Here is a 57,671-nt window from a genome sequence, read left to right as displayed (position 1 = left end):
ATTATTAATACCTTCTAAGCACTTCGCACAAAACAACTAGAATTATGAAGACTACCCCAATTGATCGACGTTCGTTCGTTAAATCTTCAGCTGCCGTTGGCGCTGGTTTAATGGTTATGCCTAGCGGCACTTTATTCGGACAGAATTCCGCCAATAACAAACTCAATATCGCTCTGATAGGAGCCTACGGGCGCGCCAAGGCCCACTACAATGTGTTGAAATCACAGAATGTAGTCGCGCTCTGCGATGTGGACGACCGCATGATGGCCAAGGCGGTTAAAGAATTTCCCAAAGCCAAAACCTATAAGGATTGGCGCGTAGCGCTTGATCAGCCGGACATTGACGCGGTGGTAGTTTGTACTCCCGACCATACGCACGGTCATCTCGCTTCCTGGTCTTTGAATCGTGACTATCATGTATATCTTGAGAAGCCACTCGGCAATTGTGTGCACGAAGCCCGCTACAATCGCCTCAAATACCTGGATAAGAAAGATAAGCTCGCAACGCAAGTAGGAACGCAGCGTCACGCAGGCCCCAATTTTGCCCGCGTCCGCGAGCTCATCAAAGATGGAGCCATTGGTGAAGTTAGAGACGTACATGCCTGGGGTAATCGCGAACTTCGTTCTCCTGGATACCCAGAACCAAGCGGAAAGCCACCCAGGGAACTGGATTGGGATCTCTGGCTTGGACCCTCTCCTGATCATGGATACAGCGATGGATATTTTGCTGCCCAGATCCCTTCCTACGATCGCCCGGGTTCAAATTGCCTGAGCTGGAATCGATACTGGGATTTTGGTTGCGGACAGATTGGTGACATGGGTGCACACACCATGGATTTGGTTTGGAATGCGCTGGATGCTGATTTGCCAACGACTGCTGAAGCCAAAGGTGAAGCCTTTAGTGACGAAACGGTACCCGTGGACATGCACTCCTGGTTCATGATACCAGCAAACAAATGGCGTGGAGAGATTCGCGTCAACTGGTGGCAAGGTGCTATGAAACCCAAGATGCCTAACAAGTTTATCGACGTTAGCAAAATTGGTCATGGTGGAATGTTTATCGGATCCGAAGGAGCCTTGGTATGCGATTTCACTACGAGAGCCATCCTTCCATACGGTAAGGTTGCGGATATGACTTATTATGAGCCACGGCCTAAAAAGAAAGTCGCGCCTCCCGCTAAAGGATTCCAGGAAGAGTGGATTGATGCCGCCAAGGGCAACAAGAAGACTTCCTGTAACTTCGACTACAATGGTAAGATGATGGAAATGATGTTCCTGGGACTCACCGCTTTCTCTGCCGGGGAAAAGCTCAAATACGATGGTAAGAAAGGTAAGCTCATAGGTCACAATAAAGCATACAAACCGTTTAAGAAAACGTATCGCGACGGTTGGCCTCTAAACGGCTAGATCTCCATTACAATTAATCTTTAGAGAGGGTGCGGAACACGCACCCTGTCTCATTCTCAATCACTAGTAGTTCCCCATGAGTGAATCGTCTCCTATAGAAGCAAGTTCATCCTCCGTACGCGAAGCCCCAAAAACACTGGGAGGAATTATAAAAGAACTCGGACCGGGTCTGATTATCGCGGGTTCGGTGGTCGGCTCAGGGGAATTGATAGCCACAACGGTTGCGGGAGCAGAAGCAGGATTCTTTCTTCTCTGGGTTATACTCATTGGCTGTTTCATAAAAGTATATGTTCAGCTTGAAATAGGTAAGTTCACAGTACTGACCGGAAAGACCTCATTGGCCAGCTTGGGGCAACTCAAAGGCTGGAAGCCCATGGGGCTCCATTGGATCGCCTGGTTTGCGATGCTTGTATTTTTAGGTTCTATCGGCCAGATGGGTGGAGTCGTTGGCGGAGTAGGGCAGGCCTTAACGCTTTCAGCGCCCATTACGGAAGTCGGACGCGCTAACAATGAAGCATCCGATGCTCAGGTGCGATCTCAGATGGCGCATGTGGAGGGTATTGAACTTTCTGATACCATAGCTGTTCCTGATGTAATGCCCGAGCCAGGTCCTGATGTTTATATCTGGGCACTGATCATTTCGATAGGCACCGCAGTCATCCTTTACCTCGGACGTTATAAATTCATTGAAAAAGCCGTAACCATTTTTGTCGTTGGATTTACGATCATGTCGATGGTGAATCTCTTCATGCTACAGGGGACTGCAACTTGGGGCATAAGTTGGGGAGAATTTGTTCAGGGCTTAAAGTTTCAACTCCCACCCAAAGTAGAAGGACTCTATCCGCTTGCCACGGCCTTGGCGGCATTTGGCATCATAGGAATGGCGGCAGGTGAGTTAATTTTTTACCCTTACTGGTGCTTGGAAAAAGGATACGCAAAGTTTGTCGGAAAAAGAGAAGACAACGCGTATTGGGAAAGCCGAGCCCATGGATGGATCCGTGTCATGAAATGGGATGCTTGGTGTTCGATGGCTGTGTATACTATATCGACAGTGGCATTCTATTTATTGGGCGCAGCAGTATTAGGACGTGCAGGCTTGCATCCGGAAGGGATGGACATGATTCGCACACTTTCAGCCATGTATGAGCCGGTATTCGGAGAATGGGCAGTAGGGATTTTTCTAATCGGCGCAGTCGTAGTTCTTTACTCAACTTTTTTCGTGAATAATGCCAGCAGTGCCTATGTCTGGGCTGATGCCGTATTTCAAATACGTGGAGGTAAAAAGAGCGGCACCACTCGTTATTCACTGCATCGATTTTTCTGTGTCGCACTTCCTTTGACCGCGTTTGTTTTGTTTTATTTTATCCCCAAACCCAAGGCTTGGATTATGCTCGCAGGCATGATGCAAACCCTGATGCTCCCTCTGCTCGGTTATGCGGCTATTAAGTTCCGATTCGATGTGGGAAGTCGTTCTTTTCGAACCAGAAGATTTGGGGATATCATGATATTTGTATCAGCTATTGCTCTCTGTGTTGCAGGCGGCTGGTTGTTGTTGACTTTATTGTTCCCCGGGATTCGTGAATTGGGGTAACTATTTTATACCTAAGAAAAATAATATGACCCGTGTATTGCTCACCCTCATTGCATCCTTGTATGTAATTCTAACGATTGCCTGTACGGCAGAAACTTCTACAGATACTCCCAACATCATCTTCTTTTTTACCGATGACCAAGCCTACGATACCTTGGCCAGTTACGGAAATCCGGATGTAAAAACCCACAATATTGATCGTTTAGGTAGCCAGGGTGTTATCTTTGATCGACATTACGATACCACAGCTATATGCATGGCAAGCCGGGCGAATGTGATGACCGGTCTCTATGAATACAAGTCTGGAACTAACTTCATGCACGGGCCTATGACGAAAGACATATGGAGTCGTTCATATCCGCTACTGTTACAGCAAGCAGGTTACCGGACTGGATTTGGCGGGAAGTTTGGTTTTGCTGTAGTCGACGATCCAAACAAAGGCGGCAAAGATAATAAATGGGACCACATCCCCAACGAAGACTTTGACTTTTGGGTCGGTGGCCTAGGGCAGACCTCTTACGACACGGTCAAAAACGAATACCTCGCCCGATTTACTGATAAATACCCTCACAGTTCACGTGCCTACGGTGCTGCTGGTCAGGAATTCATCGAGGATTCCGTAAAGGCGGGAAAAAAATTCTGTCTAAGTATTTTCTTTAAGGCTCCACACCGTCCCGTTCAACCCGATCCGATGTTCGACGACGTTTACAAGGATACCGTTTTTAGAAAGCTTCCCAACTATGGCCGAGAAGCTGGAGAGCACTTGGCGCATCAGAGCCGTATGGGTAGACAATTTGGCCGCTTCACTGTTTGGGATTATCATACTGATGAGAAGTATCAGAAATCATTAAGAAAATATCACCAGCAGATTTATGGCGTGGATTATGCGGTCGGTATGATTGTTGAGGAATTGGAACGCCAAGGTGTCGCAGACAATACCCTCATTATATTTACGTCCGACAATGGTTTCTTCAACGGTTCGCATGGCATGGGGAGTAAAGTGCTTCTTTATGAAGAAGGAGCCCGCGTGCCCTTGATCATTTACGATCCGCGTTCGAAATCAAAAGGCAATGGACGACGAGTGTCATCAGTCACGGGCAACGTCGATATGGCGGCAACCATACTCGATGCAGCTGGTGTTGAATTCCCAGACAACATAGACGGAAAAAGCCTCCTTCCAATCGTCCAAGGCAAGGAGGAATCAGTTCGAGAATCGTTGCCGCTTTTCAATGTATGGGGTACACAGGGAACTACCTGTATGACCATCGTCACCGAAACGCATAAGTATCTTTATTGGCCCTATGGTGAAGAGTTTAAGCCAGGAGAAGAATTGTTCGACCTCAAGAACGATCCTTATGAGTTAAAGAATGTCATTAATGATCCATCCCAAGCCAAAGCATTGGAATCTATCCGCACAGAATACCAAGCAGAGTTGGCTCGCTGGAAAGAAGAGGCAGTCCCATACAACGACTATCAGCAATTTGGCACCATTCTAGATCCGGCTATTCCTTGGGCGAAAAAGAAAGATCTGTTTCCCAAAGGCTTTTCGACTGGTATGCGCTACTACACGGGGGAGATTGCGAACTAGGTTCTTTCCTCTATCAATTTCCCAAGTATATGAAGCCATGCTGGTGACAGCATAGATGACGGTATTTTATGCGAGTCCAATTTCTTTACCGGAGTCGAACCCTGCATGACGAGTTCGTCCACGGTCTCACGATTGTGGCTACAACTTGGTGTGTAATTCTAGGACAGTTTTGCGGCAAATAATTCCACTTCTGCAATATCTTCGTTTCCTTAGTTTCCTTCTTTTCAAAATCTAGGTTGTTGTAAGCTAGCTCCTCTCTATTTTTTTGCCCTTAATCGATTCTGTTAAGTTTTCGAAGATTTGGGCTAAATCATGTTTATTCTGATGTGCTATAACTAGTTATCGTCTGCCCGATGACTGACCGTTAGCCATTATGACTACTGCTGAATTACTCAAAGTTACGCCGAAGCAAGTTCCAGTACTGGATCCGGGATTTGTGCCTGCCGCACTGTGGAATAAGGCCTTTAGAAAAGCCTGTACTCGAATACCTGGATCCGAACCGTTCGCAATCGCACTAAAAAGGAGAGATGGAACCGTATCCCGATTCAGCACTTCCATTCTACGCCATGAGGGTGAAGCGCGTGGGCTAAATGTATATTACATTGGGCGGATATTGAAATTTCTGCTGTGGCAAAAAGGCGGATACCAAATCTTCATAAGCGGTAATGTGGATCTCTTTGAATCTCTCAAAAGCATCTATGCACCCGGTGGCGCTCGTGAGTTCGATTACTATTTCATGGGCGATAAAGTTTATGGCCGTGATTTCGAAATGCTTCTTGTGTCGTCAGGCGAATTGCCGGAAGAAAACGAGGCCGATGTAACTCTGGGGCGAAACATGGACGGGTGTCGTATTGGGTTTGATCTAGGAGGAAGCGACAGGAAATGTGCCGCTATGATCGATGGAGAAGTGGTGTTCTCTGAAGAGATCAAATGGGATCCCTATTTTGAAAAAGACCCTAATTATCACATCGAGGGGGTGCAGGATACACTGAAGCGAGCCGCATCAAAGCTTCCCCGCGTCGATGCCATTGGGGGAAGCGCAGCTGGAGTCTATGTAAATAATGAGGTTCGGGTGGGCTCCATTTTTAGAGGCGTTCCACAAGATGAATTTGATACGCAGATCCGCCGCATGTTTTATACGTTGAAAGAACGCTGGCATGGCATCCCATTTGAGGTGGTCAACGACGGCGAAGTGACGGCACTTGCAGGAGCGATGTCGATGAACGATAATGGTGTGCTTGGAATTTCTATGGGCACCAGTCAGGCAGCTGGCTATGTGGATCCGAATGGCCACATCAAGCCCTGGTTGAATGAACTGGCGTTTGCCCCTATTGATTACAGTGATACCGGTCATCGAGATGAATGGTCTGAAGACATTGGGGTAGGGGCACAGTATTTTTCTCAACAAACAGTGGCACGCCTATTGCCTCATGCGGGAATTGAAGTGGAGGAAGGCATGGGTTTTCCTGAACAACTTGAATACCTCCAGGAAGAAATGAATCGGGGGAGCGATGAAGCCCCAAAAGTTTACGACACGATCGGAACTTACTTTGGCTATTCCATCGCTCACTATGCAGATCTTTATGATTTTCATAACCTACTCATTCTCGGTCGTGTGACTTCCGGTGAGGGAGGCGAGATCATAATCGAGAAAGGAAAGCAGGTCCTTCAGGAAGAGTTCCCGGAATTTGCCGATAAAATAAATTTAAGAACTCCTAACGAACAAGACAAACGTCATGGACAAGCCGTAGCGGCGGCCAGCCTTCCGGTTATAAAAAATTAATCTCAAAAGTTTCAATCGCCTTCGCAAGTGGAGGCATTAAATAAATAGAAAAGAGCTAGTATAAAACTCTCTAATTATTTTCAAAACCTCATTAAAAGTGAACATCTACCGATACACTTCCGAACGCTAAAACCGACATGCGCGATGAGCTGCGTTTCAGCCCACAATCCACTTGATCATGTAGTCATCTACACTCCTGCGTAAGCTTGTGAACTGCGCCTTGCTCTTCATCGCATCTCGGTATTTTAAAACCATTGAGTAAACCCATGGAATTTAATAAGACGACTGCCCAAACCTATATCCCAGATGGTTCTGATCTGAATACAGCACTCAGCAAGACTACGCACTTAGCAATTGGCGCGCATCAGGATGACTTGGAAATCTTTGCTTACAACGGTATTGCTGCCTGTTATGGTCAACGCAACCAATGGTTCACTGGGGTCACTGTCACCAACGGGGCAGGAAGCTCACGTGTCGGGGTCTACGAAGATTACACCGATGAGGAAATGGTTCAGGTGCGAGCTGACGAACAAAATAAGGCCGCATTCGTTGGAGATTATGCCGCACAATTTCAGATGGACTATAGTTCCTCTGAGATAAAGGACACTTCGAATGATTCCGCGACCGAAGACCTGGTGCAGATCCTAGAGAAAGCAGGAGCTAAAACGGTGTACCTTCATAATCCAGCCGACAAACATGATACGCATATCGCAGTTTTAGCTAAATCGTTGGCCGCCTTGCGGAAGCTTCCAGACGCGTTAAAACCCGAGAAGGTATATGGCTGCGAAGTCTGGCGTGACCTGGACTGGATGTTGGATAGCGATAAATCGGTTCTCGACTGCAGCCAATACGAGAACATGGCCCAGTCCCTGGTAGCCCTTTATGATTCCCAGATCAGTGGCGGTAAACGCTACGACCTTGCTACCGCAGGCCGACGACTTGCCAATGCCACTTACTTTGTTTCACACTCTAGCGACGATGCGACTGCCCTTACCTGGTCTATGGATCTGACTCCTTTGGTCTTAGATCCATCTTTATCGATTAAAGACTATACACTGGAGTTCATAGATCGCTTTAAAGCGGATGTCGGAGAAAAACTGGACCGACTTATTTGATAATTCTGGAAGAGTTTTTTGATGGCCAAAGCTTGATGGACTAAGGATCATTCGGGATATGAAAGCCTGGCCACTTACCCTAAACCTCTGCCTATTTTTCGCTCAGTTCAGCCTCACGGCAGCAGAGAGACCTAATATTGTCTTTCTTTTTGCCGATGACCAACGAGCGGACACCATTGGAGCACACGGCAATCCTCACATTCAAACGCCTCATCTAGACTCATTAGCTGAGAGTGGATTCAGCTTTTTGCGTAACTACTGTGCCGGCTCATACAGCGGGGCAGTCTGTGTAGCCAGTCGGTCCATGCTAATGACCGGACTCCATTGGATGAATTTACCTGAAGGGAACAAGTCCAGGAGCTGGGCTAAGCTGCCAATTCTACCTGCTATTCTGGAAAAAGAAGGGGGCTACTCCACTTATATTGTTGGGAAATGGCACAATGGATTGGAAACGCTCCAGGCTTCTTTTTCCAATGGCAAATCGGTCTACATGGGCGGCATGGTCGATCACACGGATTTCGTGGTTCAGGATTACGTTAACGGAGAGCTAACGCCGAAAAGATCAGCTGGAGGATTTTCCAGCACGGTATTTGCGGATGCAGCCGTTGAATTCATTGATGATGCCAATGAAGAGCATCCATTCTTTTTATACGTAGCTCTTACCGCTCCACACGATACTCGAAATCCACCTGTCAAGTATCGTGAGATGTATTACAACAACCGTCCTCCATTGCCTGAAAACTATTTACCCTATCACCCGTTTACGAATGCGTCTCAGGTTACGGGTGGTCGTGATGAAGGTTTAGCTCCCTGGCCAAGACCCCCAGAAGTAATCAGTGACCAACTCTGTGAATATTACGGACTGATTACTCATCTAGACGAGCAAGTAGGTCGTGTCATCGATGCCGTCAAAAACGGACCGCATGCTGACAACACCCTAATTATCTACACCGCTGATCATGGATTAGGCATGGGCAGCCATGGCTTGCTGGGAAAGCAAAATGTTTACGAACAGAGCATGCGCGCTCCATTAATCCTAAGTGGTCCTGGCGTGCCAGTCGGCAAGTCGAGCAAGGCCTATTCCTACGTCCATGACCTTTACGCGACCATTTGCGGATTTGCGGGAATTGAAGCGCCTTCGAACATAGATTCGATTGATCTAAATCCGCTCATGTCTGGAAAAAAGAAATCTGCCCACAAAACTGCATTTCTACCGTTCCAGGATAATCAGCGAGCGATCAGTGATGGCAGCTGGAAATTGCACGTGTATCCGAAAATAAATCACATACTACTTTTTGATCTTAAAAACGACCCGCATGAAATAAACAACTTGGCGGAATCTCCCGAGCATCAAAAGCAACTCCAACGAATGATGGGCCTCATGGAGCAAGCAAGGGATCAATATGGAGATCCAGATCCTCTGCTCGTCGCCAACCCGAAATCTAAAATCCCAGTCTACGACAATGAGAAGCGGACGTTGGACGTATGGCAGCCCAAATGGATACGGGACAAATATTTCGGAGGCCGGGAAAGAGCTGATCATGGATCCAAATAATTGTTCGCGCACATAATGAGTGGACCGACTGTATATAATGACAACAGAGCGCTGAGTCATTCCCAATCAAATCAACCGTTGTGGGCGATTACTTCCTATTTTAATCCCTGCAATTACGCTAATAGACGATCCAACTACGATATCTTCAGGAAGCACCTTAAGATACCGTTAGTAACGGTAGAATTATCCTTTACGGGTGAATATCATCTACCAGCCGATGATGCCGAACTGATGATTCAGTTAACAGGGAAAGATATCATGTGACAGAAGGAACGTTTGCTCAACGTAGCAATCGAGGCTTTGCCTGAATCCTGCAGAAAGGTGGCCTGGTTGGATTGTGATATTGTTTTTGAAAACCATGAGTGGGCTCTTGAAGCAGAAGAAGCACTCGAACGTCATAAGGTCATTCAACCTTTTGCGCATTCATATAAACTTAATCGAGGAGCACCACCTGGATGTTTCTCGCCGAATCATAGCTCACAAAAATGCGAATCATTAGCTAGGGCCCTTGGAGCTAACAAACGCATCCATGATCTAATGCAATCCACAGACAAGAGGGCTTGGGGACTCACACGCGGCTTAGCTTGGGCAGCCCGACATGAGCTTCTCGATAGACATAAGTTGTATGATGCTTGCTTTGTAGGGGGAGGGGATGGTCCCATTCTAAGTGGAGTGTTAGGGAACTTTGAAGACATTTCCGGAAACCTCAAAATGAATCCCAAACGAAAGGAGCATTTCTTAGATTGGGCTATTCCTTTTTATCGTGAAGTCGCTGGCGATCTTGGGTTTGTCTCTGGCAATATTTATCATCTATGGCATGGGGCAATAAAGGACCGTAATTATGACAAGAGACGTGCGGGACTTGAGCAGCATGAATTCAATCCATACACAGATATCGCAATTGATGAAAGTGGTTGTTGGCGTTGGAACAGTAACAAGCCCGAACTACATACCTACTTGAGAGACTATTTTTCTCTACGAATGGAAGACGGGGCCCAGGATATCAACAATGACAGAATTGAATAGTCCCGAGATCGAACTGAGACTGGCTTCGTATTCTGATTGGCCTGCCCTGGCGCCTCTCCACCACTTTAGTCACTCTGAGTCCTTCAAGCCCTATGCTTCTCAAGATTGGCTCACCAGTCGGGTTTTAAGTGACTATGAAAAGGATTGAAAAAAAGAGCCCTAGACGACCGAATTACAATCTGGATTGCCTCAGCAGACATCCGTATTGCAGGCATGGTTTCCCTAAAGCCGGACACTGCCTACCAAGATAAAGATGACTTGGGTTCGGCTGCATATTTGGAGGGAATGCATGTTCATCGGGATTTCATCAGACAAGGCCTTGGTCGTAGGTTGATTCGACAGGCATTAGCTCATTCAAGGGCAGAGAAATATTTCGCTGTCTACCTTCACGTTATGAAAGATAACCTTCCTGCATACCAGCTATTCAAGTCGGAGGGGTGGATACCAAAAGAAGAAATCCCCATGGGGCTTGAAGGTGTCCCCATTCTCTTGTGTAGGCAAGAATTGGGCTTAGCGAATGACTAATTGCATGGCCATTTATGGATTTTGGTTTTGCTTGTCGGGACTTGACTTAGCAAGAATAAGTCCTTTCATCCGCTATTTCAAAAATGCCAGAGTAGCTCAGTGGTAGAGCAGGAGACTCATAAGCTCTTGGTCGGCAGTTCAACTCTGCCCTCTGGCACCATTTGTAATCTATTGCTGATAAAGAAAATACGATCATTTATCGTTTTAGAAAAGAGCTTTCTGCAGGTCGCTGTGAGCCACTTGTGGGCCATTATCACGAATTCAATCCCTTATTTTCCCCTTTATTCCTAAGAGCTGAAAGGTGCCTAGGGGAGCTTATCAGCTTCAGAAGGAGACTGTAGGACTGGCACAAGGCAGAAGAAGTGACTTAGTCCCCAAGGAGGACCAAGTTATTAATCCTACACTTGCTGACGCTGTCATAAGTATGAACCGCACCTGCCAAGTAGAATCCAGAGGCTTGCAGCTGTGCCCTGGTCCCTATTCCTGTTAAAGCTAATTAGGGGTAGGGTAGGTCGCCATATAAAGCCTGGGGTAGTCGCTGGTATATAAACGCTCCCATCTATCCAACACATTCGAATACGAAGACAGGGGTCCCCTTTCTGTGAAACACAAGTGGAGTGGTCGTATCCGAATTCCTCTGAGTGTAGGCATTAGCTAATCTCTAAAAATATTGTAGTAATTTTCAGAGAAGAGCGGGGAGGGGGTCTGCCCTGACGGACAGGCTGATTAATGTGTATTCCTTAACCCAGACAGAATTTTATTCTCCTGAGGCATAGATTATAGTCGGACAGAGACTGAGTAGCCCACACAGAATTTTTCTCCCTACAGGCTTTATACTCTCTATGACTTTTCAAAGCCACGGGATAAATTACTCATAAAATAAAATTGCCGATAAATTGAATCGTTAGTTAATTGGCGAGCATGATTCCCCTGTTTCGTATTGTAAGTTGTCTTATCGGTATTAACGCGCTTCTGATTCAAGCATTACCTGGGACGGTGATAAGCATCGGCGGCAATGGGACCGCAGATCTCCCACTTGGATGGTCTGTCACTCTTAATCTTAACGGAACTACATACATTGAATCTGGAGCAGGAGGTGTTTCAGTATTGTTTTCCTATCAGGAGTTTGCTGATAGTCATAAGACCATCCAGGCAATCAACTACGATGGCATTAATGCAGTTCTGAGTGCTGATTTGGAAAGGTGAGAACGATATGACGATAATTGGAAGGCGATCTTTTTTGAAGAGCTCAACGATACTGACCGGTGGCAGTATTGTCACAAGCTTTGCAGTTTTGTCCGCGGGTCCAGGATTTGGCCAAGGGGTGCCCGGCAATTCACAATACGGTGTCAAAGCGCTTTTCTTTGATATGTTCGGCACAGTTCTTGATTGGCGCACGGGTGTCGCGCGATCAGTAGAAACCATACTTAAACCGCTAGGCTACTCGCTCGACTGGTTGGCCTTCGCGGATGCCTGGCGCTCCTTATATGGGCCGGGAATGGAGGAAGTCCGTTCTGGCCGCATTCCATATGTAAATCTGGATGTCGTGCATCGTCGAATGCTTGATATGGTTCTCCCACGCTTTGACGTCACAGGCTTGTCGGAGGACGTCCTGCATGATCTTAATCTCTCTTGGCACCGTCTTGACGCTTGGCCAGACGTTGCGAGTGCACTTCCCCGATTGCGCAAGAAGTTTCTTTTGGCGCCAGTATCCAATGCGAATATTAGATTGATTGCCGATGTTGCACGCCGCAATGACATCCGTTTTGATGCGACCCTCGGCGCAGACATTGCTAAGGACTATAAACCTAAGGCACGTGTCTATCAGGCGTCGGCGGAGGCGCTTGAGTTCCATCCCAGTGAATGCATGATGGTATCTGCAGCGTCACATAACGTAGATATGGCCGGTGCTGCAAAAGCTGGTTTGAAGGTTGCAGCAATTGAGCGTCCGGATGAGTTCGGCCTGGGGAAGAGTCCGGTAATTCCGAAAGTTCCTGTCGATATCATTGCCAAGGATTTGAACCAGCTAGCTGAAATACTGGGGGCATGATCCGGAACCGCGAGTCCAATTCTGTTGCATGTTTGACGATTAATCCGAATCGAATAGGTTATATTTTAGCGCTCTAAATTAAGGCCATGCAATGAATCCGCTTAAGATTATTCTCTTCCTCTCACCGTTGGTGCTGGGAAACATTGGCCTTTCCAAGGGATTAAGCCATTTTCAGGTACCTTATGCGCGAGTTCCTTATTTCCATGAAAAGGTCAGGTTAAGTACGGGATTTGTCTTTTAGTCTACGGAAGGGATACTCATGTTAATGGTTTTTATTCATGAGCGCGATCAATTCATTCCTTCTCGAACATAATCTACGGATTCACGACAACCCCTGTATCAGTCCAGACTTTTGTTTAGATTGGGAGTCTCTACAGGCAAATATTTCATCGAAAAATATTACCCGCCATGAACCGAGTCATTTTTCGACAGGACACGGAATGTGGTCTTTGGTCGAAGATCACCTCGGTGATCATGCTTGGTGTCTTGAAGCATTGTTTGATGATGCTATCGAAGTACTTTCCGACGGTGTTCAGATTGAGAATTGTTTCTATTTCCCGGCTAGTTTTGAAAACCTGATCAAGGTAAAGAACATCGTTCAAAAAGATACCATCGACTGCACGATTTTCCCAAGAACTTCCAAGGAGCTTGGAAATAGCACTCTTGGCATAGGCGCACGCTTTACGACCCTCCACTGGCCAGGAGTCGATTGGGCAATGGCGCAACTGGGAATCGGGCTTACTGCCAATCAAAATAGTATCCCAAGGGAACTGGTCTACGATGTCGACGTGATGTTGGCTGATGAACTGGAAACGGTTCCCTTTCCATTCATTGGGACGGATGTTCCGGAAGGACACCAAGGCCAGTCTGTCGAGGGCATGAGTCACGGCTGTGTTTTGCAAAAACTGAAAAGTGGTTTTCATCACCGGCGAATCGCATGGAGCTTCAATGCCGACCATCAACCCATCGGCGGGAAGTACGACATACGCGAAGATGCACTGGTAGCTGGTTGCTTATTCGCTTCATACATCACTTTTGACCTATCTCCAGAGCTCGCTGAAACACTGGTGCCTGACAGCCAGGAAAGGAGAGTCGACTATGTGCAGAAGGAAATAGAGACTTCATTGGTCGATACGGTTCGCTCAAAAGTAAATCAACTCGGTCTATCATTGGACGAGGCAGAGTTTAATGAACTTCTCTGTTATGTCTGGCCTGCCATGAAAAAGATGAAGGTTCGGGATGATAAATACCGGGCCGCCCGGGAAGCTGCTTTCACAAACGAGGAAGGCCGTGCCTACTTGCGGGAATTATCAATCGATGAGTTGCCAGGACTTACGAGCCCAGAAACAACAGGGATTATGCTCTCATTATGTGAAGCAATGGGCATGTCGGCAGATTTTGTGGCACCTGCATTTGGTTTCCAAAAGAACATGCCATATCCTGATAATAAGGAACTGGAAGAGATGATCACTCGCCAATGGGTTGTTTGTGAAAAACTGGGCGTCAGCATTGGTTTTCATTCTGGTTCAGGAAAATCAGGAGAGAATTACAAAGTGATGGGTGACGTGACTTCTCAGAATCTCGAGATTAAAACCAGTGGTCGTTACACCTACGAAATGGGTGTCGCGCTCAGCCAATCGAGTGACACCAGTGACCAAGCTCTATGGAGGGATTGGTATGCATTCACCATTGATTTAGCTGTGGCAGGAGCATTCAGCGCCGATCCAACAGAACAAAAAATGGCCCGTGAATTCATTGTCGATGCCCTCAACTTTGAGAAAACAAATACGGAGGTGTTCGAGTCAGCTGCCAGCACTAGAACGGCCCTGGAAGCGCTAAGACCCAACCCAGATCATATGTTCTGGTTTGAATACAATTTCCTCTACGTGCTGGCTGCCGATGGGGTAGCTGAAAAGTCCTCTTTAGGTGATCACTCGCCGGCAGGATACAAACAGAGGGCACGTTTTTATTCGATCAGCGATGAAGGTCGCCTTCGATACGCCGTCAAAGTGGCTGAGTATATTTGTTTTCTCGCCGATACCACTGGGCTGGTAGATGCCCAGGTTTGCCAGAATGTGAAGTCCAAACTCTCAAATTACGTTTCTTTCGACAATTTTATTGCTGATATTCACCCGTAAAGCCTAAGTCTGTGGGGTTCCTTCACCATTTAGTATGAAAACCTCTATAATCATTGATCCTAAAGATACCGTAGCTGTCGCTTTAGAAGACCTAGCACCTGGAATTGATGTTTCTCCAAACATCAAAACCGTCGAACCCATCCAGGCGAAACACAAAGTAGCCCTTAAGGACTTTCAAAAAGGCGACCTCATACACATGTATGGAGTAACCGTCGGGATTGCGAATGAAGCTATTCCCGCTGGCGGATTACTGACCATAAACAATATTACCCACGAAATTGATAGCTACTCTGCGTCCCAGCGTGAAGTGATGGCCTCATGGACCGCTCCGGATATATCGCAATGGAATGGTAAAACCTTTGACGGCTATCACCGATCTGACGGGCGCGCAGGAACTCAAAACGTCTGGTTGGTGGTTCCTCTAGTATTTTGTGAGAATCGGAACATCAATGTGATGCGGGAGGCCGTGGCTGAAACCTTAGGAATGGGGCAGCGCAGTCGCTATGAAAGCCTATTCAAGCGCATGGCATTCCTAAGAGAGCAGGGGGCCAGCCGCGAGGAGTGGCTAGCGGAAGAATTACCTGCCGGTCTTGGAGCCAGTTCCAGACCGTTCCCCAATGTAGACGGAGTTAAATTCCTTACTCATGGAGCTGGATGTGGAAGCGTTTATTCAGATTCTCATGCCTTGTGCGGTTTATTGGCCGGCTACATAACCCATCCCAATGTGGCGGGTGCTACCGTTTTGAGTTTGGGTTGTCAGCAGGCCGAAGTCAGTCGCTTACAGGAAGAAATTGACAAACGTGATCCTGGTTTTGATCGACCCCTCCATATTCACACTCAGCAGAAAAGCGAGTCAGAGCAGATGATGCTCACCCAGTCCCTAAAAGATATTTTTGTAGGCCTCGATGATATTAACCAATTAAAAAGAGAACCTGCTCCCTTATCCAAACTGACCATAGGGCTGGAATGTGGAGGCTCTGATGGATTCTCTGGCTTGTCAGCCAACCCAAGCCTGGGTCACATGTCTGATATGCTAGTAGCATTGGGGGGAACTCCTATTTTGGCAGAATTCCCCGAACTGTGTGGGGTCGAGCGCGAACTATTGAATCGTTGTGTTTCAGACCCGGTGGCCAAGCGTTTTCAGGATTTGATGAATACCTACTCGGCTCGTGCAGAAGAGGTGGGGTCAGGGTTTTATGCCAATCCTTCCCCTGGAAATATCGCCGACGGATTGATCACGGATGCCATCAAATCTGCCGGGGCCGCAAAAAAAGGTGGCACTTCGCCTATTGAAGATGTGCTGGATTACCCAGAGATGGCGACCAAACCGGGCTTGAACTTACTGTGCACCCCTGGCGGAGATGTGGAATCAACCACCGCACTTGCCGGAGCCGGATGCAATATCATCATTTTCACTACCGGACTGGGTACGCCTACCGGAAATGCGGTTACCCCAACCATAAAAATGGCCACCAACACCAAACTGGCTGAATCCATGAGTGATATTATCGATTTTGATGCAGGCCCCATTATTAGAGGTGAAAAATCCATTCCTGAAATGGGAAATGAATTGCTGGACCAGGTTGTCGACGTAGCCAGTGGCAAGTTCCAACCTGCAGCGGTTCGACTTGGACAGGACGATTTTCTGCCCTGGAAAAGAGGCATATCGCTTTAGTCCATTTGAACTGGGCAATCCTTTAACCAATGCGATTGCCAGTAATCCGGCAAGGGGGCTTCTATCCGCAAATTCTCTTGGGTCGTAGGGTGCTTAAATAAAAGTTCTCGGGCGTGTAAGGCCATCGAAGGCAGATCTTCTGTCCTTTGACCGTATAACCCATCACCTGATATCGGACAGGACTTGAATGCACAATGGAGCCGAATTTGATGAGTCCGGCCTGTTTTGGGCAGCACCTGCAGAAGGCTTCGGCCATTCCAAGATGCCAATCTCCGAAAGGTCGTAATTGCCAGCTTCCCTTCATCGGCATTTTCCCAGGCCGCTCCCGTGGTTCTTCTAATTCTAGTTTCAATTCGATTCCAGGCCTTTGCCCATTCTCCATCCACGCAAGCCAGGTAAGTTTTTTTTATCTGACGCTTGGAGAATTGTTCATTGATGAGTCGTAGAGCTGATTTTGTTTTAGCAAAAATGACCACACCCGTTGTATCTCGGTCTAATCGATGACAGGCGTATACACGCTGTTGCCCATTTTTAGACAACCATGACTCTGCTGACTCCTTACCATCCTTGGTAGGGCCTTCAGTGATGGTGCCTGCTGGCTTACTGATTACCAGTAATAGAGCGTCTTCAAAAAGGATCTTCATTGTCTTTTGAACCTATGCGATTTGCATATGAGAATTGACCCATCTTTTGTTTAGCCTATGCAATGGCAAAAATCCTGCTGTAAGATAGGTTAAACCCAACTGACCAGGAGAAGATCTATGGAAGGAATGACTGCAAAAATTTTGATTATCGATGACGACGATGAAGTTCGCTATTCACTGAGCCGTGTCTTACAAACTCGCAATTTCGAAGTAATAGAGGCTGGCAGTGGTGAAAAAGGGATAGAAGTCGCTGCCAAGGAGCTACCGGATATTATTTTTCTCGATAACCGAATGGGGGGCATCTCGGGACTGGAGACACTCCAGCATCTCATGGGTGACCGAGATAGCTGTCATATCATAATGATGACGGCCTATGGCACTACTCAGACAGCCATTGAAGCCATGAAATTTGGAGCATTCGACTACATCATCAAACCCTTCGATATGGAGAAGGTGATGTCGCTCATCGAAAAAGCACTGGAAGCGAAAGCCGACAGAGAAAGCACGGAGGAGTATGAACCTCTCCTAAATAGCGACGACTATAAGGAGGGCATAGTGGGAAGTTCTCAGCCCATGCAGGAGGTGTTTAAGCAGATCGGGCAAATTGCAGCCAGTGAAGTTACTGTCCTGATTACCGGCGAAAGTGGAACGGGTAAGGAATTGATCGCCAAAGCCATTTGCCAGCACAGCCTTCGATCAGGCGGCCCCTACATCGCGGTCAATTGCGCTGCTATCCCGGAAAACTTGATTGAGAGTGAGTTATTTGGGCATGAAAAAGGTGCGTTTACAGGGGCGGCTCAAACTCGAAAAGGTAAATTTGAGCTCTGCGATGGAGGCACCATCTTTTTGGACGAGATCGGTGATATGGAACTCGCGACCCAAACAAAAGTGCTGCGCGTATTGCAGGAAGGGGAGATTCAGCGAGTAGGGGGCTCTGAAACCCTTAAGGTCAACGTCCGTCTGGTTGCCGCGACCAACAAGGACTTGGAAAAGTTGGTCGAGGACAAAGATTTCAGGGAAGACCTCTACTACCGACTCAATGTAGCCCGCATACGCCTGCCGAATTTAAAGGAGCGAAGCGCCGATATCCCTGAGTTAATAGACTTCATGCTCCAGCGCCTCGCCAAACAAGGGAAAAGTCGAATTAACCGCATTAGTGCAGATGTTCGCTCATTATTAGAACAGTATCCATGGCCTGGCAATGTGCGTGAACTTGAAAACGTAATAAATCGCGCATCAGTCCTGGCGCAGGGTGATACCATACTTTCCAAAGACCTTCCTTCCGAAATTCATGATTGGGCAAACGAGCGCAATTTGGATCTGAAGAAATTGTCGACTTCTACGGAAGTAAGTTCGGACGCTCAAGATGAAGACGAAAGCACCACTGCCACTGATCCAGCCCCTTCGGTGCTGAGCATAGAAGACAGCTATGAGTTGCTTTACAAAAAACTCCGAGAAGGGGCCAACGAAGACATTTTGACCCTGATCGAGCATGCCATGATTGTTCGAGCGCTGGAAGAAACCGGCGGAAATCAGGTTCGCACTTCAGCCATCCTTGGCATTACTCGAGCCACGCTTCGCAAACGAATCGAGCAGTATAAAGAAGAGCAATGACGCAGCATCAGAAGGGTCTTAGTCATCAAATCCATCCGGATGACTCGAGTTCCACTTCCAGGCGGTTTCTACGATAGCTTCTAAGTCAGGAAATTTGGGTTCCCAACCCAAGATGTCGTTAGCCATTGTCGAATCGGCAAAAAAGGCCGGAGGATCACCGGGTCGACGATCCGCATATTCAAATGGAACGCTTAGGCCACTCACTTTTTCTACTGTTGAAATCACTTCCTTCACTGAGGAGGACTTCCCAATGCCTAGGTTGAAAAAGAGCTGCTGACCTGGTTCTTCAAGCTTCTCAAAGGCAGCTATATGGGCACTGGATAGATCATCGACATGCACATAATCCCTCAATCAAGTGCCATCAGGCGTGGGGTAATCATTGGCACATAGTTTCAAACTGCTTCTTTGCCCAATAGCAGACTGGATCGCGAGGGGGATTAAGCTGAATTCAGGATCATGATCTTCACCAATTGATCCATCCTCGGATGCGCCAGCCGCATTAAAGTAGCGAAATACGGCAAATCAGAAATCGGTAGATGAAGCATATGATCTGAGGAAATTCTCTATATCCAGCTTCGTCTGACCGTAAGGATTGATCGGCTTCTGAAGGTGGTTTTCGGTGATGGGCAAATCTTCTACGATGCCAAACGTTGCGCAAGTTGATGAAAAAATGAATTTGTTTACCCCTGCTTTCTTCATAGAGTTTAACAGATGAATCGTAGCAGCTACGTTGTTCAGGTAATACATCATCGGATCCTGAACGCTTTCACCAACCGCCGCAAAAGCAGCAAAATGCATGACGATGTCTATTTTCTCATTTTCCAGGATGGCAGGACAAAGCCTTCATCACCCAAATCGCCTTGGTAAAAGGGAACATCACCAGAAACAGCCTTTCGATGACCCAAAACCAGGTTATCAACAACTACTGGTTGGTGGCCTGCAGAGATAATCTGACGAACACAGTGACTGCCTATATAGCCGGCACCACCGACAACAAGAATCTTCATCAATAAATAGTGCCAATTTGAGAGGTGAAGCAGAATCGGAACAGAAGGTATCTATACGGGCAATATTAACCTTTTAATTTCCCAAATCTTTAACTTACATCGACTGTTTAATCCCACTATGTCCCACCATCGAATCGTTATCACTGGCATTGGCCTGACTGCTCCCAATGGAAATACCCTTGAGGAATACCGTGCCAACTTGCTGAACAAGGTTTCCACGATTCAGAATATCGAAACCCGTTATATGGGCACCGTCCATGCGGGCGTATGCGATTTTGATCCACTGAAGTACCAGACCAAGAAAGCGGTCCGAATTGGCACCCGCGCTGGAAGCGTAGGAATTTATTGTGCTAATGAGGCAATTACCAATTCGGGTATTGACTGGGAAACCTTCGATAAGAGCCGAGTTGGAGTCTATGTAGGAGCGACAGAGCATGGCAACGTAGAGACAGAAAATGAAATCTTCAATATCTCCAAATATGACTACGATACACGATTCTGGACGCATCACCATAATCCACGGACCGTAGCCAACAATCCTGCCGGAGAAATCACAATTAATCTCATGATTACGGGGCCGCACTATGCCATAGGCGCCGCATGCGCAGCCGGTAATGCCGGGGTAATTCAAGCCTGCCAGATGCTGCAACTGGAAGAGATCGATTTCGCGTTAGGAGGTGGCGTCAGTGAAAGCATTCATACCTTCGGTATTTTTGCCGCCTTCAAAAGCCAGAATGCACTGGCAACGCATGAGGATCCAACGAAAGCGAGTCGACCCTTCGACATGGAGCGTAATGGCATAGTCGTGAGTGAGGGAGGATGCCTTTATTGCCTGGAACGCTTGGATGATGCGAAAGCCCGAGGAGCAAACATCATAGCGGAGGTTTCAGGCTGGGCGTTGAACTCGGATGCCACCGATTATGTTCTACCTAATCCAGAGCGGCAGGCCCAATGTATGAGAGCCGCGTTGAAACGCGCAAATATTGAAGGTTCGGACATTCAGATCGTTAACACGCACGCCACTTCTACGAAGCAAGGGGATATTCAGGAATGTGAGGCGATTGGGGAGGTTTTTGGCAAAAGTGATTCTACCTATATTAACAACACAAAGAGCTTTATCGGCCATTCTATGGGAGCGGCTGGAGCGCTTGAATTAGCAGGAAATTTGCCGGCTTTTATAGATAAAATGGTCCATCCTACAATTAATGTTGACGAGTTGGACCCCCAGTGCAACGTGGGGAACCTTGTAATCGGAGAACCGGTTGAATTGGACCGAGTTGATGCCATTTTCAACAACTCTTTTGGCATGCTGGGAATCAATTCTTCGCTTGTCGTGACCCGGTTTCAGGACTAAGTAGATTTACAGACAATGACCAAAGACGACATCAAGAATATCGTTTTAAAGATAATCGCAGAAATCGCTCCCGATGAAGACCTTACTGACATTTCACCAGATGTGCGTCTCAGGGATCAATTGGAACTAGATTCCATGGATTTTCTGGATATTGTGATGGAACTGCGGAAGCAACACGGCATTGAGGTCCCTGAATCCGATTACCAGGAGCTAGCATCACTAGATAGTTGTGCCAATTACCTCGAGCCGAAGTTCGCAGCCCTTCAAGGCAGCTAATTGAACTTCGCTATAAGGAAACCTGATCTAGACCACTATGATGTGGTCGTAATAGGCGCCGGTATGTCCGGTATGGCCGCTGCCATTCGTCTCTCGCACTTCGGCAAATCAGTATGTCTGCTGGAGCGTCACAATGTAATAGGAGGGCTCAACAGTTTCTACAGTATTGAAGGTCGAGCCTATGATGTAGGGCTACATGCCTTAACTAATTACGTACCTTCCAGTGTTAAAGGAACTCCGCTAGGTAAGATCATTCGGCAGCTTCGCATTTCTCGCGATGAATTGGACCTCAATCCGCAGGCATTTTCCCGAATTGCATTTCCAGGAATTGACCTGAAGTTCGGAAACGGATTTGCCTTCCTTGAATCGGAAATCGAACGGGAGTTCCCCGATCAAATGAATGGTTTTCGAAAGCTACTAGCTAAGATCAACGAATGGGATGACAATGAGCTCGATTACCCAGATGTATCGGCGCGAGCAGTGGTTGCTGAGTGCCTGACTCACCCCGTCCTTATAGACATGCTTTTTTGCCCGTTGATGTTCTATGGCAATGCACGAGAGAAGGACATGGAATTCGGGCAATTCGTCATCTTGTTCAAATCGCTTTTCTACGAGGGATTCGCACGGCCTTTTGAAGGCATAAGAGTCATGATGCGAATTATGAGGGCCAAGATGAAAGAGGCCGGAGTAGAGCGATGCATGAAATTGGGCGTTAAAAAGATTTTTTCTGACAGCCAACGAGTTACGGGCCTAGAACTCGACAATGGTCGAACCATCACAGCAGAAAAGGTTATTTCATGTGCAGGATGGCCGGAAACGTTGCGAATCTGCGAAGGCTATTCTGAACAAGGGCTAGAGGAGAATGTAGGGCGTTTGAGCTTCACGGAGACCATCAGCATACTGAAGGATCAGCCAAGAGACCTTGGGATTGAAGATACCATTGTTTTCTTTAATGACTGGGAACGATTCGAGTTTGAATGCCCCAAAGAAGCCGTAGACCCGAGAAGTGGGGTCATTTGTATGCCTAACAACTATGAATACTCAGATGGACGGCAACTAAGCGAAGGAATCATTCGTTTTACCGCTCAGGCAAATTACGAGACCTGGAAAAAGCTGGGACCAGAAGAATACTATTTAGAGAAAACCCGCTGGTTTGATAGAATTGGCGAGTCCGCGTGCAAGTTCCTGCCTGTAGACTCATTCAAGACCATTCGATCAAAGTCGATCGCCACGGATATGTTTACACCCACTACGGTGACAAAATTCACTGGCAGACTAGGGGGAGCCGTATACGGATCGCCTATAAAGAATAAACCGGGCAAGACTCATCTGGATAACTTATTCATTTGCGGAACCGATCAAGGATTCCTCGGAATTGTAGGCGCCATGCTCAGTGGAATTACTGTCGCAAATCTCTACGGACTCAGAGACTAACTCCGGAACTTCAGAAACCGCTATTTTCCAGGCGGAACAGTTGACGTAGGCAGGACTTTCCCTTTACCCATAAGGGCTTATTTTATTCCATCCACTTGTACATGGCAAAAGACTGGTTAGAAGGTGTTGAAGACGAATACGATGCAGTCGTAATCGGTAGCGGTTTGGGCGGCTTGTCCGGCGCTAACTACCTCGCTAAAAATGGGCATCGAGTGCTACTGCTCGAGCACCATTATCAATATGGTGGATTAGCGACATGGTTTAAACGCCCTGGTAGACACATTTTCGATATTTCGCTTCATGGGTTTCCGATCGGCATGAAAAAATCATGCCGAAAATATTGGACCAAGGAAATCGCTGACATGATCGTTCAGCTCAAGAATGTGCGATTCATTAATCCGCAATTCAATATTTGGACCACCTTTGATCGTGTTGATTTCACAGACAAATTGGTGAATCATTTCGGAGTCGATCGAGACCATGTAGAAGGATTCTACGATCACCTCAGAGGAATGGACTTCTTTGATCAGGACGATCGAACGACGGGCGATTTGTTTGAAGAATTCTTCCCTGGACGGAAAGATGTACATCGCTTGTTGATGGAACCCATTACCTACGCAAATGGATCAACGCTTAACGATCCGGCGATCACCTACGGTATTGTCTTCTCCAACTTCATGAGCAAAGGCGTTTTCACATTTAAATGTGGAACCGACGTACTCATAAATAAGATGGTCGAAGAAATGAAGTCGAACGGTGTCGAATTAAGAAAAAATGTCCTGGTTGAAAAAATCGAAGTAGCAGGGGAAGGCGATGAAAAGCACATTACTGGCGTGGTGCTTCGCTCACGAAAAAGCGAAGAGACACGTTTCATTCGCACCAAATCAGTCCTTTCTAATGCAAATATCGTTGGGACGATAAAAGGTCTAGTTGGGGAAGAGCACTTTTCTGAAGATTACCTGAACGAAGTTGAACCTGTTCGAATAAATAGCAGCTCATGCCAGATCTATATTGGCATAAAAGAAGGAGAGACAATTCCAGATATAGGAGATCTCGTCTTTACTTCAGAAAGCGAAGAATTCAGTAGCGATGAACTTGTGGATTTTAATACCACGAGTCGTACTTTTTCAGTTTACTATCCTGATACCCGACCGGAACTCGGTCGAACAACCATCGTCACTTCCATTAACGCCACTTTTGAAGACTGGGATAAACTCAGTGACGAAGAATATGAATTCCATAAGAATCGCATCATAGAGGAATCCGTCGTAGCATTGGAAAAATATATCCCAGATGCGCGTAGTAAAATTAGCCACCTTGAAGCTGCGACTCCAAAAACGGTGGAGAGCTACACTCGCCATCCATTGGGCACCAGTTTTGGAACTAAATTTGAAGGACTGCCTGTCTCGATGAATTTACCAGACCAAATTGCAGGCCTTCATCATGCAGGTTCCGTAGGCATTATCATGTCAGGCTGGCTAGGTGCTATAAATTACGGAATTATCACGGCCAACAAAATGGACAAATTTCTCTATAACCTAAATAAGGAAGCGGTTAATTCCGCTGCCGTTTAATATGTCATCCGACGAAGTATTAAGAGCCATTCCACATAGACCACCCTTTCTATTTGTAGATGAGGTTGTTGAAATGCGAGAGGATGGTGCCATCACTCAGTTTACAGTTCGCGAAGACCTCGACTTTTTTCAAGGACACTACCCGGGAAACCCTATCATGCCTGGTGTGATCATCTGCGAGGCAGTTTTTCAAAGCGCTGCTGTATTTTTAGTACAGAAGTATTCTGGAGATTACGAAGGCAAACAAGTCACTCCTGTTTTAGGCAAGATTATGAACGCTAGATTCCGCGAGATGGTTCGACCGGGTGATGTTTTGACAATCGAGGTGAGCATAAAAGAAAAGATGGGGATGTTCTTCATCTGCAAAGGAGTCGTGAAGAATGGAGACAAACGGTCGCTGAACCTTGAATACACGCTCGCTCTAGTTGAAGGAGATTAATTTGCGATTATGAGCTTTTTAAACTTAGAAGGCCGGGTAATCCTGGTAATGGGTGTGGCCAACCGGAAATCAGTAGCTTTCCATATTGCAAAAACCCTGGAAGAGGAGGGTGCTACGGTCATTTATAGCGTTAGATCGGAAGCCAGAAAAGAAAGCCTCAACAAACTCCTCCATGGTAAACCGGTTTATATATGCGACGTTGAAAACAAAGAGGAAATAGATGCTTTAGCAGAAGCTGTCACAAAGGACTTCCCCGATCTTAATGGAATTGTGCATTCCATTGCTTTCGCCAATTACAGTGAAGGCATAAAACCTTTCCATGAGACAAAAAGAGAAGACTTTCTTCAAGCGACTCAAATATCATGCTTTAGCATTGTTGAAGTCGTAAATGCGTTTAAGTCAAACCTAACAGATGACGCCTCCATTCTTGCGATTGGCATATCCTCACATCGAGTCACTGCTGAAAACTATGGCTATATGTCTCCCATAAAGGCAGCGCTCGATGGTGCCATGCGGTATCTGGCAAAATCATTCAGCTCATCGACAAACGTACGATTCAATACTGTAAATCCGAGCTTATTAAAGACGAGTGCTTCAGCGGGCATTCCGGGATACCTGGAGAGCTATTTGTATTCAGAAAAAATTACATTCAGGGGTAGGGCAGTCCAGACTCAGGAAGTGGCAAATGCTGGAGTTTTTTTACTGAGCCCAAGCTCAAGCGGTATCAATGGAGGCAATATAAAAGTCGATGCCGGCATGGATTGTAATTACTTCGACAAGGACGTGGTGAGGCTTGCGATGCGTCCGGAGAGACCGGAATCCTGATTTATGCGTTTTAGCAATGTAGTCATTGAGAGTATCGCCTATGATACGCCGCCAGAAGTTCTGAGCTCGGAAGCGATTGAAGAAGAGCTGAGCGAAACTTACGAAAGATTACGGCTTCCCAAGGGACGCCTGGAATTAATGACGGGCATCCAGGAAAGACGTTTTTACCCGGTAGAAACCATGCCATCAAGCATCAGCGCAGCTGCTGGAAAGGTTGCATTGGCAAACAGTCGTTTTGACACAGATAGTTTCGACCTGGTTGCGCATGCGGCTGTCTGCCGTGACAAAATGGAGCCAGCAACCGCATCTTATGTGCATGGATTACTTGAAATGAGCCCCAAAGCCCAAATCTGGGACTTGTCCAATGCCTGTCTGGGGTTTCTAAATGCACTGACCTTGGTTGGCTCTATGATTGAATCAGGCCAACTCGAGAGAGCCTTGGTTTGTTCTGGTGAAAACGGAAAGTCGCTCATGGATTGGACGCTTGGTGAGCTAAAAAAACCAGAGCAAACCCGGAAATCTGTTAAGCCTTATTTTGCAAATTTAACAATCGGTGGCGGCGGTGTAGCTGCTGTTCTTTGCAGAAAGGTCCTGGCTCCTGAAACTCCACAGCTGCTTGGTGGTAGCGTTAGAACCGATTCCGCAAGTAATTTACTTTGTGAAGGCGGAGCTTCAGGACAGGGAGAGCTTCAAATGCTAACTGATTCGGAAGAGCTTCTAAAGGCCGGAATTCAATTGGCCCAAACAACCTGGAGGGCATTTCTGGAAGAAAATGAATGGGATGCTGGAGATATCGATCGTTTTATATGCCATCAGGTAGGTTCAGCTCATCGAAGACAGTTATTTGAGGCCTTGAATTTAAACCTGGATAAAGACTACATCACTTATCCTTCATGGGGCAATGTAGGTTCGGTATCATGTCCTCTAACTTTAGCAAAAGCAGTTGAAGATAAAGCGGTGCAAGTTGGCGATAAAGTCGCGCTTCTTGGAATTGGCAGTGGATTGAGCAGCTTGATGTTAGCCATTCAGTTTTAGTAGTGGAGATACCAGAGCACATTCAGTCCGAATATCCCTTCGATCAAAACGAGGCGTCTGTTGGTGATTGTCACCTGAACTATGTTGACGAAGGCCAAGGACGAGCGGTCGTTATGCTTCACGGGAATCCGACTTGGTCATTTTATTACCGAAATGTAATCAAATCTTTGCGTGGCAATTTCCGATGCTTGGCTTTGGATCACATGGGATGCGGATTATCCGATAAGCCTCAAGATTATCCCTATAATCTTAAGCAACACATTGAAAATGCGGTAAGATGGATTGAGGGGCTGGACTTAGAATTTTTCGACCTGATCGTCCATGATTGGGGCGGGGCCATTGGCATGGGCGTAGCAATGGCGTTGCCAGAGAAAGTAAGGAAAATTGTTATTTTAAACACCGCCGCGTTCTATTTACCACGCATTCCCAAACGCATCGCCCTGTGTCGCATCCCCTTGTTGGGTGATTTAATCGTCAGGGGCTTTAACGGATTCGCGGGATCAGCTGTCAGCATGGCAGTCAAGAAACCGCTGACCAGTATAGAAAAAGACGGTTATCTGTTGCCGTATAATAACTGGAAAAACCGGGTCGCTACTTTGCGATTCGTCCAGGATATTCCTACCGATACCAGTGACGAAACTTTCAAGCTGTTATCTGAAATCGAAGCCTTTTTACCTCAACTAATAAATAAACCCATTTTGCTTGGTTGGGGCATTAAAGATTTTTGCTTCAACGATCTATTTCTCGAGAAATGGAAAAACATTTTCCCAAATGCGAAGGTATTGTCTTACCCGAATTCTGGGCACTACATTCTGGATGATGAAAGAGATTCGCTGATACCCGAAATCTCCTCATTCCTGACTAAATAATTGTATTTATCAGCGACCGTTCAGCTTGGCTAAGCTTGCCAAATAATCTGAGCTCTCATTCATCAAGGCCTCCAGTTGCCAGGTCTGATATCGCCATTGCCAATTACCAAGGGCATTACCCGGTTCGTTCATTCGCGCAGAGCCATCAAGACTCATGAGATCTTGAAGTGGGATGACAGCCAATTTCGAAACTGAACGATAACAGGATCTGATGAAATCCCAACCGACATTCTGGCCGTCGACATCATAATATCTGCGCACGTGATCCTGGATAACATCACCGGAGGTTTCGTACCAACTTATCGACGTATCATTATCATGGGTACCTGGATAAATGACACTATTCTCCTTTAGATTATGCGGCAGGTAAAAGTTGTCACTACTGCCGCCAAAAGCAAACTGAAGAACTGCCATACCAGGAAGGCCGGTATCCGCCAACAGGTCAGAGACTTCAGGAGTTATATGACCCAAATCTTCGGCAATTATCTTAGCTTTGGGGAGCTTTTCTTTGATCGCCTTAAAGACGGCAAGCCCAGGCCCTTTGACCCATTTCCCCTCAGCTGCTGTTTTTGCTTTAGCAGGAATTGACCAATACGCTTCAAACCCACGAAAGTGATCAATCCGAACGACATCATACAATTGAAAGGAAGACTCAAAGCGATCAATCCACCAAGAATATCCATCAGCCTTCATTGCTTTCCACTCATATAGTGGATTTCCCCAAAACTGACCATCTTTCGCGAAATAGTCTGGAGGACAACCTGCCATAGCTTTGGGTTTTCCTGTCTTTTTATCTATTTGAAAATACTCTGGGTCACACCATACGTCGACACTGTCTAAAGATACAAAAATTGGTATGTCTCCAATGATTTGAATACCCTTACCATTGGCATATTGCTTTAGCTCTGACCATTGTTTGAAAAATAAAAACTGGTAGAATTCATGTGATTCTGCCGATTTAATAACTTCTAGTTCTAGATCTTTATCAGATAACGATTTAAATGATCGAAAAGCATTAGGCCATTCGAGCCAACTACGACCTTCAAATTTCTCCTTAAGCGCCATGAACAACCCGAAAGGCTTGAGCCATTTCTCCTGTTTAATTCTGAACGAATTGAATTCTTCAGTGAGTTTATGTTTAGGAGCTTGTTCCTGAAATGAATGAAAAGCTTTCTGTAGGACTAACCATTTAGTTTGATAGAGTAGGCCAAAGTCAGTTCGACTGCTTGGCATAAACCTAAAGGGCTCAAGGTCCGCATCGCTTAACAATCCAATGCCCACCATTATCTTGAGATCGATCAAATAAGGATTACCCGCAAAAGCGGAAAATGTTTGATAGGGTGAGTCGCCAAATCCAGTCGGACCGAGTGGGCAAACTTGCCAATGCGTAATGCCGGATTTTTCAAGAAAATCTATGAACAGTCGGGCAGAATGATCCAGGGTACCAACACCTTGGTCTCCTGGAAAACAAGTTGGGTGAAGAAGAACACCAGTTCCTCGTTCTGTAAGCCAATTAAATAATGGGAGAATCTTCACAATATAGTTTCCGCCAAATACATGGCTTTATCTCAACATCCTTCAATTTCTTTTTAAACAGAAAACATACGGCGGGGGATCATTTTCACAGCGAAATGACGCCAACCCTATATTAGACATAATATATATTGTGCGTCTTGAGATAATTTCGCTATATTCCACTTATTTTCCTGAAAAACAGTATATTCGCCTATTTGGCGATACCCCAGCGATGCGTGAAGGGATAATAGATGAACATCGCTTTGCCGACCATTTCTCTTTTTGGAACGAACCCCCAGTAACGACTATCAGAACTGTGCGGTGAATTATCACCCATAGCGAAGAAATAATCTTCTGGAATGGTCACAGTTGTATTAGGATTATTCAAATAATGTTGTCTACTCAATCCTCTGTATGAGTAACCAGGATACTTTTCTTCCTGAGTAGCATTCTTTTCAAATGCAGAAGCCCCAGTTATCAATTCACCATTTCTGTATAGTTTTGGTGCTTTAACTTGCAGCTCGTCCCCAGGAACTCCAACCAGGCGTTTGATGTAATATTTATCTGGTTTTTCAATCGTAGGAATATTCTCCGTTTTAAAAACAACCGCTTCGCCAACGTCAGGTCTTTTGAAGTGATATGAGATTCGATCTACGAATAACGCATCTCCGGTATGAATTGCAAATGACAGCGCCGACTTTCCTTGTTTAACTTCTCTTCCTGTGCGGAGAAACAATCTTCCACGAATCCTAACAATTTTGGACTGTATTTTCGGATCCTGAAGCAATTCGCTCCATTCACGATCATCTTCAGGAAAATAAGCATCCTTGAATGCTTCGTATGGATAAAATTCTCCAGGAACTGTAAAGGTCGTCTCTTCTTCACCTACACGAATTGTGAATTCATTTAAAGTCGTTGGAAACAAAAAGAATTTTCTACCAGGAACTCTCTCAAAACTGCGGACCGGCACCAAGACTTCTCCTGAATCTGGAGCTACGACATCTCTCCTAAGTGTGCCCCAGGATAAAAAGCGCAATAGGTTTCCAGCGCTACTGGGCGAAGATCCATCTTCGTAAACCTCATGAGTCATTCCATTGTAAGAAGGAAACATGGAATTGGTTGGGATCTTAAAAGGTTGAAGAAAAAAGGTTCGTATAGCTAAAGCCACAATAGCGGCTACAAGGAACATTTCGGCATTCTCTGCCCAAAAACTTTGTGGATAAAAATAGCCGCCTACTTCTTTTCGTTTGAGTACAGATTCCAGCTCTTCGGAAGCCAAACGAACTTTCCCCCAGTCTTCATCCCCTTTTTTCTTTAACGCCTTATTAAGGATCGAGGATGTATCATGAAGATCTTTCATGTTTTCCGCAGAAATAATGTCTTTCCTGAAGTGATAGACTTTTTCTGCTAAGCGGAGCCAGTTTTCTGCCTGTTCCCTGAGCTTCTTATGATTCTTCTTTTTAAAAAATGCGTTCACTTAGCCGTATCTGTGGTTTGGGGTTAAACCGGTGAAATGTTCAAATAATCAAAAATACTGCAGCTTTAATTTGAATTTTTGAGGATATCAATGAATGCCTCTTGCGGGATGGAAACTTTGCCGATCTGTTTCATCCGCTTTTTTCCTTCTTTCTGCTTCTCTAGGAGTTTCTTTTTTCGCGTAATGTCTCCTCCATAACATTTGGCGGTCACATCCTTTCGAAATGCGCTTAAGGTTTCCCGTGCGACTACCTTACCGCCAATGCTCGCCTGGACGGGAATCTTAAACATTTGGCGAGGTAGAATTTCTTTCAACTTCTTGCACAGTTCTCGCCCCTTACTCGGCGCCTTATCTATATGAACAATGGACGAAAAGGCATCAACAGGTTCCCCGTTAACAAGAATATCTAGCTTCACTAATTTTGATCGCTGATAGTCGGTGAACTCATAATCCATTGAGCCGTACCCCTTTGTGATACTCTTAAGCTTGTCGTTGAAATCGACCAATACTTCGTTGAGCGGCAGCCTGCAGGTCAACATTAGCCGAGCCTCATCTAGCGTTTCCGTATGCTCGCATAGTCCGCGCTTATCCATGACCAAAGCCAAAATGTCCCCAATGAACTCACTGGGTATATGGATCGTAGCCTCGATCATAGGTTCTTCCATATAGTCAATCGTCTCTGGATCTGGAAGATTTACCGGATTGTCGACTTCCAGGAATTGATGATCCGTAGTCTTTAATTTGTATACAACACTTGGATACGTGGCTATGATGTCTAAATTGTACTCACGGCGGATACGTTCCTGGACAATTTCCATATGAAGTAATCCGAGAAATCCGCAACGAAACCCATATCCTAAAGCAACTGAGCTCTCTGCCTGATAGGTAAACGCGGCGTCATTCAGCCGCAACTTGCCCATACCTGTTTTTAGTTTTTGGTAATCGGAAGTATCAATTGGGTAAATACCACTATAGACCATGGGGCGCACTTCTTGATAGCCAGGAAGCATTTCTTTGGCGGGATCCTTTTCCAAAGTGATGGTGTCACCAATCTTAATATCGGACACCGCTTTGATGTTCGTCACAACATAACCGGAGTTCCCCGCTGTAATTTCATCCACGTCTTTCATCTGAGGCGTAAAGATGCCAACCTCTTTGACTTCCGCTCTTACCTCATCGCTCATCATCTGTATCTTGTCGCCGCGCTTCAAAGTTCCGGAAAACATTCTTACGTAGCAGATCACTCCCTTATAGGAGTCATAAACTGAATCAAAAACAAGGGTACGTGTTTGCGGGTAATCTGCTAATCTAGGTGGAGGAACTCTATCCACTACAGCTTCCAGGATTTCTTCAATTCCAATCCCCTCTTTGGCACTCGCTAAAACCGCTTCTTCAGAAGGTATAGCCAGGATTTCCTCCAGTTGATGTAAACAGAGGTCCAAATCAGCGCCCGGCAAATCGATTTTGTTGATAACCGGGATGATCGCCAAATCCTGAGACAGAGCCAGATGAGCATTTGCAACCGTTTGAGCTTCTACGCCTTGTGCAGCATCAATAAGCAGCAAAGCGCCTTCTGCAGCTGCAAGACTTCTAGATACTTCATAAGAAAAATCAACATGCCCCGGAGTATCAATGAGGTTAAATCGGTATTCTTTACCTCTCGTGGACTTGTAGATCATACTCACAGGATGTGATTTGATCGTAATCCCCCTCTCCCGTTCGAGATCCATTGAATCCAATAACTGATCCTTCATCTCGCGCTGCACAACGGTTTCGGTATGTTCGAGCAATCGATCAGACAGTGTAGTTTTCCCATGATCAACATGGGCGATAATGCAAAAATTGCGGATGTCAGAAAGTGGCGGCATAAAATAGCGCGAAGTCGCTTTCACTCAAAGCTTTCCTAGCTTTGAATGGAAGGTGGAAATTGGATCGAAAAAATGAGCCTAAGCAAGGCTTTTCCCCAGGGAATCAGGATTGCTCGAAATCAGAGAAATCCTGAAAAGAAGTCACCACCAATTCATGGTCAATACGCTTGGCGAGACCTTTGAGCACCCCACCCATTCCGCATTCAATAAAAGAATCCACTCCTGAAGAAGAACGAGCATTCAGCATACAGTCTTCCCACAGCACGGATGAAACGACCTGCTTAACAAGATTGGCTTTAATGACATCCGGAGAGTCACTTGTTGCAGCATCAACATTTGAATACACAGATATTTCGGGTTCACGAAAAGGGATATCAGCCAAATAGGCTTCAAAAGCTGCTCGAGCTGGCTCCATTAAACGACTGTGATACGCACCCGCGACCGTTAGAGGAAGAACGCGTTTAAAACCCCTATCCTTCAAGGCATCAACAGCTTGTGCTATTTTTGAAGCTTCTCCAGAAATCACGATTTGGCCAGGACAGTTCAAATTGGCCATATCGACGTCGAATTCAGCTGCAAGTTGCTTTACGGCTTCTCTCTCACCACCTAGCACACTAGCCATGCCTCCATTGGTCTGATCACAGGCCATTTGCATGAGTCGCCCTCTTTCAGCTACTATCTTCAAGCCGACTTCAAAGTCGTAAACTCCAGCTGCTGCCAATGCAGTCAATTCACCCAGACTTAGACCCAACGCACACACGGGTCGGTTGCTAGGATTGGATTCTTTCCAAAGAGCATGGACTGCTAATCCATGGACATACAAAGCAGGCTGACAGACGTCTGTCTTGGTCAAATCTTCTTCCGGTCCTTCGAAGCAGACCTGCGTAAAGTCGTAGCCTAGCACTTCGTTTGCTTGATCGTAGAGTGATTTCGCAATGGGACTGCTCTCGTAAAGAGATTTGCCCATACCTACTTTTTGAGCGCCTTGCCCTGAAAAAATGAGTCCTGTTTCCATATGGGGCACATCAGGCATCAGAATTGTGGGAACCAATCAATAAAAAAGTCCCCTACCCCTATATACTTCCGCCAGATGCCTTTAAGAAACGATTCCTCCAGAACTGAGGAAGATACCCTTCAGGTTCATCTCTAGAGCCTTTGGATTTGGAGAAAACTTCAGTGCGTCAGTTTTACTTATCAATCCTTCTTGAACGAGTTCGTAGAGGCTTTGATTGAAAGTATTTGAACCATTTTCCTTACCTGCTTCGACAACCGCGGGTATTTTTTCGAACTGGCCTTCTTGAATGATGTTTTTACCTAACGAGTCTATGACAAAGGTTTCGATCGCAGGATAACGCTTGTCACCTTCAAGGCTAGGAATCAAACGCTGCGTACAAATAGCTTTTAATGAACCGGCTATCTGACGTCGCAGATGACCTGTTGTTCTGGTGGGAAAAACTCAAATACACGTTGAACTGCTTGTTGTGAACCAGATGAGTGAAGTGTGGAAAGTACTAGGTGTCCGGTCTCAGCAGCCGATAGAGCTGTTTCAAAGGTGGTCTTATCACGCATCTCACCAATAAGAATAATGTCGGGATCCTGACGCAGAACAGCTCGCATGCCATGAGAAAAACTAGGAGCATCAATGCCGATTTCTCTCTGGTTGAATACAGATTTCCGATCGTCGAAATTAAATTCGATTGGATCCTCAAGCGTTACCACGTGACGATTTAGATTATTATTAATCCAATTAATCATCGAAGCCAAAGTAGAAGATTTACCTGACCCGGTAGCTCCGCAGATTAAAACGACACCGTCCTTTAGCTTACAAAGTTTCTCTAATACTTCCCCGTTCGATATATTCAATTCGTCAAACGTAGGAGCCTGATCCTTCAGATGACGAAAAACCACACTCACCGTTCCGCGTTGAAAAAAACCATTAACACGAAAACGCCCAATTCCAGTGATGGAATAGCTGTAGTCAATTTGACCATCGTGTTCCCAGTCATCCTTAAACTTGTATGGAACCGTTTCAGTAATGAAATCTCTAGCTTCGGCAGCAGAGATAGGCTCCATGTCTACTTCCTGAAGAATACCGTTGAGGCGTAAAATCCCAGGCTTGTCGGACTTGATATGGATATCACTCGCCTCGTTTTCGACAGCAAGTTTGAGTAGGCTATTAATGATTTCTTCAGCGCTCATAAATTGGGTGGAAGATAGAGGAGTTAAGAAGCTTGCTTTCGCAGCAGATATAAAGAGTTTCTTGATTCTTGCAGTGAAACAAAACCTACTCCCTGTTGATATTTAACCAGAAATCACAATGTCTGATAATTTTTACGGCGTCCTTACGGCAATGGTCACCCCGTTTAAGGAGGGGGAAGTGGACTGGGAAGGATTGGCTTCGTTTACCGAATGGCAGATTCAGGAAGGAATTCAGGGCTTGGTACCAGTTGGAACAACGGGCGAATCCCCTACCCTCAATCATGAAGAGCATCTGCAAGTAGTTCAACGTGTGGTAGATAAAGCAGCTAACCGCGTCCCCGTGATCGCAGGAACGGGCTCGAATTCCACCCGGGAAGCGGTTGCCATGACTAAATCAGCCCATGAAGCAGGTGTAGACGGTATGTTGGTTGTGACCCCCTATTACAACAAACCCAGCCAGGAAGGGCTCTTCCAGTATTTTAGGGCCATTGCCGAGGAAACAGACAAGCCTATCGTTTTGTATTCAATTCCAGGCCGTTGTGTAATCGAAATCGGCATAGAGACATTGATCAGGCTTCGGGAGAAGTATCCCCATGTGAATTACATCAAAGAAGCGGGTGGAAAAACAGAAAGAGTATGCGAAATACGCCAAGCTCTGGGCGACGACATGACAATTCTTAGTGGTGATGATAGCTTAACTTTACCGTTCATGAGTGTAGGAGCCAAAGGTGTGATTTCCGTCGCCTCCAACTTGGTGCCCAAGCCAGTAGTAAATATGGTCAGAGCCGCTATGGAAAATGACATGGCTGGAGCATCTGCACTCAATGAACAATTATACTCTTTATTTGTTAATCTATTTGTTGAGCCAAATCCTGTTCCTGTAAAAACAGCGATGAGAGATGCGAACCTTATAGATACAGCAGATGTACGCCGTCCGTTATGCGCCATCAGCGATGCAAATTATCAGCTGATATCTAAGACCGTCAAAGAACTGGAAGAGAGATTACAGGGATGAGCTTAAAGATTCTAATCCAAGGGTCGCTTGGTCGTATGGGCCTGGCATTGAAGCAAGCAGCAGAGGAACGTGGACATACTATCGTTGCAGGAATTGATCTGGGGGATTGCGTTAAAGATGCCATCACCGGTGCAGATCTAGCTATCGATTTTAGTCACCACTCCGCCACGCTTGAATTAGCGAAATGCGCGGGGCAAAAAGGGATTCCTTTAATCATTGGTACGACAGGCCATAGCGAAAAAGAGAAAACCGATATTACTAAAGCTTTAGAATCGACCGCTGCTGTTTGGGCGGGAAACTATTCATTAGGCGTTAACCTGTTGTTCTATTTGACACAAAAAGCATCAGAAATCCTTCCTAACGAATACGATGTTGAGGTCATTGAAATGCATCATCGCTACAAAAAGGATGCACCGAGTGGTACTGCCGAGAACCTCTTAGAGAGAGTAAAAGCAGCTAGCCAACGGTCTGACCATGAATTGCTTCACGGCCGCGAAGGCATTATCGGTGAAAGAACCGATCGTGAAATAGGAGTTCACAGCATGCGCGGTGGAGATGTGGTAGGTGACCATACGGTTGTATTTTCAACTTTGGGAGAGCGACTTGAACTCACCCATAAAGCATCCGATCGTATGATTTTTGCGCGTGGCGCCGTCCACGCAGGAGAATGGTTAGTGTCTCAAAAGCCAGGTATTTACCACATGCAGGACGTTTTGGGACTGAAGTAACTTATGATCGCCTCCCTAAAAGGAAAAGTCATTGAAAGTCACCTTCTTCAAGTAGTGATTGAGGCAGGAGGTGTGGGCTATGAGGTCAATATTCCAATAACCACGGCCGAAAAACTGCCTCCCCCAGGTAATCAGGCTAAACTCTATACTTATGCAGTCTATCGTGATGATTCCCAATCCCTATACGGGTTCGTGAAACGCGAGGATAGAGAGTTTTTCAAGCTACTCGTCGAGAAAGTCTCAGGCGTGGGGCCAAAAATGGCACTCACACTATTTAGTAAACTCAGTACAAAAATGCTGGAAGCAGCCATAATCAGCGGCGATACAAAACTGCTTTCTCAATGCCCTGGCATAGGAAAAAAAACCGCCGAAAGGCTAATTATTGAATTGAGAGATAAAGTAGGGAAAGGCTTTGGCTCCACTCCCGCCTCACCCTCTATACCTTCTAGTGAAACAGCAGCCATTGACGATGAAGGTATGACCAAATTCCAGGACGCTATCGCTGCGCTCACTGCTTTGGGTTACAAAACTACCGAGGCTGACAAGTCAATTAATCGAGCCATTGCGAAATTGGGGCCAGCAGCTACGGTTGAGGAAATTATCAAGACGGCTTTAAATTCCTAATGCTGACACGGCCCTACCGCCGAAACTCATAGTTTGAGTACTCGAATTCGAAGGCCGGTCCAGGATTTACGGTTTTCTTCTTTTCACGAATCTCGCCATCAACCCAAGTATACAAGGCAGGTTCCTGAGATGATTGAAACTCAGGTGTAGCTCTCGCATGGCGCAATTCCTGCAAATAAGCCCACTCTTCCGCTGCACTCTGATTATCCGCGCGAAAAAACTCCAAAGTTGGTTGTGTAATGAAAGGCTCAGCTGGCTGAGCAAATCTTTCGATGGGCTGCAAATTGCTCTGAGAAACTTGAACAATACGCGACTTACCAAATGGTCCATTGAAATAAATCGTAGCGAAAGACCCTACTACGGCTATGATTGTCGCAGCGGCAAATACTTGCCTGCTGAGAGCGAAAAATGCGGGTTTTCCCTTTCCAGGTTCTAGATTTGAATGGAGGCGAGGAATCACCGGCGCAGCACTGAGTGCAGCGAAATGTGTTGCCTGGTGCATTCGGCAATAGCTTTCGAAGGTAGACCGTCTATCCGAATTGCGCAGCAGCTCCTCTTTGAGTATCCGGAGCTGTGCTGGGCTAATTTCTTTGTCCAGATATAGGTTTACGAGGTCTTCGAAAACATCATCCGTCATTGAAAATCTTTACCCATTTTTTCGCGCAAACTCATGCGAGCACGAGCAATACGACTCTTAACCGTACCAATAGATAGGTCCAATTCGGAGGCTATTTCATCATACGACATATTCTTCACGTTTCTCATCACCAGTATTTCGTGATGCTTTTCCGAAAGATCTTTCATATTTTCAGCAACTTTATCAACAAATTCTTGCGTTACCGTTGCTTCGCTTGGTGTTTGCCCCTCAACCGGACAAATATCAATCATGCTAAAATCCCCGTCATCGCATAGGCTCTGCTCCAGGGAGATGGATTCACTCCGTTTTCGTCGAAACCAGTACCAGTATTTATTGTGAGCTAAATTTGTAGCGATTTGAAATAACCAGGTCGAGAAGGCACTGTCTCCACGGAATTTCTCGAGACCTCTATGTGCCCTTACAAAGGCATCCTGAGTCACTTCTTCGGCATCCTGCTTATTTTTAAGCAATTGGTGGACGCGGGAGTAAATACGATCCCAGTAGCGAGATACTATTTCAGTAAATGCATCCTCATCGCCGTTTTTAAACTTTTCTACGAGTAAACGGTCAATGGCTACTTCTTGTGCTTTATTTGTCATCTTGTTCTTGGGTTGGAAAGGTTGATTGAAGGTTTGTTCCTTGGCGAGATATGGAATTCAGGGTTTACGCCCCCTTAAATAATAACCCCTTGAATGAGGTTCGGTTTCAGGTTTTAACAATTTTGCGGGTTAAAAATTGAATAATTCAGATACTGTCTTAGATATTAGAACCGTTCGGGCGTTCAAAAATTCCCTAGAATTCCTCAGCCCACCGTTTACAAAAAGACTAGAAACTATTTCCCAAAATGGCGTTGACATGACCTACTGCTCGCCGTTTCTTTCCCTGCTTTCTCACTTAATTGTGAGGCTTTTGTGGAATACATGGATCGGTAGCTCAATCGGTAGAGCAGGTGCCTTTTAAGCACTTGGTTCGGGGTTCAAGTCCCCGCCGGTCTACCACAGAAACGGCATTCAACGGCGGCTTAAGCTCACGGGCTTAATGTTCGCCGTTTTTGCTATCCGGACTCTCATAATAATTCTCCATATCCTGGATATTGATCATGGCTTAAATCAATTTAAGTCGAACCCAGGAAAGACCTACTCCCTCTAACTATTTAATAGATAGTTTTATGTTTCACTTTATGTAGTCGCGGATCCACTGCGACGGATATCGAACAGCCTTCGTTCATTTACTTTCCAAATCGAACCAGTATCCCACACGATGTCTTTGGCGAATCACAAGTTGCCTTCCTGATTCGGGGTAACAGATTTGAAACTAATTGATGAGCGAAACGAACGAAAACCCAAGCATTATAAGAGCATGGCTATTTACATTCGCTTGTATTGGTTTTCTCATGGTCATTTGGCTGATCGATGCATGTCTTGCTGCGTTGCTTCCTGAAATCGCTAGGATTTACGAAGGAGTTAGTATAGTTCAGGGAGCTCAACTGGTAACTGTCTACAACCTGGGGTTCATAGTTAGTACATTCTTCTTCGGTCCTCTAGGTGATGTGCTCAAACGTTATAAATTAATTATCACCGCTGCATGTTTTTTTGCTGTGGCCTGCGTAGGATTCGCCATCTTCAAAAACTTCTCTGCAGCCTTGGTATTTCGATTGGCTGCAGGTTTTTGTGGAGGAATGTTAACCGTCAATTTATGGTCAGGACTCATCCATGAAGTTCCTAAAGAACACTTTAGTACCGCAATTGGATTAATGGCCGGTACCAGAGCCTACAGTCTGGTGCTTGGGTTACCTCTAGTTATGGAGCTAGTGGATTGGATCGGTTGGACTTCTACCTTCCTCATGCTGGGATTGATCATCTTACTCCCTCTTCTTTTATATTCATTCACTTCACGCAAACCATCCCCTAAACAACAGGGAGGTTCACTTAATCCCCTACATCACTATTACGCTACTCTGAGGCTTCCGGGAATATTGTGTGGTCTCATTGGCTTTTTCTTAATCAGGATGGCGGGAGGGACTGTGTTTGTATTTACCAGTCTTTGGCTCTTTGAAACTTATGGTTTAGATACCTCTCAACGCGCCATTCTGATTTTAGTATTTGGTATCGGTGAGATTTTGGGAAGTTGGGCAAGCGTGCCTATTCTTGCTAAAATGGGGCCACCAAAAACGTTTTACCTGGGGATTACCGGAACCTTTTTCTTTTTGGCATTTCTCGTTTTCACACCACTACCTCTATGGGGCATTGGAGCTTCATTACTGATGCTGAGCCTTTCGGATCGTTGTTTTGGCATGGCCTTCTGGCGAGTATACCTCCCCCAGGATCGCATAAGAACCGGAACACTCTCGTCGATGGGGAATATTGCTTTCGCGGGTTCGATTGCTGCAATTACGGGAATTGGCACTCCCATCCTCAAAATCGTCGGCTGGGAAATAGCCGCAACAATGGCGCTTATGATACTCATTATCGGGTCTCAAATATTACGTTTTTCTCTATTCACACCTGAACGGCTTGCCAAAGCAGAAGATGGATGGTAATGTAAATAGTTAAATTTATTAAATATTCATTCTATAAGATTGAGTTAAACAACGCCTCCCCCAGTAGTATAAGGCCAATCCTCCCCGAAATTCTGCTTTATCCCTCATGAAACGAGTAGTAGTTATCGAAGACCACACAGCAGTGCGGCAAATGATTTGTCAGCTAGTAGAGTCCATTCCCGAATTTAGTATGGTTGGTGATGCTGGAGACGGGCAAGATGCCTATACTCTCTGCCTGGAGCAAAAACCTGATCTAGTCATACTAGATATCATGCTCCCCGGATTGAACGGTATCGAAGTGCTTAAGCGCTTTAGTCGTCACCTGCGCAAAACACGGGTATTAGTATTTAGCGGTTACAAGAATGAAAATCTTTTGAAGAGCTGCATGCTCTCCGGAGCTCATGGATTTGTCGAAAAGTCCGCCACCTTAGATGCCTTGAAGGATGCCATGAATATTGTATCAGATGGCGGCACCTGCTTTGGCGAAGACAATACACGTATCCTTGAGCAAGCATTGGAGGAAGCAAACTCTCGGCGAGGAAATGATGTTCTTACTGCGCGTGAGAGAGAAACGCTTCAGCTGATTGCAGAGGGACTCAGCACTCGGCAGATTGCTGAAAAGATGAGCATCAGTGTTAAAACAGCTGAGAATCACCGAACCAATATGATGCGTAAACTAGACCTTCATAATGCTGCTGCACTTACGCGATATGCAGTAGACATGGGAATGGTCGAAAATACGCCTGTCTTTGACTAAAGATCCAGCCAAGGCAGTTGTTCGCGTTCCCTCCATCGATTCGCTAGTATCTCAATTAATAAGGGATGAGATCCAATCAATTCCGTTTTATGGATTCGGAGTGCCGGGTTTTCTAAAGCACTAGTCAGGCAAATAGCGGCAATGTCTCCATCGGGCCCTGCATGGCGCCCTGGAGAAAAAAACATTGGTGCCAGAATGATTGGATGAGATGGGTCACCCAATGATTTCAAAGCTTGTTCCAGCAATGGTTCATTAAAGGCATACTGCTTGCCTGGTCTACGTTCCATAGAGGCAGCGATAAGCTGATTAAGTTCTTCGCCAAACTGTTGCTCTAGAAGTTGAGCCACAACATTTCGAACTTTCGTAACCTCCTGCCGAGGGCTGCCATGATCCACCAGGACGACGTTAAAGGTTTTGAGCCCATGCTTCTTTTGAATGTTTACGACCCTTTCTTTGAGGATGGAAGCCAGGCTTATACCCCCATTTTCGGAAGACACATACAAGGGATTCAGAATCCGTACTTTCATATTAGGACAATGCTTCCGGAGGCTGTGAAGGCGGCGAGGCAAGTAGTCCGTAAGGGCACCCGAGGGCCCGAAGAAAAGAGGTAGGATCTCAAATGATCTTTCCCCAAACGAGTAAGCTTCCTTGATTGCTGATTCTAGCAAAGTAACTTTTTCATTTATAAGATCCTTTTCAGGAATCTTGTCTGCGTGTAAGAGTGGCGCAGGTGTCACCAGCTTATTGATAGATCCCGACAAATGGGATGCAATGGAGCGCAGATTTCGATAGGCATCTGCCCGGACTGAACCGTTGTCGACAAGAAAGATCATGCTTTTACAAAAAAAGGAGAAATCTTAGTTGCGCAACCCCCCGCGAAAAGTCTACTTCTATTTGTTTACATTTTATCGAATCTACCTCAGTAATAATCATCGTAATTTAACAGCCGAAGTTTACAGGATGAAAAAAATCACCGCCATTATTTGCCTTTCAGCCTTTGCCCTATTCTGGGCAGGTTGTCAAAACGCTGGACGTCCAACGCCCGAAATGACCCGCATGGGTATGGGGACAGGCCCAGGAAGTGATGGAGGAGGAGTTGCATCGAATGTAGACAATGCCGGTTCTGGTAATCTAGGCGACTTTGAATACGGGGATGAAAATCTTCAATCTCGCACGTCAGATGTATCTGGCGTGAATGGACCCGCTTACGCTTCTGTATATTTTGACTACGATCGTTCTTATGTTCGCGAGTCAGAGCGTGCTATTTTGAATGAAACGGCCAAATACCTACTTCAAAATTCAGGCCAGAGGGTCTTGATTGAAGGTCATTGCGACTGGAAAGGTACCACAGACTACAATTTAGCACTGGGTGATCGCAGAGCAAACTCTGTTAAAAGTTACCTCGTGGAATTAGGGGTCTCCCCTTCTAGCATAGATGTCCTCTCCAAGGGAGATCTGGATGCCAACGAAGGCGCAGATGATGCTGGAAGACAATTAGACCGCCGCGGAGACATTATTTTAATCCCCTAAGCGCACCAATCAGCATTTTACCCAAAAGCCTGCTCTTCGTAGTAGGCTTTTCTTATGAGTGGACTCTTATTGGGAAGTTTCTCCCTGAAGCACTGTCTACTTAATGCTAGTTCAGATCCAACAGGATTTTCTTGATGAGCTCTTTCCCTCTACTCATCATGGACAAGTCGAAGCTTTCATTCGGCGCATGCATGGCATCCTCGGGCAGATACAAGCCAACTAACAGGGTGTCCATATCAAGAATACGCTTAATGTCTCCGATGATCGGAATGCTGCCACCCTCTCTCAAGTAGACAGGACGCTTACCGAAAAGCGCCTCTCCGTGCTTTTCGTTGGCAAGAAATGCTTTAGCAAGAGCTGGATTCTGATCCGTTGGAGTATTCGTTTTGCCTGGCGGAACCACGAGGTATGGATTTCCGTTATGCCCAATCTCGAATGAAAGTTTCATTTGAGGAGGACAACGGTCTTTGATCGTCTCGATTAGAAGCTTCTGAATTCGATCGGCGTTCTGGTTTGCGACCAAACGACAACTTATTTTTGCAAATGCCTTGCTCGGGATTACAGTCTTTGAACCCTCACCTTGGTAGCCTCCACCAATGCCGTTAAATTCTAGAGTCGGGGCGAGTCTGGGTGCTTCGGAAGCATTTAATCCCGGAGGAGGAAAAAAATCATCAACTCCAAGAAAACGCTTCAGTGCGTCCAAGTCTTCTCCTGCACGGTTCAGCTCATCTCTCTCCCACTGCTCTGTATCATCGATGGAATCATAAAAGCCAGGAACATTGATGGTGCCATCTTCATTATGAAGAGAGTGGCAAATATCAGTTAGAGCATGAATTGGATTTAGTATAGCCCCTCCAAATAGGCCTGAATGTAAATCCTGACTGGCACCTTCCAGATTTACCTGGATACAAGAAATGCCTCTTAAGCCTGTGGTCACCGTCAACTGATCTGGTTTCAAGCTTCCAGTATCACACGCGAATACAAAATCTCCCTTTATTCTCTCAGCGTATGCTTCCAAGACCGGCACGAAACTCGGACTTCCAATCTCTTCTTCTCCCTCAAGGATAAAAACAATATTGAGGGCAATATTCGGATTTTCAGCCAAAAGTTCTGAGACAGCACCCAGGTAAACTGAGAGCGGTCCTTTATTGTCCGCCGCACCTCGACCATAAATTCGACCATCACGGATTTCAGGCTCAAAAGGTTCAGACTTCCACAAATCTAAAGGATCGGGTGGCTGCACATCATAATGCCCATAAATAACAACTTTAGGAGCGTCTTCATCTACGAGGCGTTCGCCAAGAATGATCGGTTGGCCGGGGGTTGAAATGACTTGCACATCAAAACCGATGGCTTGGAGATTACTTTCCAAATAATCCCGCGTTTCAGCCAAGCCTTGTTTGAAGGCAGAATCAGCTGAGACGCTTGGGAAGCGGACTAAGTCTTGGAGTACAGTCAGGGGATCAAGAATCATCGATAGCGTAATTTACTTTGCTCGTAGATAGGTTTCACTTTGGGCATGAGCGCTTCCAGCTTATCAATTCTCTTATAGTCGGACGGATGTGTTGAGAAAAACGGAGAAGGTTCTTTGCCATCTTTGACCAAACTCATTTTCATCCAAAATTCAATGGCAGCTTCTGGGTTATAACCAGCTTTGGCAGCATAGATGACTCCGATATGATCGGCTTCGAGTTCATGGCCTTGAGAAAACGGAATAGCCAGTGCGTAAGCAGAAGCTGCTCCGTAGGCTGCCGTCCATTCATTTCTATTTTCGTCGTCCTCCATGGCTTGGTGTAAAATAACGCCACCGATGGCGGCCGCGATCCCCTGCGACATGCGTTCAGAACCATGCCGAGCCGTGACGTGCGCAATTTCATGACCAATGATCGTTGCCAGTTCGTCATCTGTGGAGGTGATATCTAAGATGCCAGTGTATACTCCGACCTTTCCACCTGGAAGGGCAAAAGCATTGATCATGTTAGGATCATCGAAGAGCACAAATTCCCATTGAGCACTCGGCAAATCATTCCCAACCGCTTCTGCAATCCTTTGTCCTACACGTTGAAGCCTTCCTACCATCTTCGGGTCTGAAGAAATAGGAGTTTCATATTTCATTCTTTCAAACTCTGAGATGCCAAGTTGCAGCTCGTTCCCCGTAGAAATGAAATTGAGAGAAGTTCTTCCTGTTTCTGGTACCGTATAGCATCCGCCTAGAGCGACCATCAATAGGACAAACACCGAAACCGGGGATCTAAAAATAATGCGTATCATAGGATAATGGAATAGATTGAGGATTGTAGTCTAAGACTGCAACTAATGCCGAAAGTGCCGGACTCCGGTAAATACCATGGCCATTCCTCGCTCATTGGCTGCTGCGATAACCTCCTCATCTCGAACTGATCCACCAGGCTGTATAGCTGCTGTAGCGCCAGCGTCGGCTGCAGCAAGTAATCCATCTGCAAAGGGGAAAAATGCATCCGACGCCACAATCGAATCCTGGAGATTAAGACCGGCTTCTTGAGATTTCCATACGGCTACTTGTGAACTGTCGACACGGGCCATTTGCCCTGCCCCGACCCCAAGCGTCCGTTTATCACCAGCATAGACAATGGCATTCGACTTTACGTGTTTTACCACGCGCCAGCCAAAAAGTAATGAAGCCCATTCATCTTCGGTTGGTTGCCGTTCGCTCACAACACGATACTCAGCCTGGTTGGCTTTCTTCATATCTTTGTCCTGCACCAATAATCCGCCCACGACTGAACGCATTTCGCGTAGGGCATCAGCCCCTACTCCATCCTTGGCCACCATAAGACGAAGGTTCTTTCGTTTCGCAAATTGCGAGAGTGCTTCATCAGTGAATCTTGGAGCTATCACGACTTCGCAGAAAATTTCTTTAATCGCCAGTGCCAGTTCTTCATCCACGGTTCGGTTCGCGACTATGATTCCGCCGAAGGGCGCCTGTTTATCAGTCTCAAATGCTTTGTGCCAGGCTTCGAGAATCGTGTCCGCACTCGCTACACCACAAGGATTTGTATGCTTCAATATAGCAACGGTAGCCTCCTCGAACTCTCCGATCAGATAAGTGGCTGCCGTGATATCCAGGATGTTGTTATAGCTCAGCTCCTTTCCCTGCAACTGATCATATACATCAAAAAAGTTTCCATAGAGAGCGGCTTGTTGATGAGGATTCTCTCCATATCGTAAGTTTGCGACCTTGGGTAGACCTACTTCCCAGTTCTTCGGATACCCACTGATAGCTTCTAAGTCTGGTTCGGCTTGTTGATGACTAAGATTGTCTGAAATAGTTTTGTCGTATTCAGAAGTTCTTCGATAGACCTTCAGAGCAAGTTCCTTTCGGAGATTTAGTTTGGCCGACTCATCTTCTGAGCTCAGAGATTCTAAAACCCGATCATAGTCATCCGGTTCACAAACCACTGTCACGCTGGCGTGATTTTTTGCAGAACTCCTCAGCATAGAAGGACCCCCAATATCGATATTCTCTATGGCGTCCTCATAACTACAATCCGGATTGGCGGTCACCTGTTCGAAAGGATATAAATTCACCGCAACTAAATCGATCATGGAGACCCCATTCTTCTCAGCTTCTGCAAGATGATCTGGTTTGTCACGACGACAAAGCAATCCTCCATGGACTTTTGGGTGAAGCGTTTTTACGCGACCTTCCATCATTTCGGGAAAGCCAGTATACTCGCTAACGTCAGTCACCGGAATCCCCGCGTCGCGTAAGGTGCGAGCACTTCCACCGGTGGATAGAATCGTATATCCGTGTGTAGTGGTAAGTGTCTTCGCAAATTCAACTAATCCCGTTTTATCGAATACAGAAAGGAGCGCTAATTTACTCATTGAGCCAGAGTGTGGGAGTTTTTGTTTCCAGAACAATGACGAAATTTGCGGAATAAAATTTCTTCATATTCGCATCTTCGGAAAACACGAAAACCGAAGGCAAAAGGACCTCTGCCTCCTTTTCTAATCCAAGTAGATCATCTCATTAAGATTGAAAATAGCTAAGCAGAAATCAGTTAGTGCCGTTCCCATATAAGGATCAACAGACGGAGCCCCAAAGGGAGTCCCCAATAACTCTACATTACGATTTTCACTCCTTAGAGCCTTTGTCTGTTTTTCGATGAAACGGATACCAGTGTTCAATTCATCAGCACTGGGTGATCTGGAAAGGACTCGGCGGTAGCAACGATCGACCCATTCTTCCGACCCGCCTTTCGATTCGTTGATAATGGAACCGGCAAGCTGCCGTGCAGTTTCAATGGAAAACTCAGAGTTTAGCAGCGTTAATGATTGGGGAGCTGTGGTTGAAATATTACGCCTTCCACAACTGGCATTTGCATCGGGGCGATCAAATACATCGAACATTGGAAAACGAAGATTTCTTCGCACAAATAAGTAAATACTGCGCCTGTAGTGGTCATTCACATCCTCACTGACTTGCCATTGCTTTTTGAGCAAGGTGATGGCCACCTCTGATGGAAGTGGCGGATGAACTCCGGGGCCTCCGGCTTTGCGGTTGAGCTTGCCACTGACCGCTAGCATTGAATCCCTGATGGCTTCGCCCTCCAATCGCTTGCGATTCATACGAGAAAGCAATAGGTTGTCTGGATCAACTTCCATAGCCTTTAACCATTTCTCATTTACCGGCAAACTTGCCTGCCGATAAGTAGCTGAATTGAATAAGATGCGGAGCAGCTCTTTAATACTCCAATCCTGTCTCACCAATTCTGCTGCTAACCAATCCAACAACTCTGGGTGACTTGGACGATAACCCAATACACCAAAATCATTGGGAGAAGCAACAATGGGCTTCCCGAATACCTGTTGCCAAAATCGATTGACTGCAACTCTGCTAGTCAGGGGATGATTTGGATCCGTCAGCCAATCAACCAGCGCTGACCTCCGACCTAGTTTCGAGGATTCGCTGGGTACTTTAGGAACGGATTCACCGTCTTGATTAACCACTCGCAGGAATGCGGCATCAACAACGGGACCCTTATAACGGAAATCGCCTCTTATCATCAAATGGTCTTGAGGAATGTCATCCTTCAATGGGATGAATCGTGGGCTTAATTGTTTAGATTTCTTAGGAATAGTCATGTCCGCAAACATGGCACGTAAGCGGTAGAAATCAGCCTGACTGATCGGATCCGACTTATGATCGTGGCATTGAGCACATCCCATCGTTAATCCCATGAATGTCAGCCCGGTCGTAGTCGTCATTTCGTTCAATACCGTATGACGTCGCTCCTCCATTAAATTAATATCTGGCATATCTGCTCCAGCCACTAAAAAACCGGTAGCAATAGCTGCATCGTCACTTTCTGGATACAACTCGTCCCCTGCTATTTGAAGTCGAAGAAATTCGTCATAAGGTAAGTCAGCATTAAGTGCCTGGATGACCCAATCTCGATAACGCCAAGCCTCGGATCTTACCGCATCGTGTTCGAATCCATCGCTCTCAGCAAAGCGTGCAACATCCAACCAATGCTGCGCCCACCTTTCTCCAAAATCGCTGGACGCTAAAAAACGATCTACGAGATTTTCGTATGCAGAAGTGGTGGTGTCAGACATGAACTTCTCTACTTCTTCCACCGATGGAGGCAGTCCTCTCAAATCGAAGGACAATCGTCTGATTAAAGTATTGCGATTGGCCTCTGGCATCAATCCGAGGCCCTCTTGTTCAAGTCTCGCTAGGATAAATTGATCAACCGGATTACGGACTTGATCGACTCGTTCAACGCTTGGGGGTTGAATATCCGTCACAGCTTGAAACGACCAATGTTCAAGATCTTTTTCTGTAATTTCGGGTTCAACCAGCTCGTAATTGGTAGTGGCAAACAATCCGGAAGCGAGAATTGAGCCTACGCAATAAATCTTAAACAAATGAGTTAGTGCCGCGATCTTCATCAGGACAGTATATCAGTGACCACGTTTCCGGATACATCCGTCAGGCGCTCTTCACGTCCATTGTGAAAATAGGTTAATCGCTCATGATCCAGTCCCATTAAATGAAGGATTGTCGCGTGCAAATCATGCACGTGGATTTTGTTTTCTTCAGCACGAAGACCTACCGGATCCGTTGACCCATAAGTCATACCACCCTTCACACCACCTCCGGCAAAAACGACGGAATATCCCCAGGGATTATGATCTCTCCCCGTGCCCTGCTCACTCATGGGCATACGTCCGAACTCCCCTCCCCAAATCACTAATGTATCGTGAAGCAATCCACGCAATTTAAGGTCTTGAATAAGTCCAGCCACGGGTTTGTCAGTACGAGCGCAGTATTCAGTATGATTCTCCTCAACGTTCTTATGCGCATCCCATCCTAGAGTACCTCCGGAATACAACTGAACGAAACGTACCCCCCGTTCGATCATCCTCCTCGCCAAAATGCAGCGTGTGCCAAATTCATTAGTCGGTTCCTCTCCTACCCCATAGAGTTTGAGAGTCGCTTTTGACTCCTTTGAAATATCGATCATATCTGGTGCGGCAGTTTGCATGCGGTAGGCCAATTCGTAGGAACGGACACGCGCCGCCAATGAGTCATCAAAATCACGCTCTTCGAGATGCTTTTGGTTTAGGTCGTGAATAAGGCTTAAGGTCGATTGCTGTTGGCCGCTTGAAACCTCCTTTGGCGGTTTCAGGTTTAAGATCGGATTAGCCCCCGGACGCATGGTTGTCCCTTGGTAGGAAGCAGGAAGAAACCCACTTCCCCAGGCTGGCGGACCACCCTTCAATCCACCTTCAGGATCAGGCATCACTACGAAAGCGGGCATATCCTGATTCTCTGAACCCAACCCATAAGATACCCAGCTACCTAAGCTTGGTTTTCCCATAAGAATGGATCCCGTGTTCATCTGGTAAACCGATTGCGGATGATTCACACTGTCACCATGGCAACTACGCATCACGCATAAGTCATCTGCGACAGTGGACATGTGTGGCAGAAAATCACTGATCTCAATCCCAGACTCTCCTCTAGGTCGAAAAGGCCTTACTGGCGGAAGTAGCGGATTATGTGCCACTTTCCGTCGAGTCATGACTGAACCAAAACTCTCAGGCAGAGCTTGGCCTGCATATTTGATGAGATCTGGTTTCGGATCAAAAAGGTCCACATGACTAGGCCCACCATGCATAAAGAGATAAATGACCCGTTTTACCTTAGGCTCAAAATGTGGGGAGCGCTGGGCTAGCGGGTTAGCATTGAAAGAACTAGCAGACAATAGTTTCTGCTGTCCCAGCATATGAGCCAAAGCGACTGATCCGATACCTCCCCCGACGCGGTGCAGAAATTGACGTCGATTCAAACCAGCGTAATATGGCAGGTGTGAGTTGTACTTATTCTTAGCTCTAGGGTAGTTTTTATTCATTGGGCAACATCATCAGAAGCGCGCTTACCAGAACATCCATCTTCACATTATTAAAAAAAACTTCAAGGAAATTCATGGGATGGCATATCGGAGAAAACTCCCTCGTCTTGACACTGACTGCAGGCTTCCTTTAACGCTAACGCTTACTTCCGGTTTTTTATCCTTTTATAAACCTTACCGTCCGCTTGATTGGTGGCGCTGTTTTGGCAGCCACACTCTATTTTCAGGTAGAGGTGTCGGCAAATCAGGGGGAAGTAGGCACCCTGACGGTAAGCCAATCAGGAGCCAATCAATGGCATAAGGTCGAAATGATTCACAGTTATGTGAACCCGGTCGTCATTCTCGGCCCTCCTACCGACAATGACCCAGCCCCTTTAGCGCTGCGTATTCGAAACTTACGCAGCGACAGTGTGAATTTGACGGAACGCATACGTTCTTATCTAGCGGTGCACTGTGTATCATGCCATCAACCTGGAGGCACAGGTTTAGGTAGTTGGGATGCTAGACCTGAAGTAAGTCTGTTAAGCACAGGAATCATTAACGGCCTGGCTGGGAAGAACGGAGGGAATCCTGACAACCGCCTCATTGTGCCTGGCAATCCTGAAGCATCGATTCTCCTCAGTCGTTTAAGCGGATGTTGTGGCTTCACTCGTATGCCGCCACTTGCATCTTCTGAGCTAGATCAAGAGGCCGTAGATCGCATGACGGAATGGATAGAATTATTGGACAACACTCAGGCCTACCGTTCATGGCGATTGGAAAATTTCGGTTCAGACTCAAGCCAGGAAGGTGATCCCGCATTTAATGCGGATACCGATCAATTCTCTAATTACTTCGAATTCCTATTAGCATCCAATCCGAATGAAGCCGGCTCTTCGCCCTTCGTCCAACTGGATATATCTTCCGAAAAAGCCAGTCTCATTTACGAATCCCTCGCTCAACGCTCGATACAATTAGAAATAAGCGAGGACATGATCAACTGGGAGCCATGGTATCAAGGATCTCCGGTTGAGCATTTCAATCAAGGAGAAGTACAGTATTCCAAGATTGAGGGACCGATAGAGTTAGAGGATGCACGACAACTCTTCTTTAGGATTTCAGTTCTCTGGGCGCCTTAATTCAATTTGAGTCCTGAATTTGGGTCAACCATTGGCAAGGATACAAAAGCTTAAAGTCTAAGCGGTAATCTCGCCTGTAAGACCAATGCGAATCATCCAATGACGCAACGCCAGCGATGCTCGGTCCGCCTTGGCATGCACTTCCTCGGCTATGTCCATGGGAATCTCCTCAGGCTTCTGCAATTCTACTATAGCCCGATCTTCGTATATAATCTTCTTTTCCCAGGCGAGCAAGTCCTCCACAGGAACATCGTGATCAAAGTTGCGATGAAACACGGCAATGATCTGTGCCTTGCGTGCTGATACCGGAGCGATGTTAAAATGAATAACATGCTCCCGACCCTCAGCATAACTGATGACCGTTCGGGTGCAAAATGGCATGAACAACGTGCGATGCATATGACGATCGAGTTGAGCCGCATTGGCGATAGGTGAATCGTCGGGGTTCGTAGCTTTGTAATCGAACTCCATTGTCATCGTAAATTCATTCTGAGAGAATTCATACTCGGCTCCCATGGTTGCGCTATCCTCTTGTCCAAAACTACTTTGGTGAACAAACGAGAAATGCGCATTGTCGATAAAGTTTTCAATAAGACGTCCCGCTGAACAGTCCCAGACCTCGGGTCCTAAATGAAAACGCCTATAGGAACTTTCTGACTCCTCTGGTTCCCATACAGGAATTTGGTTCGTAGGTTCACCACTGAGACACACCCATATCAGCCCGTATCTTTCTTCATGAAGTACGGTTTGCAATTTGAGTTTGGACGGAATTTTCCAGTCTGGGTGACTAGGGACCAATACACACTGCCCTTCCTGATCAAATCGATAGCCATGGTAAGGGCAAACAAGGCAATCATCCTTGACCCACCCTTTGGATAAAGGAGCGCCTCGATGAATACATAAATCCTTCGATACAACAAATCCATCGGAAAGCCGGGCGATGACCAAATCGGTATCCAGCAATTTAACTTTAACCGGGCTGTCTCCAATATGCTCCTCTAAAACAATGGGATACCACATCTGAGAAAGTATACCCCAATCGTTTTCGCTAAAGCTGCATTCGCGTGGGTAATCGAGCGAAGTTGGGGATGATGAAATTTCAGTACTCATGAGCTTATTGTAGCATGTGCTATTCCACACTTAGGTCAACGTATCTGTGAAAGAACATATTGATTGATGTGAAATCAGGACCTAGCTTTTGAGTAATGACCGCTTTCCAAATTTGGGCATCCATATTTCTGATCCTATATTTAGGATGGTTGCTCTATCTCACCATCAAAGCTTACAAGGAGCCCTCAAAGGAGCTCGGAGATTTTTTCCTGGCAGGAAAGTCAGTAAAATTTCTTCCATCTCTTCTCACCTTCTGGGCAACTTATTTCAGTGCGGCAGGACTCATTGGTGCTGCCGGTTATTACTACATCCACGGAGTCGGAAATTTCCTATTTGCTTCATTGGGTTACGTGATTCTGGCAGTTGTGGCAGGAACCATAGGAAAAAGAATGTGGAGGATGGCTCGCGAATTCCCCGAAACTCGCTCCCCCATCCAGCTCTATCTCAAGCATTATAACTCTCCCATACTTGAACTCCTGTTTGTTGGAGTGACATTGATTTGTATGGTCCCCTACCTGGCTGCACAAATCACTGGTTTTGCTCGCATGCTGGAAAGTTCTCTGGGACTTCCCTATGTCTTAACAGCGGCCGTTGCCCTGGTCATCATCTACATCTATTCAGAATCAGGTGGTTTGGCTAACATCATTAAAACGGATGTCCTCCAAGCAAGCTTGACTATTGTCGGTTGCATTTCTGTGGTGGTTGTCTTTCTAGGCCTTTACTGGGCGTTCGACATAAATCAATTCATCGTCGACGTAGATGACGCAACGAACCCCTCCCTCTGGAGCCTACCTGGTCCTAATGGCTTATATTCTCCAGTTACAATTATTGGGCTCGCCTTGCTCATCTCACTAGGAGCCACGCCCATGGCTCACAATGCCCAACGGTTTATGATCGTTAAAGAAGAGCGTTACCTGACCGCCATGATGTATATTTTCCCCTTCATGGGGCTCATGCTTACGGTAATTGCGGGAACCCTGGGTCTCGGTGGTGCAGCGATGTTTCCCGGTTTATCGAGTGGCGATCAAATCATTGGCGAAGTCATGTCATCGGTCCCCGCCATGCTCGGAGCCTTAACACTCGTTGGCGTCATTTGTGCAACGATGTCTACGGCGGACTCTATTCTTTTAAGCATCGGATTCATCGTAAGCGAACATTGGTATCGAGGAGAAAAGGAAGTATCCAAAACAGGAATACTGAGATTGAACCGTTGGTTCACTCTGGCCATCGCCATCTTTGCATTTATAGCCAGTATCAAACCAGAACTGGTATCCGAACTGGCTTTCAATGCCTTTGCCGGAATGCTTCAACTTGCTCCGGCCATGATCGCTGGCATCTACCTCCCACGCATCGGCCCACGCTGGGCCGCCATCAGCAGCCTCACCGGACTGGGCATTCTAGTCGCCTCCAAATTCGGACTGCTCAATTGGATCATTCTCGACGGCTTCCCCGGTTACCTGGCCGGGTTTATCGCGGGATGTTTGATCGTGATAATCGCTGCCTTGTTTTCATCTATGAAAAAGTAGCACAGGCTTCGCAGCCATAGCCTTATACACATCTTTTCTGAGCTATAATCAGGGCTATAGAAAGTAAGGTTGCTAAAGGATTCCGCTAATTTAGGTAGGGCGTTCTCGCCGAGGGCGCAGTGTTTAGTTAGGTCCAAGATCAGACGGCTCGTGGGTGATGTCGGCTTCGCCTCGGTACGGCGATCGAGCCCTACTATCTAAGAGTATTGCGCGCCTTATTGGTTATACCAATCTGTGTTAATTTTCCTAGAGTGAATAATCCATTCGGTCTGGTTCTCAGAATCAGTCGTCGATGGCTTGGAAAACGAGCTGCTTAAACTGCCAGCCCGTCTTGTCCGATGTAGGTCCCCTTGTCTGTTTCAATATTACACCTAGCACCTGCTCGTTAGGGTCAGCGAAATAACTTGAATTAAAATAACCGCCCCAGGAGAACGTACCTTCACTACCCTCTCCTCCTTTCGATACACCATTCTCATTGACCACACCGAATGCGAGACCGTAGTGAACATTATCCTTCAGTTCGACTTGAAACGCATTCATAGTGTCGATGGTCGTACGGCTGAGAATTCGGATCCCATTCAATTCACCGCCATTCAAATACATTTGTAAGAAGGTGGCATAATCCAGTGCAGTGCTGGAGAGTCCCCCTCCTCCTCCAAAATGCGAACGAGCACCTATAATAGGGTAATCAGCATCATAGTATTCAGGGCGGCCCGTATATTTTACCCACTGGTCGCCTTCTCGTTTATGGACGGTTACCATACGATCAATCTTCGATTCCGGAAGATAGAAGTAGGTGTCTTTCATTCCAATAGGGTTGAATAATCGCGTCTCAAGAAATTCGGCAAAGCTTACTCCCGAAATGATCTCAACCAAATAAGCCAAGACATCCAATCCTTCAGCATATTTGTACTGATCACCTGGGTGAAAGTGCAGAGGTAGTTTGGCCAGCTTCTTGATATTTTGCTCATTCGTTGAAGGTTCCGTTGTCCAGCCATCAACAATACCAGCCTTCTTAAATATCAACTTCATGCGCTCATCACCATCGATAAATCCATAACCGATCCCCGATGAATGAGTTAGCAGATGCCGAATTGTAATGTCACGTTTAGCAGTGATCGTAGTATAAGTGCCCTTGGTGTAATTATAGTTATCCAACACTTGTGGGTTTTTAAATTCCGGAATCCATTTTGAAATGGGATCGTCCAAACGAAAATGTCCTTCCTCCCACAACATCATCACAGCAGTTGCAGTGATGGCTTTGGTCTGTGAGGCGATGCGAAAGATATCATCCGTTTTCAAGCCACGACCTGTTGCCACCTCTGACTCGCCGTAGGCCTTATGAAATACGATTTTCCCGTTTCGTGCTACAATCGCCACCAGACCAGGGACATCATTATTTTCAATCGCAGACTTAGCCATGGCATCAATACGCTCCAAGCGTTCAGAAGACATGCCAACCGACTCAGGAGAAGCCTCGCGCAAGGGTGGAGATACTTGAGCTGATTTGGTTTGAGCAAACCCGGCTATAGGCAACCAACACAAGACCAACAAAAAGAAAGTAGAACGAATCATGAGATGAAAGGAAACAGTTGGGAGGATAAATACAAACCCGTTTTCACTGCATTGCTTCCATCCAATGCTTTCGACAAAGAGCGACGTACCGTTCGTTTCCTCCAATCTCGACTTGCGCACCTTCTTTAACGGCTTTCCCATCTGCTCCCATGCGGAGATTCATAGTCGCCTTACGTCCGCAATGACAGATTGTCTTCAATTCATGGATACGATCAGCCAATGCGAGGAGACCTCGACTCCCTTCAAAGAGTCTTCCTTGAAAGTCAGTCCGCAAACCATAACAGAGCACCGGGATGCCTAGTTCGTCTGCTACTGAACAGAGCTGTCGCACTTGAGTTTCCGTTAAAAATTGACACTCATCGACGAGCACACAGGCCAATTCCTTTTGGCTATGAATATGGGATACATATTCCCATAAATCCGTTTCAGAAGTAAACTCATGGCACTCACTCTTAAGTCCGATACGTGAAGCGATAGTGCTGGCTCCCGCTCGTTGATCGACAGCAGATTTTAGCAAAAGCGTATCCATGCCCCGTTCGTTGTAGTTGTAACTAGACTGAAGGAGCGAAGTGCTCTTCCCCGCATTCATCGCAGAGTAATAGAAGTAAACCTGAGCCATGACTGAAGATCATGCGGTTTTACCATTGCAGCTGCCAAGCCGAAATAAAAAAGCGACGCTGATTCTCTCAGCGCCGCTTTGAAGATTATAAAAAATGATATGTGTTACTGGCTCCAAGGTGGAACTACTCCTGAGGAACGAGCGTATCCAATCAGTTGGCCCAAGTGCTCATAGTTATGACCACCAAGAGTCATGACCGCTTGCATGCGTGGAACCTCATTGCCGAACATTTTTATTTTTTCATTGAGACTCTCTTCATCAAGACCTCTCACTGCTTTTTTGACAAAGGCGATGCTTTGCTTAAGCGTTTTAACGGCTTCAGCTTTTGTCTTAACTGTTTTTTCGAATTCACGAGGATTGATTCCTTCTGGACGTTCAGCGCCGAGCATACCACTAAAAAAGTAGTTACCACCTGCTACGTGAAGAATAGCTTCGCGAACGGAACGAATTCCCTCTGCTGGACGCCAGCTCATGCCATCGTCAGTAAAGGCTTCTGCTAAATCGACGAGTTTATTGGTTTCAGCCGTATAGTGTGCCAGAAATGTTTTCTGGAACGTAGTCATGTTTTCACCCGATTTATGTCCTGCGCCAAATGCGGATGCGGTAAGCCCAACTAAAAGAAGAGCGGAAACGAGGAGCTTTGATTTGATCATATGTTGTATATTTTGAGTTAAGAAAATGAAGTTGAATATTGTCTACCAACCTCACAACGAGGTCAACCCTGACTTGTTTAAGCAAGAGTATCTAGACTTCAGATTATTCCATTAGTTTCCACCAGAATTAACCGATCCTGATCTGTGGAATAAAAGCCTGATGGGTCCTCAGAAAAAGGCCAAGGGGTAAGCCCCCTAGAATGGGCTCAGAAATAACGGATAGGGCCTAGAAAACTGCCCAAAATTTCGCTTAAATCTCAAAAACAATCATCACCCGTCGATCCGGTATAGATACTCTCTGGTTCTCAACATGAGTGAGTCTCCTACTGCGGCAGGCGATGCAAGCATGCCCACATCCAGCTTGTTTTCCTGCACGACTTCAAATGTGTCCGAGGGCCTAAATGTTCGCCCCTCGCCGAATTCATTAAAGGCATAGATCAATCCATTCGAGTATAGAAGTGAAGCCGAGTGATTTCCGCCTAAGCCTTCACGCCAAATCATCTCTCCGTTTTCTGTGTTGAGGCAGGTAGCTACACCTCCGTCATCCACCATATACAGCCGGTCTCTAATTACTAAAAAGGAAGCACGACGTGGGACATTCTTCTTATAGGTCCATTCTACATGCGTTTCTGTCACATCTCCTTTCCCAGTGGGGCGAATCGCTAAGAGGTCAGCTTTGCCGTATCCTGTTGAAATATAAATCTTCTCACCATCATACACGGGCCGTGCGGCAGCTGAGTGACTGGGGAATGTGACGGACCAAAGCTGCAATCCGTTTGTGGGATTATAGGCAAAACAAGATTTTGCTCCAACGCTGATCAACTGATCTTTTCCATTAACGGTGATGACTAACGGCGTATTATAACCCTTTCTAAAATCCCCTTCTCTCTTAGGAACTCCATCGAGTAAGTCTTCAAAATCCGTTGTGCGGCCTGTTTTCCAGACCGTTTTTCCCGTGTCCTTGTTCAGGGCGGTCACATACTGATGGTCGATCCCGTCCATCGTAAGAATCAGCAAGTCACCATACAACACCGGCGAGGAGGCTGGTCCCCGGTAATGTCGGCAATTAATGTCACGCCGCAGCCACAATACCTCCGCCGTTTGGGGATCAATACATGCGGTGCCATAAGTGCCGTAATGCAGATAAACATATTTACCATCACTCACAGGTGAAGGTGTCGCGTAGGTATTGATTCCAAAGCCGCCTAAGGGCTCCACATCTTCACTCGTAAAAATCAATTTGTCGTGCAGCACT

The 57,671-nt window shown here is 46.2% G+C and carries 47 protein-coding genes, 2 tRNA genes and 2 pseudogenes (1 of these 51 cut by a window edge); 31 read left to right on the top strand and 20 right to left on the bottom strand.

The window, feature by feature from the left end; translation table 11 throughout:
• Positions 1-44: 44 nt before the first annotated feature.
• The 13 genes from GA003_09110 to GA003_09050 all read left to right on the top strand — a co-directional run bounded on the left by GA003_09110 (position 45) and on the right by GA003_09050 (position 16,452).
• Complete coding sequence (locus GA003_09110; protein QXD30091.1) at positions 45-1,406, top strand: Gfo/Idh/MocA family oxidoreductase; 1,362 nt, start codon at positions 45-47, stop codon at positions 1,404-1,406.
• 169 nt (positions 1,407-1,575) lie between these two features.
• A complete protein-coding gene (locus GA003_09105) occupies positions 1,576-2,997 on the top strand; it encodes a divalent metal cation transporter (GenBank protein QXD30390.1) in 1,422 nt (473 codons plus the stop codon).
• Positions 2,998-3,022: 25 nt separating this feature from the next.
• The gene (locus GA003_09100; protein ID QXD30090.1) at positions 3,023-4,585 is read left to right on the top strand and encodes a sulfatase; all 1,563 of its coding nucleotides are present in this window, start codon (positions 3,023-3,025) and stop codon (positions 4,583-4,585) included.
• A 373-nt stretch (positions 4,586-4,958) separates the two neighbouring features.
• Complete coding sequence (locus GA003_09095) at positions 4,959-6,368, top strand: ROK family protein (protein ID QXD30089.1); 1,410 nt, start codon at positions 4,959-4,961, stop codon at positions 6,366-6,368.
• A gap of 266 nt (positions 6,369-6,634) precedes the next feature.
• Positions 6,635-7,483 carry a PIG-L family deacetylase gene (locus GA003_09090; protein ID QXD30088.1) on the top strand — a complete coding sequence of 283 codons (849 nt, stop codon included), beginning with the start codon at positions 6,635-6,637 and terminating at the stop codon, positions 7,481-7,483.
• A 58-nt stretch (positions 7,484-7,541) separates the two neighbouring features.
• Positions 7,542-9,038, top strand: coding sequence for a sulfatase-like hydrolase/transferase (locus GA003_09085; protein QXD30087.1), 1,497 nt, complete (start codon positions 7,542-7,544; stop codon positions 9,036-9,038).
• 537 nt (positions 9,039-9,575) lie between these two features.
• On the top strand, positions 9,576-10,064 hold the full coding sequence (locus GA003_09080; protein ID QXD30086.1) for a hypothetical protein: 489 nt from the start codon (positions 9,576-9,578) through the stop codon (positions 10,062-10,064).
• Positions 10,065-10,208: 144 nt separating this feature from the next.
• Entirely contained in the window at positions 10,209-10,589 is a 381-nt protein-coding gene (locus tag GA003_09075; GenBank protein ID QXD30085.1) for a GNAT family N-acetyltransferase, read from the top strand.
• Between the two features lie 85 nt (positions 10,590-10,674).
• Positions 10,675-10,749: transfer RNA gene (locus tag GA003_09070), tRNA-Met, on the top strand.
• A gap of 761 nt (positions 10,750-11,510) precedes the next feature.
• A complete protein-coding gene (locus GA003_09065) occupies positions 11,511-11,795 on the top strand; it encodes a hypothetical protein (protein QXD30084.1) in 285 nt (94 codons plus the stop codon).
• A gap of 7 nt (positions 11,796-11,802) precedes the next feature.
• Positions 11,803-12,639 carry a haloacid dehalogenase type II gene (locus GA003_09060; protein ID QXD30389.1) on the top strand — a complete coding sequence of 279 codons (837 nt, stop codon included), beginning with the start codon at positions 11,803-11,805 and terminating at the stop codon, positions 12,637-12,639.
• Positions 12,640-12,917: 278 nt separating this feature from the next.
• Positions 12,918-14,777 (top strand): hypothetical protein, encoded by a 1,860-nt coding sequence (locus GA003_09055; protein QXD30083.1) that lies wholly within the window; start codon positions 12,918-12,920, stop codon positions 14,775-14,777.
• Between the two features lie 34 nt (positions 14,778-14,811).
• Complete coding sequence (locus tag GA003_09050) at positions 14,812-16,452, top strand: altronate dehydratase family protein (GenBank protein ID QXD30082.1); 1,641 nt, start codon at positions 14,812-14,814, stop codon at positions 16,450-16,452.
• Here the strand turns inward: GA003_09050 and GA003_09045 are convergent.
• Positions 16,449-17,096 carry an RluA family pseudouridine synthase gene (locus GA003_09045; protein QXD30081.1) on the bottom strand — a complete coding sequence of 216 codons (648 nt, stop codon included), beginning with the start codon at positions 17,094-17,096 and terminating at the stop codon, positions 16,449-16,451. The two genes, GA003_09050 and GA003_09045, sit on opposite strands and share 4 nt — an antisense overlap.
• Positions 17,097-17,213: 117 nt before the next feature.
• Here GA003_09045 and GA003_09040 point away from each other — a divergent pair, with 117 nt between their 5' ends.
• Positions 17,214-18,710: a sigma-54 dependent transcriptional regulator gene (locus tag GA003_09040; GenBank protein ID QXD30080.1), complete on the top strand. Its 1,497-nt coding sequence runs from the start codon at positions 17,214-17,216 to the stop codon at positions 18,708-18,710.
• Between the two features lie 18 nt (positions 18,711-18,728).
• Here GA003_09040 and galE read toward each other — a convergent pair.
• A pseudogene (gene galE / locus GA003_09035) lies at positions 18,729-19,717 on the bottom strand (UDP-glucose 4-epimerase GalE).
• Between the two features lie 118 nt (positions 19,718-19,835).
• Between galE and GA003_09030 the strand changes: the two are divergent.
• The 8 genes from GA003_09030 to GA003_08995 all read left to right on the top strand — a co-directional run bounded on the left by GA003_09030 (position 19,836) and on the right by GA003_08995 (position 27,523).
• On the top strand, positions 19,836-21,071 hold the full coding sequence (locus tag GA003_09030; protein QXD30079.1) for a beta-ketoacyl-[acyl-carrier-protein] synthase family protein: 1,236 nt from the start codon (positions 19,836-19,838) through the stop codon (positions 21,069-21,071).
• Between the two features lie 15 nt (positions 21,072-21,086).
• Positions 21,087-21,347: an acyl carrier protein gene (locus GA003_09025; protein ID QXD30078.1), complete on the top strand. Its 261-nt coding sequence runs from the start codon at positions 21,087-21,089 to the stop codon at positions 21,345-21,347.
• A gap of 63 nt (positions 21,348-21,410) precedes the next feature.
• Positions 21,411-22,781, top strand: a complete 1,371-nt coding sequence (locus tag GA003_09020; protein QXD30388.1) for an FAD-dependent oxidoreductase — start codon at positions 21,411-21,413, stop codon at positions 22,779-22,781.
• A gap of 101 nt (positions 22,782-22,882) precedes the next feature.
• Positions 22,883-24,355 (top strand): NAD(P)-binding protein, encoded by a 1,473-nt coding sequence (locus GA003_09015; protein ID QXD30077.1) that lies wholly within the window; start codon positions 22,883-22,885, stop codon positions 24,353-24,355.
• A 1-nt stretch (position 24,356) separates the two neighbouring features.
• Positions 24,357-24,794, top strand: coding sequence for a beta-hydroxyacyl-ACP dehydratase (locus GA003_09010; GenBank protein QXD30076.1), 438 nt, complete (start codon positions 24,357-24,359; stop codon positions 24,792-24,794).
• A 9-nt stretch (positions 24,795-24,803) separates the two neighbouring features.
• Positions 24,804-25,619 carry an SDR family oxidoreductase gene (locus GA003_09005; protein ID QXD30075.1) on the top strand — a complete coding sequence of 272 codons (816 nt, stop codon included), beginning with the start codon at positions 24,804-24,806 and terminating at the stop codon, positions 25,617-25,619.
• Positions 25,620-25,622: 3 nt separating this feature from the next.
• Positions 25,623-26,654, top strand: a complete 1,032-nt coding sequence (locus tag GA003_09000; GenBank protein QXD30074.1) for a 3-oxoacyl-ACP synthase III — start codon at positions 25,623-25,625, stop codon at positions 26,652-26,654.
• A 20-nt stretch (positions 26,655-26,674) separates the two neighbouring features.
• On the top strand, positions 26,675-27,523 hold the full coding sequence (locus GA003_08995; protein QXD30387.1) for an alpha/beta fold hydrolase: 849 nt from the start codon (positions 26,675-26,677) through the stop codon (positions 27,521-27,523).
• Positions 27,524-27,532: 9 nt separating this feature from the next.
• On the opposite strand, the gene malQ is transcribed toward GA003_08995, so the two are convergent.
• The 5 genes and pseudogenes from malQ to GA003_08970 all read right to left on the bottom strand — a co-directional run bounded on the left by malQ (position 27,533) and on the right by GA003_08970 (position 34,582).
• Positions 27,533-29,062, bottom strand: a complete 1,530-nt coding sequence (gene malQ / locus GA003_08990; protein ID QXD30386.1) for a 4-alpha-glucanotransferase — start codon at positions 29,060-29,062, stop codon at positions 27,533-27,535.
• Positions 29,063-29,249: 187 nt separating this feature from the next.
• Complete coding sequence (gene lepB / locus GA003_08985) at positions 29,250-30,515, bottom strand: signal peptidase I (protein ID QXD30073.1); 1,266 nt, start codon at positions 30,513-30,515, stop codon at positions 29,250-29,252.
• A gap of 65 nt (positions 30,516-30,580) precedes the next feature.
• The gene (gene lepA / locus GA003_08980; GenBank protein ID QXD30072.1) at positions 30,581-32,383 is read right to left on the bottom strand and encodes a translation elongation factor 4; all 1,803 of its coding nucleotides are present in this window, start codon (positions 32,381-32,383) and stop codon (positions 30,581-30,583) included.
• Positions 32,384-32,486: 103 nt separating this feature from the next.
• The gene (fabD, locus tag GA003_08975; protein ID QXD30385.1) at positions 32,487-33,398 is read right to left on the bottom strand and encodes an ACP S-malonyltransferase; all 912 of its coding nucleotides are present in this window, start codon (positions 33,396-33,398) and stop codon (positions 32,487-32,489) included.
• Between the two features lie 81 nt (positions 33,399-33,479).
• Positions 33,480-34,582 (bottom strand): annotated as a pseudogene (locus GA003_08970) (PilT/PilU family type 4a pilus ATPase).
• Positions 34,583-34,700: 118 nt separating this feature from the next.
• Between GA003_08970 and dapA the strand changes: the two are divergent.
• The 3 genes from dapA to ruvA are packed head-to-tail and all read left to right on the top strand — an operon-like array spanning position 34,701 to position 36,949.
• The gene (gene dapA / locus GA003_08965; protein QXD30071.1) at positions 34,701-35,597 is read left to right on the top strand and encodes a 4-hydroxy-tetrahydrodipicolinate synthase; all 897 of its coding nucleotides are present in this window, start codon (positions 34,701-34,703) and stop codon (positions 35,595-35,597) included.
• Complete coding sequence (gene dapB / locus GA003_08960) at positions 35,594-36,325, top strand: 4-hydroxy-tetrahydrodipicolinate reductase (protein QXD30070.1); 732 nt, start codon at positions 35,594-35,596, stop codon at positions 36,323-36,325. The genes dapA and dapB overlap by 4 nt, the downstream gene beginning before the upstream one ends.
• Before the next feature lie 3 nt (positions 36,326-36,328).
• Positions 36,329-36,949 carry a Holliday junction branch migration protein RuvA gene (gene ruvA / locus GA003_08955; GenBank protein QXD30069.1) on the top strand — a complete coding sequence of 207 codons (621 nt, stop codon included), beginning with the start codon at positions 36,329-36,331 and terminating at the stop codon, positions 36,947-36,949.
• Positions 36,950-36,962: 13 nt separating this feature from the next.
• Here ruvA and GA003_08950 read toward each other — a convergent pair whose 3' ends face one another.
• The gene (locus GA003_08950) at positions 36,963-37,586 is read right to left on the bottom strand and encodes a hypothetical protein (protein ID QXD30068.1); all 624 of its coding nucleotides are present in this window, start codon (positions 37,584-37,586) and stop codon (positions 36,963-36,965) included.
• The gene (locus tag GA003_08945; GenBank protein QXD30067.1) at positions 37,583-38,185 is read right to left on the bottom strand and encodes a sigma-70 family RNA polymerase sigma factor; all 603 of its coding nucleotides are present in this window, start codon (positions 38,183-38,185) and stop codon (positions 37,583-37,585) included. Before GA003_08945 ends, GA003_08950 begins: the two co-directional genes overlap by 4 nt.
• A gap of 323 nt (positions 38,186-38,508) precedes the next feature.
• On the opposite strand from GA003_08945, the gene GA003_08940 reads away from it, so the two are divergent.
• From GA003_08940 to GA003_08930, 3 genes are all read left to right on the top strand, one after another.
• A tRNA-Lys gene (locus GA003_08940) sits at positions 38,509-38,584 on the top strand.
• Between the two features lie 323 nt (positions 38,585-38,907).
• The gene (locus GA003_08935) at positions 38,908-40,125 is read left to right on the top strand and encodes an MFS transporter (GenBank protein ID QXD30066.1); all 1,218 of its coding nucleotides are present in this window, start codon (positions 38,908-38,910) and stop codon (positions 40,123-40,125) included.
• Between the two features lie 106 nt (positions 40,126-40,231).
• Positions 40,232-40,882, top strand: coding sequence for a response regulator transcription factor (locus GA003_08930; protein ID QXD30065.1), 651 nt, complete (start codon positions 40,232-40,234; stop codon positions 40,880-40,882).
• Here GA003_08930 and GA003_08925 read toward each other — a convergent pair.
• Positions 40,879-41,715 carry a cobalamin biosynthesis protein CbiX gene (locus GA003_08925; GenBank protein QXD30064.1) on the bottom strand — a complete coding sequence of 279 codons (837 nt, stop codon included), beginning with the start codon at positions 41,713-41,715 and terminating at the stop codon, positions 40,879-40,881. The genes GA003_08930 and GA003_08925 overlap by 4 nt on opposite strands.
• A 127-nt stretch (positions 41,716-41,842) precedes the next feature.
• Here GA003_08925 and GA003_08920 point away from each other — a divergent pair, with 127 nt between their 5' ends.
• Positions 41,843-42,412 (top strand): OmpA family protein, encoded by a 570-nt coding sequence (locus GA003_08920; GenBank protein QXD30063.1) that lies wholly within the window; start codon positions 41,843-41,845, stop codon positions 42,410-42,412.
• 106 nt (positions 42,413-42,518) lie between these two features.
• Here the strand turns inward: GA003_08920 and GA003_08915 are convergent, their stop codons facing one another.
• From GA003_08915 to GA003_08895, 5 genes are all read right to left on the bottom strand, one after another.
• Positions 42,519-43,886 carry a M20/M25/M40 family metallo-hydrolase gene (locus GA003_08915; protein ID QXD30062.1) on the bottom strand — a complete coding sequence of 456 codons (1,368 nt, stop codon included), beginning with the start codon at positions 43,884-43,886 and terminating at the stop codon, positions 42,519-42,521.
• A complete protein-coding gene (locus GA003_08910) occupies positions 43,883-44,635 on the bottom strand; it encodes a M48 family metallopeptidase (GenBank protein ID QXD30384.1) in 753 nt (250 codons plus the stop codon). Before GA003_08910 ends, GA003_08915 begins: the two co-directional genes overlap by 4 nt.
• Positions 44,636-44,725: 90 nt before the next feature.
• Complete coding sequence (purH, locus tag GA003_08905) at positions 44,726-46,279, bottom strand: bifunctional phosphoribosylaminoimidazolecarboxamide formyltransferase/IMP cyclohydrolase (GenBank protein QXD30061.1); 1,554 nt, start codon at positions 46,277-46,279, stop codon at positions 44,726-44,728.
• Positions 46,280-46,402: 123 nt separating this feature from the next.
• A complete protein-coding gene (locus GA003_08900) occupies positions 46,403-48,349 on the bottom strand; it encodes a DUF1549 and DUF1553 domain-containing protein (GenBank protein QXD30060.1) in 1,947 nt (648 codons plus the stop codon).
• Positions 48,349-49,815: a DUF1501 domain-containing protein gene (locus tag GA003_08895; GenBank protein ID QXD30059.1), complete on the bottom strand. Its 1,467-nt coding sequence runs from the start codon at positions 49,813-49,815 to the stop codon at positions 48,349-48,351. The genes GA003_08900 and GA003_08895 overlap by 1 nt, the downstream gene beginning before the upstream one ends.
• A gap of 203 nt (positions 49,816-50,018) precedes the next feature.
• Here GA003_08895 and GA003_08890 point away from each other — a divergent pair, with 203 nt between their 5' ends.
• Positions 50,019-50,933 carry a hypothetical protein gene (locus GA003_08890; protein ID QXD30058.1) on the top strand — a complete coding sequence of 305 codons (915 nt, stop codon included), beginning with the start codon at positions 50,019-50,021 and terminating at the stop codon, positions 50,931-50,933.
• 57 nt (positions 50,934-50,990) lie between these two features.
• Here GA003_08890 and GA003_08885 read toward each other — a convergent pair whose 3' ends face one another.
• Positions 50,991-52,043, bottom strand: coding sequence for an aromatic ring-hydroxylating dioxygenase subunit alpha (locus GA003_08885; protein ID QXD30057.1), 1,053 nt, complete (start codon positions 52,041-52,043; stop codon positions 50,991-50,993).
• 95 nt (positions 52,044-52,138) lie between these two features.
• Between GA003_08885 and GA003_08880 the strand changes: the two genes are divergently transcribed.
• Positions 52,139-53,569, top strand: a complete 1,431-nt coding sequence (locus tag GA003_08880) for a sodium:solute symporter family protein (GenBank protein ID QXD30056.1) — start codon at positions 52,139-52,141, stop codon at positions 53,567-53,569.
• Between the two features lie 282 nt (positions 53,570-53,851).
• Here the strand turns inward: GA003_08880 and GA003_08875 are convergent, their stop codons facing one another.
• From GA003_08875 to GA003_08860, 4 genes are all read right to left on the bottom strand, one after another.
• Positions 53,852-55,144, bottom strand: coding sequence for a beta-lactamase family protein (locus tag GA003_08875; protein ID QXD30055.1), 1,293 nt, complete (start codon positions 55,142-55,144; stop codon positions 53,852-53,854).
• Between the two features lie 43 nt (positions 55,145-55,187).
• Complete coding sequence (locus GA003_08870; protein QXD30054.1) at positions 55,188-55,763, bottom strand: thymidine kinase; 576 nt, start codon at positions 55,761-55,763, stop codon at positions 55,188-55,190.
• A gap of 104 nt (positions 55,764-55,867) precedes the next feature.
• Positions 55,868-56,416, bottom strand: coding sequence for a DinB family protein (locus tag GA003_08865; GenBank protein QXD30053.1), 549 nt, complete (start codon positions 56,414-56,416; stop codon positions 55,868-55,870).
• A 270-nt stretch (positions 56,417-56,686) separates the two neighbouring features.
• Positions 56,687-57,671: the 3' portion of a PQQ-binding-like beta-propeller repeat protein gene (locus GA003_08860; GenBank protein QXD30052.1), read on the bottom strand. 272 nt of this gene lie beyond the right edge of the window; only the last 985 of its 1,257 coding nucleotides appear in the window; its start codon lies off the right edge, out of view — the gene reads right to left on this strand; it ends in the stop codon at positions 56,687-56,689.

It is taken from the genome of Opitutia bacterium ISCC 52 (assembly GCA_014529675.2).
GTDB lineage: Bacteria > Verrucomicrobiota > Verrucomicrobiia > Opitutales > UBA2995 > UBA2995.
This window is presented reverse-complemented; position numbering and strand designations above follow the sequence as displayed.

Bases quoted from the DNA above. Each gene is read 5' to 3' on its own strand.
- GA003_09110 (QXD30091.1), top strand. From the start codon at position 45: ATGAAGACTACCCCAATTGATCGACGTTCGTTCGTTAAATCTTCAGCT.
- GA003_09100 (QXD30090.1), top strand. From the start codon at position 3,023: ATGACCCGTGTATTGCTCACCCTCATTGCATCCTTGTATGTAATTCTA.
- GA003_09095 (QXD30089.1), top strand. From the start codon at position 4,959: ATGACTACTGCTGAATTACTCAAAGTTACGCCGAAGCAAGTTCCAGTA.
- GA003_09090 (QXD30088.1), top strand. From the start codon at position 6,635: ATGGAATTTAATAAGACGACTGCCCAAACCTATATCCCAGATGGTTCT.
- GA003_09085 (QXD30087.1), top strand. From the start codon at position 7,542: ATGAAAGCCTGGCCACTTACCCTAAACCTCTGCCTATTTTTCGCTCAG.
- GA003_09080 (QXD30086.1), top strand. From the start codon at position 9,576: ATGCAATCCACAGACAAGAGGGCTTGGGGACTCACACGCGGCTTAGCT.
- GA003_09065 (QXD30084.1), top strand. From the start codon at position 11,511: ATGATTCCCCTGTTTCGTATTGTAAGTTGTCTTATCGGTATTAACGCG.
- GA003_09060 (QXD30389.1), top strand. From the start codon at position 11,803: ATGACGATAATTGGAAGGCGATCTTTTTTGAAGAGCTCAACGATACTG.
- GA003_09055 (QXD30083.1), top strand. From the start codon at position 12,918: ATGAGCGCGATCAATTCATTCCTTCTCGAACATAATCTACGGATTCAC.
- GA003_09050 (QXD30082.1), top strand. From the start codon at position 14,812: ATGAAAACCTCTATAATCATTGATCCTAAAGATACCGTAGCTGTCGCT.
- GA003_09045 (QXD30081.1), bottom strand. From the start codon at position 17,096: ATGAAGATCCTTTTTGAAGACGCTCTATTACTGGTAATCAGTAAGCCA.
- GA003_09040 (QXD30080.1), top strand. From the start codon at position 17,214: ATGGAAGGAATGACTGCAAAAATTTTGATTATCGATGACGACGATGAA.
- GA003_09030 (QXD30079.1), top strand. From the start codon at position 19,836: ATGTCCCACCATCGAATCGTTATCACTGGCATTGGCCTGACTGCTCCC.
- GA003_09025 (QXD30078.1), top strand. From the start codon at position 21,087: ATGACCAAAGACGACATCAAGAATATCGTTTTAAAGATAATCGCAGAA.
- GA003_09020 (QXD30388.1), top strand. From the start codon at position 21,411: ATGTCCGGTATGGCCGCTGCCATTCGTCTCTCGCACTTCGGCAAATCA.
- GA003_09015 (QXD30077.1), top strand. From the start codon at position 22,883: ATGGCAAAAGACTGGTTAGAAGGTGTTGAAGACGAATACGATGCAGTC.
- GA003_09010 (QXD30076.1), top strand. From the start codon at position 24,357: ATGTCATCCGACGAAGTATTAAGAGCCATTCCACATAGACCACCCTTT.
- GA003_09005 (QXD30075.1), top strand. From the start codon at position 24,804: ATGAGCTTTTTAAACTTAGAAGGCCGGGTAATCCTGGTAATGGGTGTG.
- GA003_09000 (QXD30074.1), top strand. From the start codon at position 25,623: ATGCGTTTTAGCAATGTAGTCATTGAGAGTATCGCCTATGATACGCCG.
- lepA (QXD30072.1), bottom strand. From the start codon at position 32,383: ATGCCGCCACTTTCTGACATCCGCAATTTTTGCATTATCGCCCATGTT.
- fabD (QXD30385.1), bottom strand. From the start codon at position 33,398: ATGGAAACAGGACTCATTTTTTCAGGGCAAGGCGCTCAAAAAGTAGGT.
- dapA (QXD30071.1), top strand. From the start codon at position 34,701: ATGTCTGATAATTTTTACGGCGTCCTTACGGCAATGGTCACCCCGTTT.
- dapB (QXD30070.1), top strand. From the start codon at position 35,594: ATGAGCTTAAAGATTCTAATCCAAGGGTCGCTTGGTCGTATGGGCCTG.
- ruvA (QXD30069.1), top strand. From the start codon at position 36,329: ATGATCGCCTCCCTAAAAGGAAAAGTCATTGAAAGTCACCTTCTTCAA.
- GA003_08950 (QXD30068.1), bottom strand. From the start codon at position 37,586: ATGACGGATGATGTTTTCGAAGACCTCGTAAACCTATATCTGGACAAA.
- GA003_08945 (QXD30067.1), bottom strand. From the start codon at position 38,185: ATGACAAATAAAGCACAAGAAGTAGCCATTGACCGTTTACTCGTAGAA.
- GA003_08935 (QXD30066.1), top strand. From the start codon at position 38,908: ATGAGCGAAACGAACGAAAACCCAAGCATTATAAGAGCATGGCTATTT.
- GA003_08930 (QXD30065.1), top strand. From the start codon at position 40,232: ATGAAACGAGTAGTAGTTATCGAAGACCACACAGCAGTGCGGCAAATG.
- GA003_08925 (QXD30064.1), bottom strand. From the start codon at position 41,715: ATGATCTTTCTTGTCGACAACGGTTCAGTCCGGGCAGATGCCTATCGA.
- GA003_08920 (QXD30063.1), top strand. From the start codon at position 41,843: ATGAAAAAAATCACCGCCATTATTTGCCTTTCAGCCTTTGCCCTATTC.
- GA003_08915 (QXD30062.1), bottom strand. From the start codon at position 43,886: ATGATTCTTGATCCCCTGACTGTACTCCAAGACTTAGTCCGCTTCCCA.
- GA003_08910 (QXD30384.1), bottom strand. From the start codon at position 44,635: ATGGTCGCTCTAGGCGGATGCTATACGGTACCAGAAACAGGAAGAACT.
- purH (QXD30061.1), bottom strand. From the start codon at position 46,279: ATGAGTAAATTAGCGCTCCTTTCTGTATTCGATAAAACGGGATTAGTT.
- GA003_08900 (QXD30060.1), bottom strand. From the start codon at position 48,349: ATGAAGATCGCGGCACTAACTCATTTGTTTAAGATTTATTGCGTAGGC.
- GA003_08895 (QXD30059.1), bottom strand. From the start codon at position 49,815: ATGAATAAAAACTACCCTAGAGCTAAGAATAAGTACAACTCACACCTG.
- GA003_08885 (QXD30057.1), bottom strand. From the start codon at position 52,043: ATGAGTACTGAAATTTCATCATCCCCAACTTCGCTCGATTACCCACGC.
- GA003_08880 (QXD30056.1), top strand. From the start codon at position 52,139: ATGACCGCTTTCCAAATTTGGGCATCCATATTTCTGATCCTATATTTA.
- GA003_08875 (QXD30055.1), bottom strand. From the start codon at position 55,144: ATGATTCGTTCTACTTTCTTTTTGTTGGTCTTGTGTTGGTTGCCTATA.
- GA003_08870 (QXD30054.1), bottom strand. From the start codon at position 55,763: ATGGCTCAGGTTTACTTCTATTACTCTGCGATGAATGCGGGGAAGAGC.
- GA003_08865 (QXD30053.1), bottom strand. From the start codon at position 56,416: ATGATCAAATCAAAGCTCCTCGTTTCCGCTCTTCTTTTAGTTGGGCTT.